The sequence below is a fragment of the Jiangella muralis genome, assembly GCF_001270745.1.
Classification (GTDB): domain Bacteria; phylum Actinomycetota; class Actinomycetes; order Jiangellales; family Jiangellaceae; genus Jiangella; species Jiangella muralis.
In genome coordinates this window covers 1-57,671 of sequence record NZ_LFXL01000041.1, presented here as the reverse complement: position 1 = coordinate 57,671, position 57,671 = coordinate 1, and the positions used below count along the sequence as shown (strand labels likewise).

The window sequence follows — 57,671 nt, the reverse complement described above, 5'->3', positions numbered from 1 at the left end:
CTCGGCCTCGGGCTCGGGCTCGGGCTTCGCGCGGCGGCGGCCGCGGACCGGCTCGGCGGCCTCGGGGTCGGGCGCGGCGAACAGCGGCGCCGCGGAGAACGCCGGGGGCTGGAAGAGGACGCTGGAGGCGCGTGCCTCGGTGGCGGCGCTCTCGGCGCCGGACGGCGCGAACGCCGGGTTCGGGTCGGCCGCGATGTCGGCGTCGTCGGCCTCGACCTCGGCCGGCAGCGGCTCGGGGGCGGGCGTGGGCTGGGCGGCCTTGCGCGACCGAGTGCGCTTGCGCGGCGCCGCGTCCGCGACCGGCACCGCCTCGGCGACCGGCACCGCCTCGGCAGCCGGAACGGCCTCGGCGGCAGCCGGGTCCTCGACCGCGAGCAGGTCGGCGGCGGCCGCGGCCTTACGGCTCGCCGCCTTCTTCGCCGGGGCCTTCTTGGCGGTCTTCTTCGCGGCCGTCTTCTTGGCGGCGGCCTTCTTGGCCGTCTTCCGCACCGGCGCTGCCGGGGCGTCGTCGCTGGTGGCCGGCGCGCCGGCGTCGTGCAGCGTGGGCTCGCCGACCGGCGGGCCGGCGGCACGGCTGGCCGCACGGCGGCGGCGCGGCTGGGCCTGCTCAGTGGTGGCGTCGGCCTGGACCGGCGCTGTCGAGCTGGAATCTCCGGACGAGCCGGGGTTCTCTTCCGTCATGTGGTGCACTCCTGTCGGCCCGGCGGACGGGGCGCCGCGCCTCGCTCGGCGCGCTGCTGCCCATCTGCCGGGGCACTGCATCGGGCCACCTGGAACGTCCGAGCCACGGCCGCTACAGGTGGAAAGCCTGTGATCGGCGACGTCCACCGGACCTGTGCGTCGTCAGGTCTTGCTCAGCGCCCGCCGCGGCGGCGCACCCTCTCGGGGCGCCTCGCGGCTGGGCCGCTTGGCGGACCCAGCGTGCCGAGCGACTCCGCGGCGACCACGGTCGACCACACGGGACGTCGGCGAGGACATCGTCGGACCGAGCGGCGTGTACCGCCCGACCAGTTCCGAGTATCGCACATGTCCGCCCGGAAACCGCGACGGCGGCCGCCCGCGCCCCCGTCGGCCACGTCCAGGCGTTCCGCATCGCCGCAGGTCAGCATCGCCGACTTACGGTGTGCCGTAGATCACGTCCGGTCATGTCACGTGTCGTGCCGCTCGGGCGCGTCGGCGAGCGGGTCGGCCAGCTCGCCGGTGTCGTCGTCCCACTCCCCCTGGGCCAGCCGGACGGCGCGCGGCGGCTGCGGCGGGGTGAACCCGGCGACGAGGCGCAGCCCGGCCAGCACCTCGTCGGGCCGCACCGTCGGCGACTGGTGCCGTACGACGGTGCGCAGCGTGACGGGGTCGGCGGCGGTGTCGGCGGTCAGCCGCAGGACTGCGGCGCGCGGGTCGAGCTGGCGCACGCGGTTCTTCGTCAGCCGCTCGACCGGCACCGACGCCGCCGCCAGGAATTCCGTCACCGCGGCCGCGGCCTGCTCGGGCACGGCGCCGGGCAGCTCGATCGCCCAGCTCGACGCCTGCAGCCGGTCGGCCAGCGCGCCCGGCCCGGCCTCGACCACCTGGACGACGTCGAGGCCCGGCGGCAGCGCGGCGTCCAGCGCGGCCCGCACCTGTTCGGGGTCGCAGACCCGGGTGACCGCCAGTTCCAGGTACTCGGCCTCGCTGGCGGCGCCCGTGGGCGCGGCGCCGGCGTAGGACACCTTGGGATGCGGCGTGAACCCCTGCGACCACGCCATCGGCACGTCGGCCCGGCGCAGCGCCCGCTCGAACGCCCGCTGGAAGTCGCGGTGGCTGGTGAAGCGCAGCCGGCCGCGCTTGGCGAAGCGGACGCGGAGCTTCTGGACGGCGGGCAACTGCTGGTGCGGCGCGGTGCTCAGGGTCGGTCCTCTCGGCGGAGGTGACGTGGGTCGAAGGACCCATTGTCACGCGGGCGCGGCGGGCGTACGTTCCATTTCACCAGTCATCTGTCTTGGGGGGCAGTGCGATGACCGGTCTCGACGACGCCGTGGCCGGCGGCCTGCGGGCGTTGCTGGCCGGCGATCTCCTGACTCCGGACCATCCCGGCTACGACGACGCGCGGACCGTCTTCAATGCGATGATCGACCGCCGGCCCGGGCTGATCGTGCAGTGCGCGAACCGTGCCGACGTCGCGCTGGCAGTCGCGTTCGCCCGCGAGCACGGCCTGGAGCTGGCCGTCCGCGGCGGCGGGCACAGCGTCGCCGGGCTGGCGCTCACCGACGGCGGCCTGGTGATCGACCTGCGCCGGATGAACGCCGTCAGCGTCGACCCGGTGGCCCGCACGGCCACCGTCGGCGGCGGCGCCACCATGGCCGACCTGGACCGCGCCTGCGCGCCGCACTGGCTGGCCACGACCGGTGGCCGCGTGTCGACGACCGGCGTCGGCGGGTTCGTGCTCGGCGGCGGCACCGGCTGGCTGGACCGGCTGTTCGGACTGGCCTGCGACAACCTGGTCGAGGCGGAGGTCGTCACGGCGGACGGCGAGATCGTCCGGGCCGCGCCGAACAGCCACCCGGAGCTGTTCTGGGCCCTGCACGGGGGCGGCGGCAATTTCGGCGTCGTGACGTCGCTGACGCTGCGGCTGCACCCGCTGCCGGAGTCGTCGCTGGCCCTGCTGGTGTGGCCGCCGGAGGACGGGCCGAGGGTCGTCCGCGTGGCCCGCGACCTGCTGGAGGACGCTCCCGACACGCTCGGCGGCGGGATCGTGTACCTCACCGGCCCGGAGGACGAGGACTTCGTGCCGGACGAGCTGGCCGGCCGGCTGGCGCTGGGCGTCCTGCTCGCGCACGCGGGGAACGAACGGTCGCTGCGGGAGCTGGCGGCGCCGCTGTTCGACGCGGCCCCGGCCGGCGCGATGGTGGCCGAGCTGCCGTACGACGAGCTGCAGTCGGCCCTGGACGACCCGCCCGGCCACCGCAACTACTGGTCCGCCGAACACCTGGACACCCTGCCGGACGAGGCCGTCGACGCGTTCTGCGCGCAGGCGGCCGGGATGATCGTGCCGTCGCCGTCGCAGCACGTGCTGTTCCGCATGGGCGGCGCGGTCGCCCGCGGCCCGGCCGGCTATCCGATCCCCTGGCGCGGGGCCGGCTGGGTGGTGCACCCGTTCGGGCTCTGGGCCGACCCCGCCGACGACGCCCGCGGCCGGCAGTGGGCCCACGACGTCTGCGCCGCCGTCCGGCCGTGGCGCACCGGCGCCGTCTACCTCAACTTCATCGGCGACGAGGGCGAGCATCGGGTCGTCGCCGGCTACGGCGCCGTCAGCTATGCCCGGCTGGCCGCCGTCAAGGCCCGCTACGACCCCACGAACCTGTTCCGGCGCAACCACAACGTCGTGCCGGCCTGACGCCGTTCAGACGCCGCGCAGCTCGCCCTCGAGGACGGTCCGGGCCCGGCCGGCCAGCTCGAGCCGGTCGCCGCGCATCGTCACGCCGACGATGCCGCCGCGGGCGGACACCTGCGCGCCGGTCAGCGCGCTGCCGTCGGGGCGGCCCAGCTCCTTCGCCCAGTACGGCCCGAGCACGCAGTGCGCCGACCCCGTCACCGGGTCCTCGGCGACGCCCACCGCCGGCGCGAAGAACCGGGACACGAAGTCGTACAGCGCGCCGTCGTCGGTGCGGGCGGTGACGATGATGCCGCGCGCCTCGATCGCCTCCAGCGCGACGAAGTCGGGCACCAGCTCGCGCACCGCCGTCTCGGACTCGAGGACGGCGAGCACGTCGAACCGGCTCCGGCCGGTCCACACCGGGGTGGCGCCGAGCGCCGCGGCCAGGCCGTCGATCACGGGCACGGCCTGCGCCGGCAGCGCCGGGAAGTCCATGCCGACCGCGCCGGACGGGTCGCGGGTGACGGTGAGCACGCCGCTGCGGGTGCTGAACCGGATCGGGCCGGACTCGCCGCGCTCGAACAGCACGTGCGACGTCGCCAGCGTGGCGTGGCCGCACAGGTCGACCTCGACCTCGGGGGTGAACCAGCGCAGCCGGTAGTCGACCGCCGGCGTGGCCCGCGCCGCCTCATCGCCCTCGACCGGCTCGACGAACGCGGTCTCGGAGTGCTTCAGCTCGGCCGCGACGGACTGCATCCAGTCGTCGGAGACCGGCCGGTCCAGCAGGCAGACCCCGGCCGGGTTGCCGCCGAAGGGCTGATCGGTGAACGCGTCGACGACGAGGATCCGCACGGTATCCAGCCTACGAGCTTGCATCTGCACCATTCACCAACGATCCCACAGGTCCGGAATGACCCGGGTCAGACCGGCGTCAGCGGGAGCAGGGTGCGTCCCGTCGGGCCGGTCTGGATCTCGGTGCCCATCGACGGGCAGACGCCGCAGTCGAAGCAGGGGGTCCAGCGGCAGTCGTCCAGCTCGACCTCGTCGACGGCGTCCTGCCAGTCGTCCCACAGCCAGTCGCGGTCGAGGCCGCTGTCGAGGTGGTCCCACGGCAGCACCTCGTCGCGGTCGCGTTCGCGGGTGGTGTACCAGGCGAGGTCGACGGGCTCGCCGGCCAGCGCCGCCTCGGCGCACGCCGTCCAGCGGTCGTAGGAGAAGTGCTCGCCCCAGCCGTCGAACCGGCCGCCGTCGTCCCAAACGGCCTTGATGACCCGGCCGACCCGGCGGTCGCCGCGGGACAGCAGGCCCTCGACCATGCTCGGCTTGCCCTCGTGGTAGCGCAGGCCGATGGCCTTGCCGAACCGGCGGTCGGACTTCACCTTCTCGCGCAGCTTGCGCAGCCGGGCGTCGACGACCTCGTGATCGGCCTGGCCGGCCCACTGGAACGGGGTGTGCGGCTTGGGCACGAACCCGCCGATGGACACCGTGCAGCGGATGTCGCCGCGCCCGGACGCCTGCCGCCCGGCCTCGATGACCCGCTTGGCGAGGTCGGCGATGGCCAGCACGTCGTCGTCGGTCTCGGTCGGCAGCCCGCACATGAAGTACAGCTTCACCTGCCGCCAGCCACTGCCGTACGCCGTGCTGACGGTGCGGATGAGGTCGTCCTCGCTGACCATCTTGTTGATGACGCGGCGCATGCGCTCGGTGCCGCCCTCGGGCGCGAACGTCAGCCCGGACCGGCGGCCGTTGCGGGACAGCTCGTCGGCGAGGGTGACGTTGAACGCGTCGACGCGCGTGGACGGCAGCGACAGCGAGGTGTTGGTGCCCTCGTACCGGTCGGCCAGTCCCTTCGCGATCTCGCCGATCTCGGAGTGGTCGGCGCTGGACAGCGACAGCAGCCCCACCTCGGCGAAGCCGGAGTTCCGGACCCCCTCGGCGACCATGGCGCCGACGGTCTCGACGGAGCGCTCGCGCACCGGCCGGGTGATCATGCCGGCCTGGCAGAACCGGCAGCCGCGGGTGCAGCCGCGGAAGATCTCGACGCTGTACCGCTCGTGGACGGTCTCGGCCAGCGGCACCAGCGGCTTGCGCGGGTACGGCCACTGGTCGAGGTCCATGACGGTGTGCTTGCGGACGGTCTCGGGGACGCCCGGCCGGTTGGGCACGACCGCCGCGATGGCGCCGTCGGGCCGGTAGGTGACGTCGTAGAACCTCGGCACGTACACCCCGCCGCCGGCGGCGAGCCGCAGCAGCAGCTCGTCGCGGCCGCCGGGACTTCCCTCGGCCTTCCACTCGCGCACCACCTCGGTGACGGCCAGCACGATCTCCTCGCCGTCGCCCAGCACGGCGGCGTCGAGGAAGTCGGCGACCGGCTCCGGGTTGAACGCCGCGTGCCCGCCGGCGAGGACGATGGGGTGGTCGTCGCCGCGGTCGGCGGACAGCAGCGGGATGCCGGCGAGGTCGAGCGCCGTCAGCAGGTTGGTGTAGCCGAGCTCGGTGGCGAACGAGACGCCGAGCAGGTCGAACGCGCCGACCGGGCGGTGCGCGTCGACGGTGAACTGGGCGATGCCGTGCTCGCGCATGAGCCGCTCGAGGTCGGGCCAGACCGCATAGGTGCGCTCGGCCAGCACGCCGTCCTGCTCGTTGAGCAGCTCATACAGGATCTGCACGCCCTGGTTGGGCAGCCCCACCTCGTAGGCGTCGGGGTACATGAGCGCCCACCGCACCTCGGCGGCGTCCCAGTCCTTCACCGTGGCCCCGAGCTCGCCGCCCACGTACTGGATGGGCTTGGACACCCTCGCCAGCAGCGGCTCGAGCTGGTCGAACAGGGACTCGACGGGCATGGACGTCCTACTCACTGATCGGCTCTCGGGCGGTCACGGGTATGGTAACCACCACTAAAGGACCGGGTCTCGGGCACAACCGGACAGCCAGACGTCTGCGACGAGAGGCAGCACGTATGACCGACCCCGCCCACGTGGCCCCGGACGGCTTCCAGCCGTTGCCGTACGAGACGCGGCCGCTCGAGACCCAGCCCGACGTCGGCACCACGCCCGACATCATCGCCCGGCCGCCGACCATCCCGCCGCACGACCCCGGCACGAGCAGCCGCGAGGAGCTGGAGATGGCGTTGCAGCGCGCCCAGCTGGTCGCCGACGACTGCGAGTCGCTGTTCGCGCCCGCCCAGCGGGCCATGGAGGACGGCGCCTGGGTGAGCCGCCTGGCCGACGAGTTCTTCAATGAGCTCACCGTGCAGGCCCGGCTGGCCGGCTCCGTCGCCGCGGCCGGCGTCGAGACCATCCAGACCGCGCTCGACGGCCGCGGCGACGACGAGCTGCTGGAGGTGCGGCCGCAGTGACGAAGGCAAGCGACAGCCTGGCTCCCGACCCCGGCAAGCTCGGCGGCTCCAACGCCGAGAAGCTGGGCGGCGGCCACCTCGAGAAGGAGTACGTCGACCCGGCCGCCGACTCCTCGTCCTATGCCGGCGGCTACGACGGCGGCGGGGGCGGGTACGACGGCGGCGGCGGTGGAGGTGGCGGCGGGTACGACGGCGGTGACGGTGGCGGCGGTGGCGGTTCCGAGGACGTCGCGGACGACCCGGTCGCGGAGGACCCGCCGGCCGAGGACGGCACCGAGGACCCGCTCTACGCCGACAGCGACGACGACGGCGATGCCCCCGACCCCGACGACTTCGGCGACACCGACCACCCCACCAAGCCCGGCGACCCGGTGCTGGAGAAGCCGGAGCTGGAGAAGCCCACCCAGCCGGAGACGCCGAACACCACCGTCTCCATCGACGTCGAGGCGATGACCCGGCTGGTCGCGGCGATGGAGCGGGCCGGCGAGCAGATCGTGGCGCTGCAGGACGAGATGCGCACCATCCTGTTCGGGGTGCACCTCGAGACCAACGACACCACGCGGTTCAACCAGGTGTCCGAGTGGATCCAGGAGGTGCTGCCGGGCCTGCGGCGGCGGCTGGCGATGGCGCAGGACCTCCTCGGCGAGGACGTCAGCACCCAGCCCGACCACGGCCGCCCGGTGACGCCGCGCCCGTACGTCGGCGACGAGACGCAGGTCAGCACGAAGCCGATCGAGGAGTCCTACGAGGCCGCCCGCGGCGCCGCGCACCGCTTCGGCATCCCGGGCGACCACGACACCACCCGCGAGTTGGTCGCCGACCTCCAGACGAACCGGCACGACCCGTACTACGCGAGCGAACTGGTGCGATCCACCGACCCGGAGACGCTGGTGCGCGCCGTCGTCGCCGCCGGTGACGACGAGCTGACGCAGCTCACCGCCGCCACCGTGGCGACGGCCGGGCGCGGCACCGGCGAGCTCGCCCCGCCGGCCGGGTACGAGGAGCAGTGGGCGGCCCTGCGCGCCAGCGACGACCCCGCCGTGGCCGCCGCCGCCGAGCAGCTCCGCCCCGCCTGACGTAGGTGTCCGGGCGGCCGCGCCGGCCGCCCGGGCGTACCACGCCGGTGCGTCAGCGGCTCAGCGGCGGATCGTTCAGCGTCCACGCGTCCGGCAGCTCCAAGGTCTGGACGACCTGCTGCGCCAGGGCCACCGCGTCGGCCTCGTGATCACGGCCCTCCGCCAGCCCGGTCACCGACACCCGCACGACGTAGATGCCGTGCGCGAGCCAGGCATGGCCCACCGGCACCGACTCGCCGCCTTGCTCCTCGTCCTCGGACCAGCTGAAGCCGAGGCCGACGTCGTCGGGCAGCTGCGTGTACTGGTCGCTGGCCAGCCGGTCCTCGAAGCCGCTGCGCAGGATCCCCATCGCCTGCTCGACGGTGACCGACAGCACGGGGTCACCGTCGACGTAGACCTCCGAGCCGGCGCTGATGAGCGTGCCCTCGGAGCCGTGTTGGACGCTGCCACCCGGCGCTTCGACGTCGTCGGTTCCGAGCGCCAGGACGACACTCTCTCGGGGCACGAAGTCCGACAGCAGGTCGCCGGACGGTGCCGTGGTGGACAAGGGGTTCATCGGGGTCTCTTCTCCGTTGTCGCTGCAGGCGGCCAGGGCGAGGACGAGGACGGCCGCGCAGGCGGCCCGGGTCAGGGATCGTCCGATCATCCGCCGCCTCCGAGGGGGAAGCCGTCCTCGAGCGCCCGCTCATAGGGTCCGAAGAGATTCGATTCGAGGAACTGGCTGAGCGGGGGCTTCTCCCGCTTCCACTCCTGGTAGGCGTCGCTGCTGAAGTCGAACTGGGGCGGATCGCTGCCGGGAACGAGCGCCTCGGGCGGCGGGCCGGCGTACCGGGTGCCGTCGGGGCCGCCGTTGGCCTCGGTGATGTACTGCTCGTCGAAGTAGCCGTTGGCCAGCATCTGGTTGAGGATCATCTGCTCGAGGTTGTCGCGTTCGGTCGCGGACAGGGTCCCGAAGTCGTCCGAGGCGGTCGCGTCGGTCTTCCCGAGCTGGTCGCCCATGAGCGTCGTGGCCTGGTCGTAGACGAACTTCCAGCCCTCGGTGGCCGGTCCCACTCCGGGAAGGGAGGTGACGGCCCCGAAGATCTGCGAGCGGATCTCGGCGGCCTTCGCCTCGGCCTCCTCCTCGCTCAGCGCGCCGTCGTACGCGGCGTTGAGCACCCAGCCCACCGCGGTGGCGGACTCCTGGATGGCGCCGTTGAGTTCGGGCACCTCGCCGCCCTGCAGCATCGCCACGGGGGACGGCGGCGGCGTGCCGTCGTCGAGCGCGTCCTGCAGCGCATCGCCGAAGCGCATCTGGCTGGCGGCCGCGATGCCGGTCAGGACGGTGTTGAGGTGCTCTTCGTTACCGTCCTCGCCATAGGTGTTGAGCAGCTCCGTCACGAGGGCGGGGTCGAAAGCGGCTCCGTAGGGCGCGCCGTCGCCGTAGTGCTGCGTCTCGGGGTCGGTGACCCACTCGCTGAAGTTGGTGTCGCGGTCGCCGTTCATCGCGATGCGCATGACGTCGGGACCGTAGGCGCCCAGGATGTTCGCGATGCTGCCGCGCATCCCGTGGTACATCTTCCAGCCGTCGTTGGTGCGGGTCTCCTCGCCGAGCAGGGCGATGGTCTGCGAGGCGATGACGGCGGAGTCGGCGCCGGTCTCCTCGGCGTCGCGGTACGTCGTCGTCGCCGCTTCCAGAGCGAGACCGAGGTCTCCGCCGTTGCTGGCGTCGGCATCGCCCCAGTGGCGCTCCTGAGTCAGGTACTGCAACCGGGAGTTGACCTGGACCTTCTGCCCGTTGATCTCCATCTCCTCCGTGCCGCCCTGGGTGAAGAAGTCCTGAGCGGCCAGCGGGTTGTTCGAGAGCGAGACCATGAAGGTCGCCATGACGTCGACGACCGGCCGGCCGTTGGTGTCCATGACCTCGTCCATGTTCGCGCTCTTCGGGCCCCAGACGGCGCCGTTCTCGCCCTCGGCCTCGTACTCGTAGAGGTCGTCGCCCACCTGGTTGAGGAACGGCCGCGAGTAGACGCCCTGCGACATGAGCAGAGCGAGGTACTGGGCCTGGTTCTGCGGCGCGTCGCCGCCCTCCATCTGCGCCTTGGCCGTGATGGCCGCGGACCACTGGTCGGCGTAGTCCTGCGGCATGGCGAGGTCGCCGGTGTTGCGGGTCGCGGTCCCCATGGTCGTGCCGATGGCCGTCACCATACGGTCGCGCAGGTCCTGCGGCAGATAGGTGCCTTCGACGAAGGCGTCCACGGTGTCGAGAGCGGCGGCGAGTTGCTCCGGGCTGGCGCTGTTGGCGAACCCCGCGGCGAAGTAGGGGTCGTTCATGTTCGCCTCGATCTCCGCGGCGAGCTCGGGAGTGATCTCGCCCGGGGAGTCCAGCAGCGCCTGGGCCGCCTCCTCGCCGTTCTGCTTGGCCTCCTCGGGTGAGACCTTGGAGATCTTGCTCTCGTCGATCTCGACCGTCCCGGCCGGCCATTCGGGGTTCGAGTTCTCCAGGGCCTCAGCCAGCGAGAGCCGCCGGCGAAGGCCCGGCAGCTCGGTATCGGCCCAGTCGATGGCGTTCTGGACCTGGTTGCCGAGCTCGTGATCGATCTCGTACTTGGTCAGGGCGTTCGTGAGGCCGAGCTTGGCGTCGCTCAGGCGCTCTTTGCCGTTCTCGACGCCGGTGACGACGTTACGAAATTCCTCGACGATGATCTGCGACTTGGCCACGGACAATCTCCAGACGGTGCGTGTTGCGGGGTTCAGCCCGCCCAGCGGGCGCGGTCGTCGTCGGCCGGCACCTTGTCCGGCTCGTTGTCATGCCTGTTCTCCAGCGCCGTGCCGGCGCTCTCGCCGGCCTCGCCGGCCGTGCTGTGGTGTCCGGTCAGCGCCGTGGAGAAGTCGTCTGCGACGCCGCTGGTCCACGCCTTCTTCTCGAGCGCGTCCTCGGCCTCGTAGAAGGGGAAGCCGCAGATCATCGCATCGCCACGGATGGTGGGGAGCTCCTCCGCCAGCGCCAGCTTGTACTGGTTGTCGGCATCATCGGCCACGGTGGTGTCCCGCCTTCGTCTCCAGGTGCACAGGTGTCATGGCTGCTCCAGCTTCGTCTCCGGCACCTGCACCAGCTGCCACTGGCCGGCCGCCGAGAACAGGCCGCGGCCGGGCGGCATGCCGCCGGTCATCGACCGGGGCAGCTTGATGCCGAAGTGGTCGCCGTCGGCCGTCGCGCCCGGCGAGAGCAGGACGCCGGACCGCGACTTCTTCAGCACCGCGGCCGGGCCGCGGTAGCTGCTGCCGAGGTCGTCGGTGGTGCCGGCGGCGACGATGACGCTGCCGGTGTCGCGCAGTTTCGGCAGGTGCTTGGTCAGCAGGTCCACCATCCAGCCGTCGACGCCCATCAGCTCGAGGTCGTCGACGATGACGGCGGTGGGCCGGCCGCCCTTCTCCGGGACCATGGACTCCCACAGCCGGGTGCCTTCGTCCTTGTCGAGCTCGAGGTCGACGACGGCCTCGACGCCGGGCCGGCCCGCCAGCTCGCGCAGCGGGCTGCGCCGCGGCGTGACGATCAGGATCTTCCAGTCGCGCTCCAGCATCGACCGCGCCATCGTCAGCAGCGCGGTGCTGCGCCCGGACCGGCGCGGGCCGAGCACGAGGATGCCGGGACCGTGGTCGATGGCGTCGAGCGCGCGCAGGGTCAGGGTGTCGCCGCCGACCGCGAGCGGCAGCTCCGTCGGCGCCAGCGGCCGCTCGGCCAGCTCGAGCGCGTCGGCGTAGCTGATCCGCGACGGCAGCTGGTCGACCCGGAACGGCAACTGACGGCGCGGGACGTCGGCGTGGCGCTCCTTGGCCTCGCGGGCGATCTGCTGCAGCGCGGCCACCTGCGCGGTGCCCTCGACGTCGTCGGTGAGCAGCGCGACCTGGGTCTCGCGCAGGCCCTCGGCGCGGAAGCCGCGGCCGGCCGGCATGTGCTCGGGCACCTTCTTCGGGTGCATGCCGATGTTGCCGAAGTCGCTGGCGTCCGTCATGCGCAGCATCATCTTGTCCTCGACCAGCGCGGACACCCGGCCGACCAGCGCGGTGCGGTCGGCCGTCATGATCACCTTGACGCCGACGCCGGAGCCCTCCTGCAGGATCTGCAGCCACTGGTCGATGAGCCGGCCGCTGTCGAAGTTCTCGAACGACTGGACGAAGCCCTCCCAGCGGTCGAACAGCACCAGCAGGTACGGCAGGCGGTCGGCCGGCTCGGCGGCGGCGGCGCGCTGCTCGCTGAGGTCGGAGTAGCCCTGCTCGGCCAGCAGCTGCTGCCGCCGGCCGATCTCGGCGCGGAGGCGGGCGGACAGCGCGGACAGCCGCTCGGGCTGGTCGCGGCTGACGACGGCGCCGGTGTGCGGCAGCCCGACCATCGGCAGCAGCGCGTTGTTGCCGCAGTCGATGCCGTAGAGGTGGACGTCGCGCGGCGAGATCTCGCGGCCGACCAGCCCGGCGACGGCCCGCAGCACGGTGGACCGGCCGCTGCGCGGCGCGCCGATGATGCCGAAGTGGCCGCCGGCGGACAGCTCGTAGAACGCGACCGTGCGGCTCTGCTCGCGGGGGACGTCGACGACGCCGAACGGGATGCGGATCTCGCGCCCGCGCTCGATGACGGACGCGGGGTCGGCCATGACCTCGTCGAGCGTGACGACGTCGTCGAGCGGCGGCAGCCACGGCGGCGGCGGCGCGGCGATGCCGGTGTTCTCCGACGCCGCGTTGATCGCGGTGACCAGGCTCTCGAGATCGGTCGGCGTGGAGACGTCCTCGTCCTTGTCGCCGGCGTCGTTCTTCTGCGGCGTCCGGCCGAGCTCCTCCCAGTAGAGCGACCGCAGGTCGACCGAGACGGCGGCGCCGGGCTGGTGCGGCCGGCCGCCGACCCGGGACGACTGGAACGGCACCAGCGACGACGCGCCCAGCCGGGCGTAGGCGCGGCCCGGCGTGGACTTCGAGATCTCCGCGGCGTCCTTGGCCTCGATGACGTCCTGGCTGTCGTTGCCGTCGGTGACCCGCAGCGCGATGCGCAGGTTGGTGTTCGACTTGATCTCGGCGCTGACGACACCGGCCGGGCGCTGGGTGGCCAGCAGCAGGTGCACGCCGAGCGACCGGCCCCGGCGGGCGATGTCGACCAGGCCCTTGACGAAGTCGGGCAGCTCGGTGACCAGCGCGGCGAACTCGTCGATGATGATCATCAGCCGCGGCATCGGGTCGTCGTCGGGCTCTTTGCCGGCGAGGTAGTCCTCGATGTCCTTCTTCCCCGCGTGCGCCAGCTGGTGCTCGCGACGATGCAGCTCCGCGGCCAGGCTGTCCAGGGCGCGGGTGGTGAGGTGGCCGTCGAGGTCGGTGACCATGCCGACGGTGTGCGCGAGGTTGTTGCAGTCCTTGAACGCCGCGCCGCCCTTGTAGTCGACCAGCACGAACGTCATCTCGTCCGGCCGGTTGGCGACGGCGAGGGAGGCGATGAGGGTCTGCAGCAGCTCTGACTTGCCGGAGCCGGTGGTGCCGGCCACCAGGCCGTGCGGCCCGTCGGCCCTGACGTCGACGGCGAACGCGCCGTCCATGCCCTCGCCGATGACCGCCTTGGTGGTGCGCCCGATGCGGGCCCACCAGTCCTGGATCGCCTCGGGGGTGGGCGGGTCCAGCTTCAGGACGTCGAGCAGCCGGCTCGACGACGGCAGCGAGGACGACAGGTCTTCGGAGCTGACGTCCTTGACCGGGGCGAGCGCACGGCCCAGCCGCTCGCACCACGCCGCCGACACGACGTCGAGACGGATGCCCTCGACCGTCGGATGGCCGGTCCGGCGCACGGTCGCGATGCCGTCCGGCCCGATCGACACGACGACGTTGCACTCCTCGGGCAGCAGCCGTTCGTCGGCGTCGATGCAGAGGAAGTCGATGCCCACGCGGGGGCCGCCGCGCAGCAGCGTGATGAGGCCGGGCAGCAGCCGGATGCGGCGGGCGCCGTCGAGCACCACCAGCAGCGGCGGGAAGGTGATGTCTCGGGAGGCGAGCATGCCGCCGCCGCGGTCGTTCAGCGCGGCCTTGCGCCGCTCCATGATCGACATCAGCTCGGCGACGCGCCGGTTCGTGGTCTCGTCGTCGGCGCCGATGCCGGCGATGACGTCGGAGTCCTCGCCCCGGCGCACGTGCGGCAGCCAGCGCATCCAGTTCCAGGCCGCGCCGCCGTCGGCGTCGGAGAGCACCACGATGTCGACGTCGGCCGGGCTGTGCAGCGTCGCGACCTGCGCGGCCATCCAACCGGCCACCGTGCGGCGGACGTCGTCGCGGCCGGCCACGCCGGTGACCCCGGCCTGCTCCAGCGGCACGTCGACCGGCACGTCGGGCGCGGTCCAGTGCAGCACCTTCTCGTGGTCCGCGCGCGCCGGGTCGGTCATCGACACTTCGCTGGGGACGTCGGCGGTGCCGACCCGCACGTGCATGAAGTCGGGATCGGTGCGGCGGCGCTCCCACAACTGCGAGCGCGGCCCGGTGGCGAACAGCAGCACCGCCGCGGGGTCGGGGAGGTCGCGCCGGCGGGCGGACCGCTCGGTCACCAGGCCCTCGTACGCCTGGTTCTCGATGTGCCGCATCCGCTCGACGTAGTTCTTCATCTCGTCGTGATAGCGGTTCTGCTGCTGGTTCTTGGTGCTGCGGTAGCGCGAGATCATCATGATCGGCGTGATGACCATGATCATCAGGCTGAACGGCGACCGGGTGAAGTAGAACATCGCGCCGCCCATGAGCATCGGGGCCATCGCGATGGCCCACGGCATGGGCTCCTTGTCGGGCTTGCGCGGCTCGTGCGGCAGCCGGAACTCCGTCTGCCGGGGCGGCGGCAGCAGCCGCGGCGGCCGGTTGTAGTCCAGCGTCATCCCGCCCGGGCTCGGCGACAGCGAGGCGTCCGGATCGGCGGGCAGCGCCAGCTCCAGCTGGACGTCGCCGACCACCAGCGCGCCACCCGGCGGCCAGACGACCGGCCCGTCGACCGGCACGCGGTCGAGGTGCAGGAACGGGCGGTCGGCCTCGGGGTCGACGGTGAGGTTGGGGTGCTTGAGCCGGGCCAGCTCCTCCATGCGCTTCTTGAACCGCCGCTTCCGCTTCCGCTTGCGCTTGCGGCCGGTGGGCTGGTCCTCGTCCTTCGGCACGACGATGGGGCCCTCCAACTGGCGGGCCCGCGGCGGCGGCGGCACCTGCACGCCGACCAGCGACGGGTCGGGCGTCAGCGTGACCGTGCCGTCGACGGTGACGTCGAGCCGGGCGGCCAGGGGCGGGGTGTCCTCGCCGTAGAGGTGGATGGCGGACCCGGCCCGGCTGCCGATCTCGTGGCTGCCGGGCGAGAGGTAGTCGACCCGGCCGGAGCCGAGCCCGGACACGGTGCGCACCTGGACGACGCCGGTGCGCTCGCCGAACACGTCGGGCAGCGGGGTGCCGACGCCGACCAGGGCGCCGTTGCGCAGCGGCGACTCGGCCACCTTGACGGCGGGCTCGAGCGGGACGCCGGCGAGGTAGAGGGTGGGCGGGAGGCCGCCCTCGGTCAGGGCGTCGTCGAGGACGCTCTCGCCGACGACGCCGAGGTGCCGGCCGGCGGTGTGGACGATCTGCGGCTCGGCCGCCGGGCGGACGCGGGCAGCCAGCTGCCGGGCGATGTCAGCGACAGTGGCATCGTCCTCGCAGTCGACGGCGAGGTCGACGATGTCGCCATCGCCCGATGCGGTGGCGCTCAGCAGCAGCCGCACGTTCCCGTCCCCGTTTCCGCGCTGGGCCTGCCGGCCCGTTCACGACGTAGTTTACCTGCGCAGGTGGCCCACATCCTCGGCGAGAATGTGGGCCACCTGTCGCAAAGCGTTCCGGCCGTCAGATGCGGTCGGACTCGCCCGTCGCCTCGGCGATGTTGTTGTGGTTGATCCGCACGTCGTCGGCAGCACCGGTCAGGGCATCCCGAAGCGTGTCGAGGTTCGTGCGGTACTCCTCCCAGGCATTCCGGAAGTCATCCGCGTAACGGCCGGTCCACACGGCGTTGCCGACGCCGGTGTCGACCTCCTTCTTGATGGTGTCCGCGGACTCGGAGTTCCTGGTGAACGTCCCGTGGAGTTCCCGAAGAGTGGGAAGATCTGCACCAACACCCATTGTTCTCTACTCCCTCGTGAATAACTACGCCCCACCGCGTCGGGTGCGGCACGACACTTCTAATTCTACCGGTCGTCGCGCAATTTGCAACTTCCGCGACGGCCTTTTCTGAATTTCTCGGAGAACATCCATCAAAGGCAACGGAACATCACCCGCGGGCCAATTAACGACCGCGGACAGGGGACAATTGCGTGCCCATTCATGAATGATTCCCGAGACGTTTCGGGGTACCTCCTTCGGCAATGATCGGGGTTTCCGAACTATGCGAGATCGCGATGTCTCCCTCCACCACCCGGCACCAGTTCCTCGAGCAGCGCGGCCGTCTCCGCCGCGAGCTCGATGCCACCGATGCCCAGGAGGGTTTCGCTCATCTCGCCCTCCACCGCCATGACTCCGCCCCGCCCGTCGACGGCGTGCTGGGCGAGGATCAGGTCGCGCCAGAGCAGCTGCTCTGCCGGCCTGACCCGCAGCCCGGCCCTGGCCGCGGCTCCCGCCGTGGCCGGGTCGCCGCCGTCGCGGGTGATGACGGACAACCTGTGCGCGGCGTCGACCAGCAGGTCCGACGCCGCGCGTTCGACGCGGGCCCGGGCGATCCAGGCGTAGCGTCCCTGCGGCCGCTCGCTGAGCACCGGGCCGCGGGCCACCCGCAGCGCCCGGCGCAGCAGGTCGGCCTCCTCGGACGGGCGCCGCGTCTGCCGCGCCTGGCTGAGCAGCGCGCACACGACGTCCCAGTCGAGGACGACAGTGTCGCTCAGCTTCAGCTTGCCGTCCTCGGTCATCAGCAGGTACGGCGAACCGGCGCGGTCGACGCCGAGCCACTCGCGCACCCGCGCGAAGGTGGACTCGCGCACCGCCGCCGTGACGCCGCGCGGCCACACGGCCGCCGCCAGCACCGTCGGGTGCACGCCGTCGCGGTGCAGCGCCAGGTGCACGACGATCTCGGTGGCCAGCGCGCGGCGCTCGGCCTCGATCTCGGTGCGCGCCTGCACCACCACCGGGCCCAGGATGTACACCCGCACCGGCGCCGTGGCCAGCTCGGCCTCGGTGACCAGCGTGCGCACCTGCGGCACCTCGGGCCGGACGTCCGGCAACCAGGCCTCGTTGAGGTTCGGGGCGCCGGGGTCGGGGTCGTGGCTGCGGTCCGGATCGACCAGGCCGACCAGCGCCTCGATGCTGCGCCACGACAGCTGGTTGGCCCGCACCGACAGGCCCAGCGCGGGCAGCTCCAGGGTGCCGGCGGCGTCGACGTGGATCCGCCAGCGCGCGCCCGGCACGTCGCCGGCGCAGACCACGCCCAGCGGCGACCGCCCGGCGGCGTTCGTCAGCGCCACCAGCTGCTCGGCCAGCTCGCCGGTGGGCGGCGTGCCGAGCACGAGGTACTCCGGCATCCAGTTGCCGGACCCGCCCGGGCGGACCCGCCCGGTGAGCACGTCGGCGCCCAGGCGGTCGGCGCGGCGGGCGGCCAGCTCGGGCAGCAGCGGCTCGACGCCGTCGACCAGCCGCAGCCGGCCCGGGCCGAAGACGCTGAGCGCGTCCGGCAGGCCGTCGGCGGTGACCCGCAGGTGGTCGGACCACTGGTTGGTGGCCAGCTCGACGGCCAGCGCGGTGACCACCTCGAAGGTGGCCTCCGGGTCGCCGTCGATGCAGATCGGGCCGCCGGCCGCCTCGAGATCGACGAGGACGTCGCGGTCGCCGCTGCGGCCCAGCGAGACCAGGCCGGGGTACGGCGCCAGCACCCGGCCGCGCAGTTCGGGGTCGACGGCGACGTCGGCGCGGTTCAGGATCCAGCGGCGGCCCTCGTCGAGCACCGACCACGGCTCCGGCGCGTCGGCCCGGGCCGGCGCCAGCAGCAGCTCGACCGACGCGCTGTCGACCACGGCGGTGTACACCGGGGGCAGCGGCCGGCCGGCCTCCTGGCAGGCCGCGGCGAGGTGCCGCAGCGCGTAGTCCAGCCAGCGGGCGCGGTCGGGGTCGGCGCCGATGCGCAGCGCCACCTCGGCCTCGAGCTCGTCGCCGCCCGGCTCCGGCGTGCGCCGCCGGCGGCGGATCAGCTCCAGCGACGCCAGCAGGCCCGCAGCCAGCAGCCCGGCGTCGATCAGGCCGGCGTGCGGGTTCGTGTTGACGGACTCGGCCTCGCCGGTGGCGACGAAGTCGGCGAACAGGCCGGCCCCGGTCTCGCCGATGCCCTCCTGCTGGCCGCCGCCCTCCTCGGACCCGATCGGCGGGGCCGGCGGCGGGGGCGGGGTCTCCGGCGCCGGCGCCTCGGCGGTGACGACGTCGACGCCCGCGGCGTCGGCCGGCACGATCAGCAGCCAGTTCGGGTAGATCAGGCGGGCCAGCGACAACTCGTGGCCGTCGGGCTGCTCGCGGCCGCGGTTCAGCTCGAAGATCTCCTGGTAGCGGCGGCCGTCGCCGAGCGTGCGCTCGGCGATGTCCCAGAGGTTGTCGTGGTAGCGCCCGTCGGGCGGCTGCACGATGTAGACCTTCTGGCCGACCAGCTCGGCGCCCTCCTCGGGGTCGAGCACCATGCTGCCCAGGCGGTACTCGATCTCACTCTCGGCGGGCGCGGCCGCGGCCGGCGCCTCCTGCTGGACGGTGACCTCGGCCTGGCCGTCGTAGGCCTCGGCCGTGACGCTGGTGCCGACGGTGGGCGCCTCCGGCGCGGCGGCCGGGGAGGCGGCCGCCGCCTGGCCGACCGCAGCGGTGGCGACCAGCACCGACGCGACCAGCGCGCGGGCGAAGCGCTGCGTCGGGCCGGACAGCGGCACCCGTCCGGGCAGCCCGACGCCGCGGACGGCGCTGCGCAGCTCCGTCAGCACGCAGATGGTGAACTGCAGCCAGGCCAGCCACACCACCCACAGCAGCACGCCGACCAGCTGCTCGGCGCCGATGGTGGCGGTGAGGTCGTCGCGCCCGGGCATCGACGTCGGGATCGGCGGCGGGCCGCCGAGGATGAGCAGCAGCACCGGCACGCCGATGACCAGCAGCGCCAGTGCGAACCCGGACGCGAGGGCCTGCGGCATGCTGCGTTTGGCCTCCGGCACGCCGCGGCGCTGGAACCGCTGCGGCCCGGTCTCGCGCAGCGACGCGGTGGCCGTGACCGACGCCTCGATCGGCGACACCGGCCGCGACGTGCGCTCCGTCCGGGTCTGCGGCCGCGACGCGCGGCGTCCCCTGCTCTCGTTCATCACAATTCCCCCGTGATACCGACCGCCGGCCGTGAGGTGGCCTCCCCCTCGATGGGGAAGTCGTCGATGAAGATCAGCTGCAGTAGCGAGGTGTTCACCCGGTCCTGGGCGTGCACCGACACCTCGTCGCCGTTGAAGTTCACGGTCACCTGTCCGGCGGCGTAGCCGCGCGCGGTCATGTAGTCGACGGCGGCCTGACGCGCCTCCGCCTCCAGCAGGACCACCTGACCCGACTCGCGCAGCGCCTCGATGTCGATCTGGTTCGCGGCCGCGCGGGCGGCCTGTTCTGCGTCGTCGTAAAGGCGCTGCCGCGCGTTGATGGCGAAACCTCCGTCGATGACCAGCCCGGCCAGCATGAACAGCATCACGGTCAGCGTGACGACCATGGCGCTGATGGCGCCCCGCTCCGACCGCGCCGCCCGCCTCACAGCGTCCCCCGCAGCTCGTCGATGGGCGCGAAGCTCTCGCCCTCGAGCGTCGTGCTACCCGGGAAGCCGGCGAAGCCGAGGCCGTCGAAGCTGACCTGGCAGCTGACCTGGACGCTGATCATCTCGCCGGGCGCGAAGGTGCCGCCGAGCTGCACCGGCGCGCAGGTGACGCCGCCGGGCTTGGTGCTGTCGACGATGGCCTGCGCCGCCTGCCGGGCCGAGGAGACGTCGCGCTGCAACGACGCCGAGCGCACGGCGTCGCGGGCCATCGCCTCGACGTCGCCGCGGCGGTCGACGTACCGGCCGAGCCCGACGATCAGCATCATGATCGCGATGAGGACAGGGGCGAGGATCACGACCTCGATGGCCATGGATCCCTCCTCTCTCCTCGCCGCGCGCGCGGCCCTCAGCCGACCGATCACAGGTCCGGCACGAACTGTTCGATGGGGCCCTCGATGGTCTGCGTGACCTCGGGGGCCAGGTTGTTGATGAGCTCCGTCGACCGGCCGCGGACGGTGACGCGGACGTTGTCGCCCACCTGGATGGCGTCGATCTCGGTGATCACCAGGTGGCCGTTGCCGACGGCGTCGGCGTACTCGCGGCCGCGAGCCTCCGCCGCCGCCAGCGCCGCCGGGGTGCCGCCGCCGATGCGCGCCGTCCGGGCCGCCTCCCGCGCCGCCGCGGCCGCGATCTGGTTGCCGTGCCAGGTCAGCGAGAACTGCACGATGATGAAGATGATCAAGAACATGATGGGGGTGTACAGCGCGAGCTCGATCGCGCTCGCACCCCGCTCCGGTCTCGACCGCAGCCGTGCGAGCCGCGCCTGGACGACGTTCATCGCTGTGTCAGAGCCCGCCGCCGGGGGCGTCCGGGATGTCGATGGATTCGGCCTCGTCGGTGACCAGGCGGTAGATCACCACGCCGACGGCGGCGGCGAGGGCCACGAGGATCGCCGTGATGATGACGAACTCGATGGCCGACGCGCCGCGCTCGGGGGCGCTCCGGGCTCGCTCGGTGTGCACCTGCAGGCTCAGCAGCAGCCAGCCGATCGGTGTGGCCGGCGAGAAGGCGCCGGCAGCCGGCCGCGAGGTCTCGCGCCAGCGGGGGGTGGCCTGGGTCTTCATCGGGGACGTCTCCTCGTCCTGGTCGGGTAGGTGGTTACGTTCGCGAAGGTCGTCAACTCTGCTCCAGCACCCCCATCAACGCGGGGTAGACGAGGAAGAGCAGGAACCCGCAGCACAGCACCAGCTGGGCGACCAGCATGGACTGGGACCGCTGCCCGGCCTTCCCCTCGATCTCGGCCAGTTCGCGACGGCGCAGCGAGCCGGCCCGCGCGGCCAGCGACTCGCGCACCTTGGCGCCGTCCTCGGCGACCAGCGCCAGTGCCGCGGCGAGGTCGCGCAGTTCGTCGACACCGACCTCGTCGCCCAGTTCGCCCAGCGCCGCCCACGGGGTGACGCCGTGCAGCCGGGCCGTCAGCAGCGTATCGCGGATGCGCACCATGGCCCATCCGTCGCTGAGCGCCGACGCCGACTGCAGCGCCTCGGGCACGCCGCGGCCGCCGGCGAGGTTCATCGCGACGAGGTCGAGGAACGAGCCGACGACGTGGCGGAAGTCGCGGCGGCGGTCGGCCGCGCTGGACCGCGCCGTCAGCGTCGGGATCAGCCCGAAGATCAGCGCGAGGACGATGCCGATGACGGTGCCGGCCGGGATGCTCAGCCCGAGCTGCGCGGCCGAGAGGATCGCGGCCAGGACCACCGGCATCAGGAAGCCGACCAGCGCGGCCAGCACCGACGTCGCGAGGTGGCCCTCGACGGACTTGCCGAGCAGCGAGAGGTCGCGGCGCAGCGACCCGAGGTTGATCCCCACGCCCTCCAGCGCGCCGCGCAGCCGGCCGCCGAACCGGCGCATCGCGGCGGACTCGCCGCTGCCGGACGTGACGGTGGCGGCGGTGAGGCGGTCGCGACGGGCCCGGCTGCGCTCGGCGTCGAGCCGGGCCAGCGCGGCCGCCGGGTTGACCCGCGGCACCGCGAGCACGTAGCCGAGCAGCAGTGCGCCCGCGCCGGCGATGGCGCCCGCGACCAGGACCAGCGTCACGCCCGCACCTCCCCCGGCTCGGCCGTCACCAGGAACCGGGCCGGCATCTCGAACTTCGCCAGCCGGCGCATCCAGAGGAAGCCGATGGCGAAGATGCCGATGACGACGCCCAGCACGATCTGCCCGGCCGGCGAGTTGTACGGCTCGACGAAGTCGCGGTTGATGATCGACAGGCCGATCATGAAGAACAGGCTGACCCCGACGACGATCTGCACCGAGCGGCGGGTGCTGGCCCGGCCGGCCATGACCCGCTGACGCATGTCGAGCTCGGCGCGGGCGGAGTCGGCCAGCGACGACAGCACCTGCCGCAGGCCTGGCCCGCGCAGCCGGGCGTTGAGGATCAGCGCCGACACGACGAGGTCGGCGCTGGCGTCGTCGAGGTCGTCGGCGAAGCGCTCCAGCGCCTCCGGCATCGGCATGCGGATGCGCAGCCGGTCGGCCAGCAGCCGCAGCTGCGGCTGGATGGACGGCGCGGCCGCGTACACGGTGGCCGGGATGGCCTGTTCGAGGCCGACGGCGCCGGCGATGGTGTCGCGCAGCGACTCCGTCCACGAGGCCAGGCCCTCCAGCCGGGCTATCGAGGTGCGCTCCTCCTTCGCCCCGCCGAACAGCGCCGGCCAGAACGCGACCAGCAGGCCGGCCCCGACGGCCGCGACCGGCCACCGGGTCAGCAGGAGCGCGGCGACCCCCGCGATGATGCCGTACACCGTCTGCCGCCCCAGCCGCTCGATCATCGGCCGGGTCGACCCCGGCGACGGCGGCCTCGGCTCGCTGCCGCGGATCGCGACGATCAGCAGCAGGACCCCGGCGCCGACGGCGGCGCCGATGAGGGTGATCAGCAGGATCGTGGGGCTCACGCGACCACGCCCGCGTTGGCGTCGAAGCCCACCGCGATGAGGTCCTCGATGCAGGCGATCGGCGCGGCCGGCACGGCGACGCCGTCGGGGCCGGAGGCGAAGATCTCGCTGGACAGCACCCGGCCGTCGACGCCGTTGATCTCGCGGATGCTGGACACGAACCGGCGCAGCCGGCCGCCCTCGGCGAACTCGTTGCGCTTCTCGACGAACACGACGAAGTCGATGGCGCCGGCGATCAGCATCATCGTCGCCTCGACCGGCAGCCGCTCGACCGACTGGATGGCGTAGGTCGAGATGCGGTTGAACACCTCGATCGAGCTGTTCGCGTGGATGGTGGACAGCGAGCCGTCGTTGCCCTGGCTCATCGCGTTGAGCATGGTGACGATCTCGTCGCCCAGCACCTCGCCGACGATGACCCGGCTGGGGTTCATGCGCAGGCTGCGGCGGACCAGCTCGGCCATCGTGATGGCGCCCAGGCCCTCGGAGTTGGGCAGCCGCTCCTCGAACGCGACGACGTTGGGGTGCAGGTCGGCGAACTCGCCCAGGCCCAGCTCGAGCGCCCGCTCGACGGTGATGATGCGCTCGGCCGCCGGGATCTCGTTGGCCAGCGCGCGCAGCATGGTCGTCTTGCCGGCGTTGGTGGCCCCGGCGATCATGATGTTCTTGCGGGCGGCGACGGCGGCGGACAGGAACGCCGCCAGGTCCTCGGTGACCGTGTCGTAGCGGACGAGGTCGTCGAGGTGCACCCGGGACAGCCGGGCCCGTCTGATCGAGATGGACGGGCGGGCGCAGACACCCATGACGGCCGAGAGCCTGCTGCCGTCGGGCAGCCGGAGGTCGAGCTGCGGGTTCGCGGAGTCGAACGGGCGGCTGGTGAGGCCGGAGTAGGCGCCCAGGATCTGCACCAGCTCGACCAGTTCGTCGTCGCTCTCGGCGACCGGGGCGCCGGTGACCTCGCGGCCGTCGGCGTACTGGATGAAGACCTGGTCGCAGCCGTTGATGTCGATGTTCTCGACGTCGAGGTCGTCGAGCAGCGGCTGCAGCCGGCCGACCCCGAACAGCGCGGCGTGGATGCCGGAGGAGATCTCCTCCTCTTCCTCCGCCGACGGCGGCGTGCGGCCGGCCCCGATCTCGGCCCGGGCGTGCGCGTCGAGGACCCGGCTGATGACGGCGCGGGCGAACTGCCGCTCGTCCTCGCCGGACATCGGCGGGATGCCGTTGGAGGCGTCGTCGCGGCGCTGCCGGGCGAGGGTGTCGGCGACCTCCTCGCGGAGGGTGCGGACGAGGTTCTGGTCCACCGTGGTCAGCTCCTGCTCGGGATGCGCGCGTGTGCCTCGGCCAGCCCGCGCACGGAGTCGCTGAGCTCGCGGGCCGAGCGGACGAGCAGCGAGCGGTCGATGCGACGGCTCCACCGGCCGGCCAGGGCGCCCGCCGCCTTGGGGTCGTCGGCGATGCGGCCCAGCACCGTGACCTGCTGGCCGTCGTGCTGCAGCAGGCGGTCGAGGTCGCGCGGGGCCGCGGTGTCGCGGCTCTCGGTGACCAGTGCGATGCCGACCGGGATGCTGCCGGCCGCGCCGATCTGCAGCGGCTCGGCCAGCCAGCGCAGCCGCTCGCGCAGGTGCGCGTAGTACTCGATGCCCGGCCGGACCACGAAGATGACGGCGTCGGCGGCGTTCATGACCGGTAGCAGCGGGGTGCCGGGGACGATGCGGCCGCAGTCGACCAGCACGTCGACCGGCAGCGTCTTGAGCATGGTGGCCATGGCCGGCCACACCGAGCCGATGCCGGTGAGCTGCTCGGGCCGGGTGACGCCGGCCAGGATGTCGAGGCCGCCGTCGGCCGTCTGCAGGTGCTCGGCCATGTTGGCCTCGGCGACGCCCCGGCGCGCGGCCGCGGCCAGCGAAAGCAGGCCGCGCTCGGGGTCGAGCGGCTCGCCCTCGGCGTCGCGGTGACGCAGCGCGAGGTCGCCGCCGGCGGGGTCGAAGTCGGCCACCACGACGTCGGACGGCCAGATGGCCCCGAGGGCGTTGACCGTGGTGGTCACGCCCGGGGAGCCCTTGGCGGACGCGAAGGCGATGAGCACCGGCTCAGTCCTCCTCGGAGCCGAACGGGGTGCCCCGCTCGACCAGCGTGACGACCAGCTGGTTGGTGGCGGCCAGGCCGCCGACGGTGGCGGCGTCGCCGCGGTCGACCAGCAGCGTGACCAGCGAACCGGTGCCGCCGGCCTGGTCGCCGCCCTCGGCCGGCTTCGCCGACGCGACCCGGGCGCCCTCGACGACGGTCTTCCCCTCGCCGGTGACGATGGACACGAGGTCGACGATGTCGCCGGACTGCAGCCCGCCGGCCGGCAGGAAGCTCTGGGCGAGGAACGCGCCGACGGCGGTCTGGCCCTCCGACAGCGGCGCCTGGGTCTCCAGCATGGTGGTGTCGAGCAGCTGACCCTCCACGAGCGCGACCCGGGCGTACCGGCCGACGACGTCGTCGGCCTGCGACTCAGGGATGAGGCTGTCGAGCTCGGACGCGACCTGCGTGGTCTCGAGGTCCTCGCTGGTGATCTGCTCGCCCGCGGCGACCGGTCCGGCCAGGACGAGCACCGGCGTGCGTTCGTCGACGCGCATGGCCAGCAGCGCGGCCACCGCGGCGCCGCCGACGATCAGCAGCACCGCCAGCGCGGCCAGCGCCGGGCGGCGTTGCCGTGGTGGCGACGGCAGCCGGGCGCTGTCGGCGCGGACCCGTTGGTTGCTGCGGATGCCACGCTGTTCCCGTGCGCGCTGGCGCTCGTTGGCCGCGTCAGTGGTCTGAGTTGTCCCCGCCATGAGGTGCCTCTACCGCTCCTGCCTCGTCTCCCCGTCGCTGCCCTCCCGAACCGGCCGGGACGGCCGGGTGCAGCCGGGGACGTGCAAGTGACCCGCTGCCCCCTGGACGTTTCGGGGGAACATTACCTTGGACGCCTGACCGTGGTCATGCGCCCTGCCAGATGTTCACCCAACACGGCGGACGCTACCGGCGGCCGCTTTCACGAGGCTTTCATCACCGCCCCCGCGCCACCTGACGCGTGTATCCGACCCCGGATTGGCTACCCTCTGACCATTGCCGATCCGTCCGACCGCACAGGAGCACCCGTGTCCGAGCGCACGCTCGTCCTGATCAAGCCCGACGCCGTCCGCCGCGGCCTGATCGGGGAGATCCTGGCCCGCTACGAACGCAAGGGCCTGACCATCGTCGCGCTGGACCAGCGCACCATCGACCCCACCCTGTCCGACGCGCACTACGCCGAGCACGTCGAGAAGGGGTTCTACCCCGCGCTGCGCGAGTTCGTCACCGGCGGCCCGCTGGTCGCGCTGGTGCTCGAGGGCGACCAGGCCATCGACGTCGTGCGGGCGATGAACGGCGCCACCGACGGCCGCAAGGCCGCGCCGGGCACGATCCGCGGCGACCTCTCGCTGTCGAACTCCGAGAACCTCGTGCACGCGTCCGACTCCCCCGAGTCGGCCAAGCGCGAGCTCGACCTCTGGTTCCCCGGCCTGTAGCCCGGCGGGTTCAGCCGCCGTCCTGCTGCGCCTCGCGCGCCGCCTTCTCCCGCTCGACCTGCGGGCCGATGCGCAGCAGGACGAACCACAGCAGCGCGAAGATGCCGCCCAGGATGAGCATCGCCGGCACGACGAAGCCGGTCGCCACCGAACACACCTGGGCCGCTGTCCCGAGCACGTAGCCGGGCCGCCCGCGGCGCACCATCGCCGCGCCGAGCACGCACATCAGCGCGATGCCGCCGCCGGCCAGCCAGGCCGCACCTCGGCCGACGTCGGCGATGTTGATGGCGACCGGGACCGCCAGCAGCACGACGATCACCTGTGTCGACAGGATGGCGGCGGCGATGCGGTTCACGACGCCGCCCCGAACGCCACTCGCGCGTCGCCGGCCGTCACGACCGAGCCGGTGACGACGACGCCGTAGCCGCCCAGCGACTCTTCTCGCTCGGCCAGCCGCAGCCCGGCGTCGACCGCCTCGGGCAGCGGCACCGCCTGGTGGACGCGGTCCTGGCCGAACACGTCGACGGCGATGTTGGCCAGCTGGTCGACCGGCATGGTGCGCGGCGACGAGTTCTCCGTGACGACGACCGCCTCGACCGCCGGCTCCAGCTCGGTGAGGATGCCCTCGACGTCCTTGTCGGCCATGGCGGCGACGACGGCGACCAGCGCGGTGCCGGCGAACTCCTCGGTGAGCGCCGCCGCGAGCGCCGCCGCGCCGGCCGGGTTGTGCGCGGCGTCGGCGAGGACGACGGGGCCACGGCGCAGCGCCTCGAGCCGTCCGGGCGAGGTGACCCGGGCGAACGCGGCCCGGACGAGGTCGGCGTCGAGCGGCTCGCGGCCGCCCCCGACGAACGCCTCGACGGCGGCCAGCGCGGCCGCCGCGTTGTGCGCCTGGTACTCGCCGTGCAGCGGCAGGAAGATCTCGTCGTACGGGCCGGTCAACCCCTGCAGCCCGATGAGCTGCCCGCCGACGGCCAGCTCGCGGCTGCGCAGGCCGAACTCCAGGCCCTGCCGGGCCACCGTGGCGCCGGTCTCGGCGACGCGGGCCAGCAGGATCTGCGCGGCGGTGGCGGTCTGCGGGCCGAGGATCGCGTAGCCGCCGGGCTTGATGATGCCGGCCTTCTCGGTGGCGATCTCCTCGATGGTGTCGCCGAGGTAGTCGACGTGGTCGATGGCGATGGGCGTGACGACCGAGACCCGGCCGTCGGCCACGTTGGTGGCGTCCCACGCGCCGCCCATGCCGACCTCGACGACGGCGGCCTCGACCGGGGTGTCGGCGAACGCGGCGTAGGCCAGCGCCGTCAGCACCTCGAAGTAGCCCAGCGCGACGTCGTGCTTGGAGTCGACGAGGTCGAGGTACGGCTTGATCTCGTCGTACGTGGTGGCGAAGCGCTGCGGCGTGACCGGCTCGCCGTCGATGACGATGCGCTCGGTGACCGACTGCAGGTGCGGGCTGGTGTAGCGGCCGGTGCGCAGGTTCAGCTCGCGCAGCAGCGCGTCGGCCATGCGCGCCGTCGACGTCTTGCCGTTGGTGCCGCCGATGTGCAGGACGGGGTAGGCACGCTGCGGGTTGCCGAGGAGGTCGACGAGGTCGCGGATGCGCTCCAGCGACGGCTCGACCCGCGACTCCGGCCGCCGGGCCAGTAGCTCCGCCTCGATGCCGGCGAGGACGTCGTCGGTCACGGCGTGCCCTGCGGCAGGCCGGCCAGCTGCGCCTCGAGCCGGGCGATCTCGGCCTCGGCGGCGCTGCGCCGGCCGCGGACCTTGTCGACCTCGGACTCCGGCGCCTTGGCCAGGAACTGCTCGTTGCCGAGCTTGCGCAGCGCCTGCTCCAGCGTCTTGCGCTCGTTCGCGAGGTCCTTGCTCAGGCGCTTGCGCTCGGCCTCGACGTCGACGGCGCCGGAGAGGTCCAGCTCGACGGTGACGGCGCCGACCACGACCTGCGCGGTGGCGGCGAAGCCGTCCTCCGGCGCGGTGAGGCGGGTCAGCGACCGGAACGCGGCCTCGTGCTCGGCCGCGCCGCCGGCGACCCGGGCCGGCACCTTCTGGCCGGGCTTGAGCCCCTGGTCGCTGCGGAACCGGCGCACCTCGGTGACCAGCCGCTGCAGCTCGGCGACGGTGGCCTCGGCGGCGGCGTCGTGGCGGGACGCGTCCGGCTGCGGCCAGTCGGCGATCACCAGCGACTCCTGGCCGGTCAGCGTCGTCCACAGCGTCTCGGTGACGAACGGCGTCACGGGGTGCAGCACCCGCAGCAGACGGTCGAGGACGTGCCCGAGCACCAGCCGGGTGTTCTCGGCCGCGGCGCCGCCCAGCTGGGTCTTCGCCAGCTCGACGTACCAGTCGCAGAACTCGTCCCAGGCGAAGTGGTAGAGGGTGTCGCTGAGCTTGGCGAACTGGTAGTCCTCGAACTGGGCGTCGACCTCGGCGAGGACGGTGTTGAGCCGCGACAGGATCCACCGGTCGGCCGACGTCAGTTCCTCGGACGGCGGCAGCTCGCCCACGCGGGCGCCGCTCATCAGCGCGAACCGGGTGGCGTTCCACAGCTTGTTGCAGAAGTTGCGCGACGCCTGGACCCAGTCCTCGCCGATGGGGACGTCGGCGCCGGGGTTGGCGCCGCGCGCGAGCGTGAACCGCAGCGCGTCGGACCCGTAGGCGTCCATCCAGTCCAGCGGGTCGACGGCGTTGCCGAACGACTTCGACATCTTCTTGCCGCGCTCGTCGCGGACCATGCCGTGCAGCGCGATGGTGTGGAAGGGGATCGCCTTCTCGGGGCCGGCGTCGGCGTGCGCGTAGAGCCCGAACATCATCATCCGGGCCACCCAGAAGAACAGAATGTCGTAGCCGGTGACCAGCACCTGGTTCGGGTAGAACTTCTCCAGCGCCGGGGTCTCGTCGGGCCAGCCGAGCGTCGAGAACGGCCACAGCGCCGACGAGAACCAGGTGTCGAGCACGTCCTCGTCCTGCACCCAGCCCTCACCGGTCGGGGCGTCGTCGTCGGGACCGACGCACACCACCTCGCCGTCCGGCCCGTACCAGACCGGGATGCGGTGGCCCCACCACAGCTGCCGCGAGATGCACCAGTCGTGCATGTCGTCGACCCAGCCGAACCAGCGCGACTCCATGGACTTCGGGTGGATGGCCACCCGGCCGTCGCGCACCGCGTCGCCGGACGCCTTGGCCAGCGGCTCGACCTTGACCCACCACTGCAGCGACAGCCGCGGCTCGACGACGGTCTTGCAGCGCGAGCAGTGCCCGACCGCGTGCACGTACGGCCGCTTCTCCGCGACGATGCGGCCCTCGGCGCGCAGCGCGGCGACGACCGCCGGACGGGCCTCGAAGCGGTCCAGCCCCTGGAACGGGCCGTGCGCGGTGATGACGCCCTGCTCGTCCATGATGGTGAGCATCGGGAGGTCGTGCCGCCGGCCGATCTCGAAGTCGTTGGGGTCGTGCGCCGGCGTCACCTTGACCATGCCGGTGCCGAACGACGGGTCGACGTGCGGGTCGCCGACGATCGGGATGCGCCGCCCGGTCAACGGCAGCTCGATCTCGGTGCCGATGAGGTGCTTGTAGCGCTCGTCGTCGGGGTGCACGGCCACGGCGGTGTCGCCGAGCATCGTCTCGGCGCGCGTGGTGGCCACCACGACGTCGTCGCTGTAGCGGATCGAGACCAGCTCGCCGTCGTCGTCGCTGTGCTCGACCTCGATGTCGGACAGCGCGGTGTGGCAGCGCACGCACCAGTTGATGATGCGCTCGGCGCGGTAGATCAGCTCGTCGTCGTAGAGCCGCTTGAAGATGGTCTGCACGGCGCGGGACAGGCCGTCGTCCATGGTGAACCGCTCGCGGCTCCAGGCGACGCCGTCGCCGAGCCGGCGCATCTGCGCGAGGATGCGGCCGCCGGACTCGGCCTTCCACTCCCATACCTTCTCGACGAACGCCTCGCGGCCGAGATCGTGGCGGGACGTGCCGGTCTTGGCCAGCTCGCGCTCGACGACGTTCTGGGTGGCGATGCCGGCGTGATCCATGCCCGGCATCCACAGCGCCTCGTAGCCCTGCATGCGCCGCCGCCGCACCAGCGCGTCGATCAGCGTGTGCTCGAACGCATGCCCCAGGTGCAGCGACCCGGTGACGTTCGGCGGCGGGATGACGATGCAGTACGGGGGCTTGTCGCTCTTCTCGTCGGCCTCGAAATAGCCGCGCTCGACCCAGCCCTCGTAGAGCGGCGCCTCTACCGCCGCCGGGTCGTAGACGGACGGCAGGGTGGGCTCGGGAAGAGTGGACTCGGTCACGCCGCGGAATTCTACTGCGCGCGGTGGCCGGAGAGCGTACGGACCATGGCGTTCGTCACCACGGCGGGATCGTTCAGTCCGGCGGGCCGGCCGTCAGGACGATCTTGCCGCGCAGGTGGCCGGTCTCGCTGAGCTCCTGCGCCGCGGCGACCTGCTCCAGCGGGAACGTCGCGGCGATCGGCATCCGCACCGTCCCCTGCTCGACCAACGGCAGCACGGTCTCGAACACCTGCGGCAGCGGCAGGTCGGCGCTCCAGCTGGCCCGGACGCCGTACTGCGACGCGGACCCGTCGGCGATGGTGACGACCCGCTCCGGGCCGCCGGCCAGCTCGATCGACACCGGCAGCACGTCGCGCCCGGACGCGTCCGCGACGGCGTCGACGCCGTCGGGCGCGATGGCGTGCACCCGCGCGGCCAGCCCGTCGCCGTAGAGCACCGGCTCGACACCGAGCGAGGCCAGAAAGTCGTGGTTGGCCGCGCCGGCCGTGCCGATGACCCGGGCCCCGCGGGCCAGCGCCAGCTGACTGGCCACCAGTCCGACGGCGCCCGCGGCGGCGTGCACGAGCACGACGTCGCCGGCCTGGACGTCCAGCAGCCGGACCACCCGGTACGCCGTCTCGCAGGCGACGGGCAGCGCGGCCGCCTGCACGAACGTCAGCCCGCCGGGCTTGGCCACCATCCCGGCAGCCGGGACGACGACGTGGGTGGCGGCCGACCCGGGCGCCAGCCCGAACACCGCGTCGCCCACCGCCCAGCCCTCGACGTCCGGGCCGAGCGCGTCGACGACGCCGGAGCACTCCAGGCCGACCCGCACCGGCTCGGCCGGCGCGCCGTCGTGCGCGTACAGGCCGCGCCGCGCCTTGCAGTCGAACGGGTTGACGCCGGCCGCGCGGACCTCGACCCGCACCTCGCCGGGCCCGGGCTCGGGCAGCTCGACGGCGTCCAGGGTGAGCACGGCCGGGCCGCCGTACTCGGTGTACCGGACGGCCAGGGCGGCGGTCACCAGCTCACGTCCACGGGCATCCCCTCGGTATACCCCGACGCGCTCTGCACACCCACGACAGCACGCTCGCGGAACTCCTCGATGGTCGCCGCGCCGACGTAGGTGAAGGCGCTGCGCACACCCGCGACGATGGTGTCGACGAGGTCCTCGACGCTGGGCCGCGCCGGCGACAGGTACATGCGGGCCTGCGAGACGCCCTCCTCGAAGATGCCCTTGCGGGCCCGCTCGAACGCGGAGTCCTCGGCCGTGCGCAGCCGCACCGCGCGGGCCGACGCCATGCCGAAGCTCTCCTTGTACATCCGCCCCTCGCCGTCGCGCAGGACGTCGCCGGGCGATTCGTAGGTGCCGGCGAACCAGGACCCGATCATCACGTTGTCGGCGCCCGCGGCCAACGCCAGCGCGACGTCGCGCGGGTGCCGCACGCCGCCGTCGGCCCAGACGTGCACGCCCAGTTCGCTGGCCCGCGCGGCGCACTCGAGGACGGAGGAGAACTGCGGCCGGCCGACGCCGGTCATCATGCGGGTCGTGCACATGGCGCCCGGGCCGACGCCGACCTTGACGATGTCGGCGCCCGCCGCGACGAGGTCGCTGACGCCCTCGGCCGTGACGACGTTGCCGGCGACGACGGGGACCTGCGGGTCCAGCGCGCGGACCCGGCGGAGCACGTCGAGCATGCGTTCCTGATGGCCATGGGCGGTGTCGACGACCAGCACGTCGGCGCCGGCCGCCAGCAGCGCCTTCGCCTTGCCCTCGACGTCGCCGTTGATGCCGACCGCCGCGCCGATGCGCAGCCGCCCGCCGTCGTCCAGCGACGGCTCGTACAGCGTGGCCCGCAGCGCCCGCTCGCGGGTCAGGATGCCGGCGATGCGCCCGTCCGGCCCGACCACCGGGGCCAGCCGGTGCCGTCCGTCGTGCAACTGGGTGAACGCCTCTTCGGGTGCGACGCCGCCGGGCAGCGTCAGCAGCTCGCGCGACATCACCGAGTGCAGCTGGGTGAAGCGGTCGACGCCCTGGCAGTCGGCCTCGGTGACGACGCCGACGGCGTGGCCGTCCTCGACCACGATGACGGCGCCGTGGCCGCGCTTGGGCAGCAGGTTGTACGCCTCGCCGACGGTGCCGTAGGGCGGCATGGTGAGCGGGGTGTCGTAGACGGTGTGCCGGGCCTTCACCCACGCGATGACGTCGGCGACGACGTCCGGCGGGATGTCCTGCGGGATGACCGCCAGGCCGCCGCAGCGGGCCAACGTCTCGGCCATGCGGCGCCCGGACACCGCGGTCATGTTCGCCGCGACCAGCGGGATCGTCGTGCCCGTGCCGTCGGCGGTGGTGAGGTCGACGTCGAGCCGCGACCCCACCTGGGATCGGTTCGGCACGAGGAACACGTCGCTGTAGGTGAGGTCCTGGTCAGGGACCCGGTCGTGCAGGAACCGCATGTCGTCTCCCCCGGTTCGGCCGGGATCCAGCCTATCCGGCGGCCCCCCGCGGCCCGTCGAGCAGTACCGGCGGCTCGGCCAGCGTGGCGTGCAGCGGCTCGGCGGGGACGATCCACGGCGTGCCCGGCGCGCCGCCCGGGTCGGCCCGCCACGCGTGCGCCACCCGCTCGACCGTCACCGGGTACAGCGTCAGCGACCCGTCGCGGCCGACGTGGAAGCGCAGGAAGCTCTTGTGGTCCTCGATCCCCAGGCCCGCGTACAGCTCGTTGACGTTGACGTCGAAGTACCGTGCGACCAGCAGGTACGCGCCGACGACCCAGGTGTCGAGCAGCCCGATGACCGGCCCGTAGACGGCGAACGCCAGCAGCGTCGCCCACGGGTTGGCGACGTCGTCCAGCGGCAGCGCCGACCACACCGCTGCTCCCCCGAGCGCCAGCGCCACGTGCGGCACCGCATGGAGCACCGCCGCAGCGATGTGCTTGCGCGTCCGCACGCCCAGGACCAGCGTGAACACCGCCGTCCCGGCCAGCACGGCGGCCACCCCGGTGACCGTCGCCGGCGTGATCAGATGGTCCGGCGATGTGACGAAGGCCAGCATGAGCAAGGTCTGCATGAGCCCGAGCAGCCCCACGAAGCCGGGGTTGCGCCGCGGCAGCCGCGCGAAGATCTGCCACCCCAGCCGCCGCGACGCCCGCTGCGTGGGGTACGCCGCGGCGAGCTCGTAGCGTTGCGGGGTGCTGCGCCGCCGGGTGATGGCCTCCTCCGGCGGGACGTCGACGGCGGCCGGCAGGTGGTCGGTGCCGACGAGGTAGGCGCCGCCTCCGCCGCAGGTCACCAGCTGGCGGCCGCGTCCGTCCGGACCGTCGCCGGCGTAGCGCGCGTAGTGGTGCATGTCGCCGGAGAGCAGCAGCGGGACGCGGGCGCCGGTCGGCTCGATGATCGTGCGGATGAAGTAGTCGACGCTGTCGTAGGCGTCGGGCCGCTCGTGCGTCTTGACCCACGACGGCTGGGCCGGCGCCAGGATGATCCGGCTCTCGGGCGTCAGGCGCTCGGCGACGCGGTGGAAGTAGTCCAGCTGCGGCTCGTCGATGTACGAGGACAGCTGGATGTCGACGGCGAACAGCCACCAGCCGTGCGGCAGCTCCAGCGCGAAGTAGCTGCGGCCCTGCCGGGTGCGCCAGCCGCCGATGGCGTCGCCCTGCGCGAACAGCCGCAGGAACGCCGTCAGGCCGTCGTACCAGTCGTGGTTGCCCGGCAGCGCGTACAGCGACGGTGTCTCGGCGGCGAGGTCGGGCAGGGCGGCGCGGTACGGGCCTTTCCACCGGTGCTCGTAGGCCGGGCTGGACGCCGTCGGGTACACCTGGTCGCCGCCGAGCACGAGCAGCGAGCCGCGCGGAAGCAGCCGGCCGTCGTCGAGCATCAGTTCCGGCCGGGCCAGCAGCGACGCGACCGAGTAGGTGGCGTCGAAGCCGTCACCGACGTCGGCGGTGTAGTCGAACCACAGCTCGTCGGCGGCGGAGTGGTCGTACGCGCGGTCGGGCAGCGCCGCCTGCAGCTCGCGTTTGTCGAGGTAGCCGCCGAACAGGTACGCGAGCAGGACGCGGATGGCGGTGCCGGCGAGCAGGCCGGGGTTCAGCCAGGGCACCGGGCGCTGCCGCACGAACCCGGTCTCCGCCGGGCTGAGGTCGCGCGGCCGAGGCGCGGGTGCGGGCATGGTTGGTCACCCTACGGTCAGGCCGTGGGGTGATCAACCATCGTGCGCAGCCGCAATTCGAGCATGGCCGCGAACCGCGCGTCGGGGTCGGCGAGGTCCAGCCCGCCGATCTCGCCGACCCGCCGCAGCCGGTACCGGAACGTGTTGACGTGCACGTGCGTGGCCGCCGCGGCCGCCGTCACGTCGCCGAACGCGTCCAGCCAGGCGCGCAGCGTGGGGACCATCTGCGCCCGGTGCCGGCGGTCGTAGGCGGCCAGCCGGGCCACCGGGCCGGACGGGACCCGTTGCTCGGCCGCCATCGCGCTGCCCAGCTCCAGCAGGAACGCGGAGATCTGCACGTCCGTGAGCCGGGCGACGCGGGCGCCGGCCGGCCGGGTCCGCAGCACCCGGACCGCGCGGTCGGCGTCGGCGCGCGACTGCGGCAGCCCGGCCGGCCCGGCCGCGACCCCGCCGATGCCGACGACGACGCGGCTGCGGGCACCGATGCGGCTGAGGAACTCCTCGGCGACGGCGACCGCCCGCAGGTCCGCGTCCGGTCCGTCGCCGGCCAGCGGGATGACGCCGTAGACGACGCCGCCGACCAGCGCCACCGCCGACCGCGGGTGCACGGCGGCCAGGTGCAGCGCGAACGCGCCCGCGACCCGCTGCAGGTCGGCCTCGACGGAGGACGGCTCGGCCTCGCCGGGCACGGCCAGCGCCAGCACGCAGGCGGGTCCGCCGGCCAGGCCCAGCCGGCTGGCGGCGTCACCGGCCGCCGGGCCGCCCTCGACCACCGTCGCGACCAGCTCCGCCCGCAGCCGCCGCTCGACGTCCGCCCCCGCGCGGTGCCGCAGCATGTGCAGCGCGACCAGCTTCGCCGCGTCGACGAAGGCCTGCTCGCGCTCGGCGCTCAGCGGCTCCTTCACCGCCGCCCACATGGAGCCCAGGATCTCGTCGCCCGCACGCACCCGGATCGCCACCCGCGGCAGCCCGGTGCCCTCGATCTCCGGCAGGTACACCGGCCGGTCGGACGCGTACAGCGCGCGGAAGGCGCCCTGCCGCTCCAGCTCGCGCAGGTAGCGTTCGGGCACCTGGCGGCCGAGCACGGTCTCCTTGCGGCCCTCGTCGGCGCGGTCCTGGTCGGCGGAGAACGCGATCACCCGGGAATTCAGGTCCTCGATCGTCAGCGGCGCGTCCAGCAGCGCCGACACCGCGCCGGCCAGTGCGAACAGGTCGCCTGCTCCGGCGCCGGCCAGCGTCTGGTCGTCGACGCCGCCGAGGTCGTCCAGCGCCAGCAGGCTGCGCAGCAGGGCCGCGACCTGCGCCCACGAGGCGCCGCGGGTCAGGCCGAACAGCGCCAGCCCTTCGTCCGCGACCGCCCGACGCACGTCCTCGTCGATGTCGACCGGGACCCGCACCACCAGCCCGACCGCCCCCTCGGCGGCGACCGCCCGCACGACGTCCGCGATCTCGTCCGACGACGCCAGCCCCACCCCCAGCACCAGCGCGTCAGCCGGCATCGACGGCGGGTCCAGCGGGTCGTGGATCACCACCCCGCCCACCGACCGGCCCGGCTCGACCCGCCCGGCCACCACCTCGAGCAGCGTCGATCCGAGATCGTCGAGGACACGGCCGAGCGTGGCCCTCGGTCGCAGGGTCATGCGCAACACCTCTGAAGCCAAACACGCGAACGACCGGCAGGAGTTCGTCGAACTCTACAATCCGCGCGGTTCCGTTGGTTGCTTCTGACGAACAGCCGCAGTGCCGCCGATCGTCGAGTTGATCTTGATCGGTGGGGCGAGTAGAGTTGGCATCATGTTCGAAGAAGCGCTGTCAACTGCTGCGCCGCCGGGTGTCGACCCGGTGGCAGGGCGGCCCGCGCCGTCCCGGCAGGCGGCGCCGCCGCAGCTGGTGGCGTCCGACCGGCCTGTCGGGGGTCTGCCCGCCGACGCCGAACGGATCCCGACCGGGCCGGAGTTGGCGGCGGTGCTGGCGGCGTTCGACCCCGACGCCGCTGACGGCTTCGACCTGGTGGAGGCGACGGCCGGGTGGGCGCGGTTGGCTGCCTGGGTGGACGCCAACCAGGCCCGCGTGCTGGCGGCGTTGGCGTCGCGGGCCGAGATGCGCCCCGACGACTCCGGCTCCCGCTCGGTCAACCCGGTCACCAACACCGCCGTCGAGATCGCCGGCCGTTGCCAGCTCACCACCCGCCAGGCCGAGAACCAGGTCGGGCACTCGCTGCAACTGGTCGAGGACTTCCCCGACACGCGCCACGCACTGGCCGCCGGGCTGATCGACCTGCGACGCGCCCGGGTGATCACCGACGAGCTGGGTGGGCAGGACCCTGAGGTGCGGGCCCGGGTCGAGGCGGCGGTGCTGCCGAAGGCGCCGACGCTCGATGCCGTGGCGCTGCGCAAGCTGATCAAGCGGCTGTTGCATGAGCTGGCGCCGGTCGAGATGGCCGAGCGGCACCGGCTCGCCCGCGACGGCCGCTACGTGGCGGTGTCGCCGGCGTCGGATGGGATGGCCTTCCTCGAAGCGCTGCTGCCCGCCGAGGACGCCACCGCGCTGAACACTGCACTGAAGGCCGCCGCCGCCGATGCGAAGCGGGCCGACACCGCGCTCGGCGTGCCGGCCCGGACCAGTGACCAGCGTCGCGCCGACGCCCTCGCCGAGCTGGGTTGGGCCGCGCTGACCGCCTGTGCGGAGTCCGCCGGGACCCACGCCGCACACGCCGGCGCCACCGTGGGCGGCGCCGCGGACGGGTCGGCGGTCTCGGGCCGCGCCTGCACCGGCCAGACGGCGCACGGGTCCGCGGTCTCAGGCCGCGCGACGGACGGGTCCGCGGGCACAGGTCCGCCCGGCACCGGAGGCGGTACCGATCAGGCAGCGCACGGGTCCGCGGTCTCAGGCCGCGCGACGGACGGGTCCGCGGGCACAGGTCCGGCCGGCACCGGAGGCGGTACCGATCAGGCAGCGCATGAGTCCGCGGTCTCAGGCCGCGCCACGGACGGGTCCGTGGGCACAGGCCCGGCCGGCACCGGCAGCGGCACCCACCAGGCAGCGCACGCCTCGGCGACCAGGAGGCGCGCCGCGGCCGCCGCGCCGTCTGGCGATCCCGGCCGCGCTCGGGCCGGCAGCACTCGGCCCGGCGGCGACGAACCCACCTCCGCCACCGCTGGGACCAGACCGCGGCGACGGCCGGTGAGCGTGCAGGTCACCGTCCCGTTCAGCACGCTCGTCGGCCTCACCGACGAACCCGGCGAGCTCGAGGGGTACGGACCCATCCCCGCTCACATCGCCCGGCAGCTGGCCGCCGACGACGTCTGGACCTGGCTACGCACCGACCCCGCGACCGGCCAACTCCTCGACCTCGGTCGCAGCAGATACCGGCCGACCACGACGCTGGCCGACCTCATCGTGGCCCGCGACCGCACCTGCCGGGCGCCCGGCTGTCACCAACCGGCCCGCGGCAACGACATCGACCACATCGTCCCGTTCGCCGCCGGCGGCACCACCAGCCGAGCCAACTGCCACACCCTCTGCACCACCCACCACCTGCTCAAACACCGCAGTCGCTGGACCGTCCACCGACAACCCGACGGCGCCACCCACTGGACCAGCCCCACCGGCCACCAGTACCGAAGACCAGCCGAGCCGATCGGCCGGCGACACCCGTCGCCAGGTGCCGGCCGGCGGGCGGAACGTCAGGGCGCCGGGAGCCAGCGGGTCGACGTCGTCAGGGAGGCGAGCACGTCGGGGAAGGGCTCGACGCCGAGGCCGGGGCCGGACGGCACCGCCACGTGGCCGTCGTCCAGCACGAACGGCGACGTCACGTCCTGGGCGAAGTAGCGGTCCGACGCCGACGTGTCGCCGGGGAGGGTGAAGCCGGGCAGGGCGGCCAGCGCCACGTTGGCCGCGCGGCCGAGGCCGGTCTCCAGCATGCCGCCGCACCAGACCGCCGCGCCGTGCGCCACCGCGAGGTCGTGGATGCGCCGCGCCTCCAGGTAGCCGCCGACCCGGCCGGGCTTGACGTTGATGATCGAGCAGGCGCCGAGCAGCAGCGCGTCGGCGGCGTCCTTGGCCGACTCGATCGACTCGTCGAGGCAGATCGGGGTGCCGATGAGCCGCGCCAGGGCGGCGTGCTGGCGCAGGTCGTCCTCGGCCAGCGGCTGCTCGATCAGCAGCAGGTCGAACTCGTCGAGCGCGGCCAGCACCCGGGCGTCGGCCAGCGTGTAGGCGGCGTTCGCGTCGACCTGCAGCAGCAGGTCGTCACCGAACCGCTCCCTCACGGCACGAACCGGCGCGACGTCCCAGCCGGGCTCGATCTTCAGCTTGATCCGCAGATAGCCCTGGTCGAGATACCCGGCGACGGCGTCGAGCAGGGCCGGAATCGAGTCCATGATCCCGACGGAGACACCGGCCGGCACACGGTCACGCACGGCGCCGAGGTACGACCCGAACGACTCGCCCCGCGCCCGCAGCCACGCGTCCAGCACCGCCGTCTCCAGCGCCGCCTTCGCCATCCGGTGCCCGCGGACGGGGTCGAGCAGCCGCGCGACGTCCAGCGGCCCGAGGTCGCCCGCGGCGAACAGGCGCGGCGCGAGGAACCGCTCGACCACGTCGGCCGCGCCGTCGGCGTATTCCGGCGAGTACAGCGGCTCGCTCATCGCGACGCACTCGCCCCAGCCGTCGCCGTCGGGGGTCGCGGCGCGGATCAGCAGCACGTCCCGCTCGGTCTCGACGCCGAACGACGTCCGGAACGGCGCCACCAGCGGCATCGCGATCCGGCGCAGCTCGAACCCGGTGATCTTCACGTGTCCGTCCTCTCCACCACGTACGTTCCGGACCGGGTGAACCCGGCCACCCGCGCCCCGCCCCCAAGCAGCTCGCCGAGCACGTCACGCATCGCGCCGCGCCACTGCCGGGCCGCGGCCGGGTCGGCGCCGCGCAGCGCCTCGATGTCCGGCGGCGTCGCGACCGTCACCCGCGCCGCCCGCGCCCACGCCGACCGGGGTGCGACCAGCGGACGCCCGGACGGCGACTCGGCCAACGCCGCGACGGCGTCGGCGGGCGGCACCGCGCCGGTACCGCCGCCGGCCGCGCAGGCCGCCACCACCTCAGGCGCGTCCAGCCGCCAGCGCATCAGCAGCCGGTCACTGCCCTGCCCGCCGTTGATCGCGTCGTCCATGTCGCCGTAGAAGTCGACGAGGTAGTCGCCCGGCCGGGCCTGCAGCTTGGCCAGGTTGAAGTAGGCGTTGCGGCGCACCAGCGGGTCGAACGTCCAGGTGATCTCGCTGAGCCCGCGCGCCAGCGCCCACTCCCGCTGGTGCGCCTTGAGTGCGAAGCCGACGTGCCGGCCGCGGGCGGCGGACGAGACGCCGGCGACGTGCGAGTGCAGCGACCGCCCGGGCGGCGCCGCGAAAAACCCGACGCAGGCGCCGATCAGCTCGTCGCCGTCGTAGGCGCCGGCCAGGTAGTTGCCGGCGTGGGTGAGCGCGCGCAGATGCTCGACGGTGACGGGCGGGTTGGACCGGTCCGGCTGCCAGATCCGGTCGAACAGCGCGTAGACCTCCTCGAGGTCGCCGAGCGCGGCCAGTTCACGGATGGTCGGACGGGCGACGGTGGCGGGCTGAGCTGCCATGTCGTCGATGATCCTCCGCTCGGACCGGCCGGTCATGGTCGTCCGGCCCGATCCGTGGCGGCCGGGTTCGTCCGCCCCGACGAGGCGTCACGCACAGCGTCGCGCACGGCGTCGACCAGCCCGGCGAGCAGCGCGGCCCGCCGTGGCAGCTCATCGACGAGGACGTACTCGCCCGGCGCGTGTGCCCCGGCGCCGACTGCGCCCAGCCCGTCCAGCGTCGGGGTCCCGTCGCCGGCGACGATGTTGCCGTCGGACGCGCCGCCCACGTGCGCCGACGCCAGCGGCCCCAGCCCCAGCCGGTCCGCCACCGAGCACGCCAGCACGAACAGCGACGCCGACGACGACGGCTCGAACGGCGGGTGCCGCGGCCCTGGCACCACCTCGACCCGCGCGCCGTCCAGCACGGGACGCAGCGCGGCCAGCCCGTCGTCGACCCGGCGCGCCTCGGCCGCCGTCGGCACCCGGGCGTCCACGTGCACCGTCGCCGTCGCCGGGACGGTGTTCGCCGTGGTCCCGGCGGCCGTCAGGGTCGGCGTGACGGTGGCGCCGGCGGGCCCGCGGTCCAGCGCGGCGATGGCGTGGATCTGGTGCGCCAGCTCGACCGCCGCGTTCACGCCGTTCCACGGCTCCAGCCCGGCGTGCGCCGCCCGCCCGGTGACCTTGACCTCGTACCAGGCGACGCCCTTGCGCGCGGTCTTCAGCGCGCCGCCGTCGGCCGACGCCTCGAGGACGAAGGCGGCCGACGCCCTGGCCGCCTCCTCGTGCAGCAGCGGCCGCGACGTCAGCGCGCCCAGCTCCTCGTCGCCGGTGACCAGCACGGTGATCCCGTCCAGCGACGACAGCCCGGCGAGGGCGTGGAACAGCTGCACCAGCCCGGCCTTCATGTCGAAGCAACCGGGCCCGTACGCCCGCCCGTCCGCGACCCGCCACGGGTGCTCGGCCAGCGAGCCGACCGGCCAGACGGTGTCGTGGTGACCGAGCAGCAGCACACCTGGCTGCCGGGGTTCCAGCGGCCCGAACCGCCAGCGCAGGTGCGTCCGCCCGTCGACGACCAGCCGCTCCGGCACCGCTCCGGTCAGCCGGACACCGAGGTCGGCTACGACGTCCGCGGACGCGGCGACCGCCGCACGATCGGCCGACGGCGACTCGCACTCGACCAGCGTCCGCAGGTCCTCGGTCATCGCGGCGACGCTGCTCATGCGGCCGCCCGCAGGTGGTCGACGGCGATCCGCGCGGCGGTGCCGATGACGGCGTCGGCCGCCGGGTTGCGGAACTCGGCCCCGGGCAGCCGCAGGAACACCGCGACCGCGTAGGTGCCGCCGTCGGGGTACTCGACGACGCCCACCTCGTTGCGCACGTGCGACAACGTGCCGGTCTTGCCGCTCACCTTCACATCATCGTCCGGAAAACCCGAGGTGAGGCGGTGCGGCCAAACCTGAAGTCCCAGGATCCGGCGGATCTCATCGCAGGCGGCCTCCGGCAGCCCGTCGGTGGTCCAGACCCGGCGCAGCAGCGTCGTGGTCTCGCGCGGCGTGCTGCGGTTGGTCGTCTCGGCGTCGAGGACCGCGGCCAGCCCGTCCGACTCGATCAGCCGGAACAGCCCGGCGCAGTCCTCCTCCAGCACCGTCGCGGGCAGCCCGAGCGCCGCCGTCCCTGCGTTGATCTTCTCGCGGCCGAGCAGCGCCATCAGCGCGTCCGTCGCGTGGTTGTCGCTGACGCACATCATCAGGTACGCGACGTCGCGCAGTGACAGGTCCGCGTCGTCCAGCATCACCGACAACCCGGTCGGGCCGAGCGTCCGCCCTCCGGCCGGCACCCGCAGCCGATCGGCGGCCGAACGCTCACCGGTCGCGAACTGCCGGCACAACTCGACCAGCACCGGGATCTTGAACACGCTCGCGGTGACGACCGGCGCGTCCGGCTCGACGCCCACCTCGGCGCCGGGCCCGACGTCGACCGCGTGCAGGAAGCCGGTCACGCCGGCCGCCGCGAACGCGTCGGTCAGCTCCCCCTCGACCCCCACGACGTCAGGAGACCTTCGGCGTCGCGCGGACCCCGAGGTGCACGTACGGCGTCCCGTCGGCCAGCTGGTAGAACGTCACCGGCATCCAGGTCTCGTTCCCGGGCAGCAGGGTCACGTACAGGCCGTCGCGCACCGGCACGAGGTCCAGCTCCTTGGGCTCGTCGTCCAGGCCCGCCAGCTCGCTGGTCGTCGTCAACCGCAGCCTCGGCCCGGTCTCGGCCCGCCAGACGTCCAACCGGACGCTGGTGCGCTCGTACGTGCCCACGTACGGGGCGATGTCGGCCTCGACCGGCTCGGCCGGCGGCGCCAGCGGGGTGGTCATCTCGACGCCGGCGACGTCGCGGCAGATCTCCCGGATCAGCGTCTCGTACAGGTCGCGGGTGTGCCCGCCGTTGGTGAGCAGCGTGACGGCGACGTCCTGGTCGGGCAGCACCCGCAGGAACGCGGACTGCCCGATGGTGTTGCCGTCGTGGCCGAACAGCCGGGTGCCGTTCCAGTCCAGCCGGAACCAGCCCAGCCCCCACGAGTCGGCCAGCGTGTACGGGTCGGGCAGCCGGACCTGCTCCTCGCGCATGGCCGCTGCGGTGCTCTCGGCCAGCACGCGGGTGCCGTCGGCGGCCACCCCGCCGGCCAGGTGCATGCGGGCGAACGCGAGCACGTCGGCGACGGTGGCGGCGATCAGCCCGGCCGGGCCGGCCGAGCGCGGCAGCACCCAGACCGGCGCACGGCGGTACGGCTCGTCCTCCTCATGCACGTGGCCGACGGCGGTCCGGTAGAGCAGCGCGTCGTCGGGCAGCGTCACCGTGTGGGTCAGCCCGAGCGGTGTGTACAGCAGCTCGCGCATCGCGGTGTCCCAGGTCTGCCCGGTGAGCTTCTCGATCACCCGGCCGGCGGTGGTGAAGCCGGAGTTGCAGTACGACCACGTCGCGCCCAGCGGGTGGTTCAGCGGCAGCCCGGCCAGCGCCGCGACGTACTTCTCCAGGCAGTCGTCGCCGCGGCCGGTGTCGAGGAAGAAGTCGCCGTCGATGCCGCTGGTGTGCGTCAGCAGGTGCCGCATGGTGACCCGCGCCGTGGCGTCCTCGTCGGCCAGCCGCAGCTCCGGCAGGTACGTGACGACCGGCTCGTCGAGGTCCAGCTTCCCGGCGTCGGCCAGCGCCATGACGACCGTCGCCGTCCACACCTTGGTGATCGAGCCGATCTGGAACAGCGTGTCGGTGGTGACCTCGACGCCGGTGTCGACATTCGTCACGCCGAAGGCCAGCTCCAGGGTCTCGTCGCCGCGGGCGATGCCCAGCGTGGCGCCGGGGACGCGGTAGCGCTCGGCCAGCTCGTCCAGCCGCCGCTTCCAGTGACCTGCGTCCAGGGAGGGAGTGGTGATCGTCATCGGGCTCTCCTTCGACGTGTACTGCTGTGAGGTGTACTGCGTGACCCAGTCGACGATGCGGCGGGCGTAGTCGAGCCGGTGCGACGGGCGCCCGGCCAGGATGAACAGGTGCGACGCGCCCGGGTAGAGCACCAGCCGGGCCGGGACGCCGCGGGCGCGGAGTGCCGCGAACCACTGCTCGGCCTGCTCCGGCGGGCAGCGATCGTCGTTCAGGCCGTGCAGCAGCAGCGTCGGCGTCGTCACGTTCGCGACGTTCGTGTACGGCGACTGCGCGGCGGCGCCCTCGGGGTCGGTGAACGGGACGGCGGTCTCGAACGCGGCCAGGTAGTGGCCGGCGTCGGAGTTGCCGGCGAAGCTGGTGATGTCGGTCAGCGAACCGCCCGGGATCGCGGCGGCGAACCGGTCCGTGCGGCCGGTCAGCCAGCAGGCCATGTAGCCGCCGTAGCTGTACCCGGTGACGGCCAGCCGGTCCGGGTCGGCGACGCCCTCGGCGACCAGCTGGTCCAGCGGCTCCAGGAAGTCGCGCTCGTCGGCCCGCCCCCACCGTCCGGCGGCGGCGGAGAAGAACGCCTCGCCGTACCCGTCGCTGGCCCGCGGGTTGAGCAGCAGCACCGACCACCCCTGCTGCACCAGCAGCTGGTGGTACGAGTGGCCGGCGTCGGGCACCGGGCTCCACGCGTTGTGCGGGCCGCCGTGGATGTCCAGCAGCAGCGGCGTGGCGGTCGTCCCGGCCCCGGCCGGGCGGTGCAGCCAGCCGTGCACCTCGGTGCCGTCGGAGATGGTGAACACCCGCTCCTCCGCGACCGGCAGCGCGAGGCCCGCCGGCGAGTGCGCGGTCAGCGTCGTCTCGGTCCCGGTGCCGACGTCGACGAGCGCCACCTCGCCGTACGAGCCCGGCCCGGCCACGACGACGGCGGCGCGGTCCCCGGCGACGGACAGCCCGGACACGACCCGGCCGGCGCCGCCGACCAGCGGCCGCACCGGTCCCCCGTCCACGCCGGCGGTGTACACGTGCGTGCAGCCGCGGTCCCGGGCGCAGAACACGACGGTGTCGCCGTCGCCCGCGAGCTGCGGCAGCCCGCCGGGATAGCCGGGACCACCGGCCATGACGTTGCGGTCCAGGTCCGCGGTGAGGTCGACGGCCGGGCCACCGTCCAGCGGGACCCGGTACAGCCGCTGGTGGGCGACCGCGGGCTCGCGCTGGCCGACGACCAGCAGCGCGCCGCCGTCCCGGGTCCACGTCACCGGGCCGGCGGCGCGCAGCTCGCCTGCGGGCTCGCCCAGCGGCCCGCCGTCCGCCGGCAGCACGTAGACGGACGACTCCATGGTCAAGTCGGCGTCCGCCGAGGTCATCGCCGGGAATGCCAGCCGGATGCCGTCCGGCGACCAGGCCGGCGACCCGGCATTCCAGTCGCCGTCGGTCAGCTGGGTGACGGCGCCGGTCGCGACGTCGACGACGTGGACGTGCCGGCGCAGGCCGCGCAGCAGCCCGGCGCCGTCGGCCTTGTAACCGAGCCGGTCCAGCACGATCGGGTCGGTGTCCTTCTGGCCCGTGGTGTCGACGGCGGCGGCGAACGCGATGCGGGCGCCGTCCGGGCTCCACACCGGCGCGCCGGCGCCCTTCGGCAGGTCGGTCAGCGCCACCGGCTCGCCGCCGCCGGACATCGGCAGCAGCCAGAGCTGCGGCGGCCCGCCCACGGCGCGCAGGAAGGCCAGCCGGGTGCCGTCCGGCGACCACGCGGGCGACGCGTCGGCCCGCCCGTGGGTGAGCCGCCGCGGCTCGGCGCCGGTCTCGGCCAGCCACAGCGACGACACGTTCTCGTCCGCCTCGCCGTCGCTGCCCGTCAGCACGTACGCGACTCGGGTGCCGTCCGGCGACAGCGCCGGCTCGGCGGGAACGGTCAGAGCAAGCACATCGTCAGGGGTCATCTGGCCGGCACCTCCAGGATCTCGGCGGCGAAATGGCAGGCGGCCCGGTGCGGCCGGTCCGCCGCGCCGGGCTGCGGGTCGGTCTCGGCGCAGATCGTGCGCTCCGGCCGGGTCAGCGGGCCGATCGGGCAGCGACGGTGGAACCGGCAGCCCTGCGGCGGGTCGTGCGGCGACGGCGCCTCGGTGTCCAGGCGGGCGTCGTCGGCGGGGACGGGGTCGTCCAGCGCGACGCCGAACGCCGGTGCGGCGTCCAGCAGCGTGCGGGTGTAGGGGTGCTTCGGCGCGGACAGCACGGCGTCGGCCGGGCCGGCCTCGACGATGCGGCCCAGGTACATGACCGCGATGACGTCGCTGACGTAGCGCACCACGGACAGGTTGTGCGAGATGAACAAGATGGTCAGGCCGAGCTCGCGCTGCAGGTCGCGGACCAGGTTGAGCACCGACCCCTGCACGGAGACGTCGAGCGCGGAGGTGATCTCGTCGGCCAGCACCACCTCGGGCTCGGCGGCCAGCGCGCGGGCCAGCGCGACCCGCTGCCGCTGCCCGCCGGACATCCCCGACGGCAGCGACCGCGCCCGTGCCGGGTCCAGGCCGACCAGCTCCAGCAGCCGGGCCACCTCGGCGGACCGGGCGGCATGGCGGCGCCGGCCGGGCAGCGCCTCGGCGATCGACTCGCCGATGGTCATCCGCGGGTCCAGCGACGCGTGCGGGTCCTGGAACACCAGCTGCAGCTTGCGCCGATCGCGGCGGCTGCGCAGCGGGACGCCGTCCAGCCGGATCTCGCCGCCACTCGTCGGCGCCAGCCCGACGGCGGCCTTGGCCAGCGTCGACTTGCCGGAGCCGGACTCGCCGACCAGCCCGACCACCTGACCCTGCGGTACGACGAGGTCGACGCCGTCGACTGCGGTCAGCGCGGAGCGGCCGGTCCCGAACCGGACCGTCGTGCCCTCGAACGACAGCTCTCTCATGCCTGGCCTCCCGTGACGGCGTCCAGCGTCAGGTCCAGCGGCCGCGTGCGCGGGTGCCAGCAGGCGGCCCGCTGGTCCGCCGCGACGGCGGACAAGCTCGGCCGCATCCGGCAGGCGTCGTCGGCGAACTCACAGCGCGGCGCGAACGCGCACCCCTCCGGCCGGTCGGACGGGTCCGGCGGGCGGCCCGGGATGGTGGCCAGCGGCCGGTCGCGGTCGGTCGCGAGGTCCGGGACCGACGCCAGCAGCGCGCGGGTGTACGGGTGCGCGGCCGCGCCGAGCCGGTCGACCGGCAGCTCCTCGACCACCCGGCCCGCGTACATGACGACGACCCGCTCGCACAGCTGCGCGACGACGGCGATGTCGTGCGAGATCAGCACCACGGCGGCGCCGGTCTCGGCCTGCACGTCCTTCAGCAGCCGCAGCACCTGGCGCTGCACGGTGACGTCCAGCGCGGTGGTCGGCTCGTCGGCGATGATCAGCTCCGGCGTGCTCATCAGGCCCATCGCGATCATCGCCCGCTGCCGCATGCCGCCGGAGAACTCGTGCGGGTACTGGTGCGCCCGCCGCTCCGGCGCCGGGACGCGGACGGTGCGCAGCCGGTCGACGGCACGGGCCAGGGCGGCGCGCTTGCCCTGCCGCTCGTGCACCCGGGTCACCTCGGCCAGCTGCCGGCCGACCCGCATCGACGGGTTGAACGAGGTCATCGGGTCCTGGAAGACCATCGCGACCTTGGTGCCGAGCAGCTCGCGGACCTCGGCGTCGGCGCGGCCGAGCGGGGCGACGCCGGCCACCTCGAGCCGTCCGGCGGTGACCTGCGCGGCGTCCGGGACGAGTTGGGCGACGGCGAGCGCGGTGAGGCTCTTGCCGGAGCCGGACTCCCCCACGATGCCGACGGTCTCGCCGCGGCGGACGGTGAGGCCGACGCCATCGACGGGGTGGGTCCAGCCACCGCCGGGCGCGGGGAAGCCCACCCGCAGGTCGTCGGCGGCGAGGACGGCGGCCGCGGCCGGCTCTGCGGCCACGAGCGGCGCCGGCTCGGCCGCGGGCACGCGCCGCCGGCGCACCGCCCGCACCCCGACCACCTGCGCGATCGACTCGCCGAGCAGAGTGAACGCCAGCCCGGCGACCACGACGGCGACGCCGGGCGCCAGCGCCGCGGCCGGGTTGATGTAGATGCGGTCCAGCCCTTCGCCGAGCAGCCGTCCCCAGTCGTAGGCCGGCGGCTGGACGCCCAGGCCCAGGAAGGACAGCCCGGCGAAGGCCAGCAGCGCGCCGCCGGCCAGCACCGTCGCGTTCACCACCAGCGGCTCGCCGATGTTCGGCAGCAGGTGCCGGGCGATCAGCCGGAACCGGCCCACCCCCGCCACCCGCGCGGCCGCCACGTAGTCCCGTCCGGCCACCGCGGCCACGTTCGTCTGCACCAGCCGGGCGAACGACGGCGCACCGGCCAGCCCGATCGCCAGCACCGCGCCACGCGCGCCGACCCCGAAGATCACCGCGAAGAACAGCGCCAGCAGCAGCCCGGGGAACGCGACCGCCAGGTTCACCGCCGCCGTCACCAGCCGGCCGGCCCGCCGTCCCAGCACCGCCGGCAGCACGCCCAGCAGCACGCCGATGACGACGCAGATCGCGGTGGCCAGCAGCGCGAGGCCGAGCGAGTACCGCGTCGCGACCAGGACCCGGAGCAGGATGTCCCGGCCGAGCGCGTCGGTGCCGAGCAGGTGCTCGGACGTCGAGCCCTGCGACAGCGCCGCCGGGTCGGTCTCCTCGGCCGCGTCGCCCCACAGCATCGGCGCGACGACGGCCAGCAGCGCCAGCGCCACCAGCAGGGCCGCGGCGACCGCGCCGACCGGGTGACGCAGCGCCGCCTTCCACTGTTCGCGTCCCATCAGCCCTCCCGGATGGTCGAGCGGGGGTCGGCGACGGCCAGCAGCACGTCGACGACGAGGTTCACCAGCAGCACCGCGGCGCCGTAGACCAGCACGATGCCCTGCACGACCGGGTAGTCCTTGGCCAGGATCGAGGAGACGATCGTCATCCCCATGCCCGGCCAGGCGAACACGTTCTCGACCAGCACGGTGCCGACGATCATGCCGCTGAGCAGCAGGCCGCCGATGGTGAGCGTCGACGTGAGCGCGTTCGGGAAGACGTGGCGCAGGTACACCCGCAGCTGCGGCAGCCGCTTGGCCCGGGCGGTGCGGACGAAGTCCTCGTCCAGCACCGCCAGCGCCTCGACCCGGACCATGCGCGCCAGCAGCAGTGCCGGGCCGAGCGACAGCGCGAGCACCGGCAGCACGTACGACGACGCCCCGCCGCGCCCGGCCACCGGGAACCAGCCCAGCGTCACACCGAACACGAACACCAGCCCGACGGCGAGCAGGAACTCCGGGATCGCCGCGACCACCGCGCTGGTGGAGGTGAAACCGAGCTCGGTGCCGCGACGCCGGCCGCCCCGGGTCAGCACCGCCATCCCCAGGCCGAGCGGGACCGCGACCAGCATGACCACGACGAACGCGGCGATGGCCAGGCTCGCGGTGGCCGGCAGCCGCTGGCCGATCGTCTCCGACACCGGCACCCCGGAGGACATCGAGATGCCGAGGTCGCCGGAGAACAGCGCCCGCACGTAGTCGACGAACTGCGTGGCGAGCGGGTCGTTCAGCCCGAGCGCCTCGCGCCGCGCGTCCACCAGCTCCAGCGGCGCCGTCACTCCCAGCGCCGCCCGGACCGGGTCGCCGGGGATCAGGTGGATCATCCCGAACGCGAGCGTCACCAGCACCGCGAGCGACAGCAGCAGCCGCCCCAGGCGGCGGGCCAGGAAGGCGACCCACGGGTTGGCGACGCCGGGCCGGGCGGCGACCAGAGCCGTCACGAGGCCGACAGCCGGATCGTCGCCGGGATCAGGCCGTCGCCGCCGCGCTCGGCGGTAACACCGTCGACGAACAGCGGGATGGTCTCGTCGGCGAACAGCAGCACGTCGTTCTGGGCGAGCAGCGCCTCCTCCGCGGCCTGCCACGTGTCGCAGCCCTCCTGGCCGGGCAGCGTCATCGCCTCCGCGACGGCGGCCACGTAGTCCGGGTTGTCGATGGAGGCGAGGTTGACGCCGCCGTCGGCGGGCGCCGGGCCGGACAGGAACGGCACCATCTGGCTGGGCAGCCGCAGGTTCACCGGCAGCAGCGCGGCGCCCCACGACCCGGTGCCGAAGACCACCTCGTTGTACTCGGTCGGCGGCAGGCCGCGGGTGGTCGCGGCCACGCCCAGCTCGGTCCACGTCGACGCGATCAGCTCGGCCGCGGCCGCGGTGGTGTCGCCGCGGGTGCTGTTGTAGATCAGCTCCAGCTCCAGCCGGGCGCCGTCCTTGGCGCGCACGCCGTCCGAGCCGGCCGTCCAGCCGGCCTCGTCGAGGGCCGCGGCGGCCGCCTCGGCGTCCTGCTCCGGCAGGTTCGCGTCAACGGCGTCGTAGCGGCAGACCAGCGGGTCGATGATGGCCAGCGACTCCGAGCGTTGCCCGTACCCGCCGGTGATCACCGACATCAGCTCGTCGTAGTCCAGCGCCTGGGCCAGCGCCGCGCGGACGGCGTCGTCGGCGCCCGGCTGGCCGGCGGCCTGGTTGAGGAACAGCTCGCCGACCACACCGCGCATCGTCAGGTCGTCGTAGTCCTGCTCCAGCCGCTGCCGGTCCGGGCCGACCACCGAGACGGCGTTCAGCTCGCCGGAGAGCAGCAGGTTCGCCGCCGTCGACTCGTTCGCGATGACCCGGATGTTCACCGTCGCCGGCGTGCCCGGCTCGGTCGCGGTGGCGCCGTCCGGGCCCCAGGTGTAGTCGTCGCGGCGCTGGAACGTGTAGTGGTCGTCGCGGACCACCTCGGTCAGCTCGAACAGCCCGGTGCCGACGCCGCCCTCCTCCAGCAGCGACGGGTCGTCCAGGCCGGACTTGCAGACGATGAACAGCTCACCCGTGCTCTGCAGCAGGAACGGGTCCGGCGCCGGCACGGTGAGGGTGACGGTGCGCGCGGCGTCGTCGGCGGTGGCCGTCATGTCGCCCGGGATCAGCACGCCCCGCACCGGCGACACGTTCGCCTCATCGACCACGAACTGGAAGTTCGCCGCCACGTCCGTGGCCGTCAGCGGGGACCCGTCGGAGCAGGTCACGCCGTCGCGCAAGGTGTACGTGACGGTGGTCGGGGTGACGTCCCACGACTCCGCCAGCCACGGCAGCTCCTCGCCGTCGACGGTGAAGTAGACCAGCTTGTCGTACAGGTAGTTGTCGATGGCGCGGGTCGCGGCGAGCACGGTCAGATGCGGGTGCAGGTTGCCCGGGTCGGCGGTGACCGACGTCGCGAACGTCCCGTCGAGGACGGGCTCGGCGTTGCCGCCCGCCTCGCTGGGATCGTCCCCGCCGGACCCGCCGCAGGCCGCGAGGAGCAGAGTCAGGGCCGCGACGAGCGCGACCTTCCGGCGTGTGCGCATGACGACTCCTTCGGGAGCGCAGGTGGTTCGCACAGCCTGGCCCCGTGACCCGGGTCACGTCTTTGTCCGATCCGACGACCCCGGGACGCGGAAGTCGTCGGCTCGTACCGACGGTCAGGCGCGCAGCACCCGACCGGCCCGCTCGCCGGTGAAGCCGCCGCCGTCGACGACCATCCGGCCGCCCAGCACGACCGTCTCGACGCCGTCGGGCGACACGGCCGGGTCGGTGTAGCTGCCGGCGTGGCCGATGCGCTCGGGGTCGAAGACGGTGACGTCGGCGTGCGCGCCCGGCAGCAGGACGCCGCGGCCGGACAGCCCGAACTGGCGGGCGATCAGCGACGTCGCCTTGCGGATCGCCTCTTCCCAGGTCAGCACGTTCTCGTCGCGGACGTACCTGCCCAGCAGCCGCGGGAAGCAGCCGTACGTACGCGGGTGCTGCAGGCCCATCGGCGGGCCGTTGTCCGAGCCGATGCCGACCAGCGGGCTGGCCATGATCGTCCGCACGTCCGGCTCGGCCATCATCTCGACGACGATCATCGCGGCTGGATCCTCGCCGACGAGGTCGCAGAGCGTGTCGAAGCCGTCGGCGCCGCGCTGCGCCGCGAGGTCGGCGACGGTGCGGCCGACGACGTCGGGGTCACGGTGGCCGGTGACGATGACCTGCGCCGCCGTCGTGTTCGCCCACATGCCGTCGCCGGGGTCGCCGCGCTCGGCGTCGGCCCGCAGCCCGACCCGGTACGCGGGGTCGGCCAGCCGCGCCGTCATGGCCGCCGCGCCACCCTCGGCAGCGCGGTTGGGCAGCAGCGCGAGCAGCACCGTCCCGCCGGCGAGGTACGGGTACTGGTCGCCCATCACGTCGACGCCGACCAGCCGGGCCGCCTGGATGCGCTCCAGCAGGGCGGTGCCCTTGCCGTGCGCCGCCCTCCCCGCCGCCTTGCAGTGCGAGATCTGCAGCCGCACGCCGCCGGCCCGGGCGATCGCGACCGCCTCGTCGATGGCGTCCTCGACGAAGCGGCCCTCGTCGCGCATGTGGGTGGCGTAGGTGCGGCCGTAGGCGCCGGCGACCCGGGCGATCGCCTCCAGCTCGGCCTGGTCGGCGAAGCAGCCGGGCGGGTAGATCAGGCCGGTGGAGAAGCCGACCGCGCCGGCCTCGAACGCCTCGGCGGCCAGCCGCCGCATGTGCTCGACGGCGCCCGGGCGCAGCTCGTCGCCGGCGCCGTTGGCGGTGAGCCGCAGCGTGTGATGGCCGACGAGGTAGGCCAGGTGGTTGGTGGGGCCGTGCCGCTCGACGAGGTCGAGGAAGTCGGCGAACGAGCCGGGTGGCGGCGGGATGTCGCAGCCCAGCTCGCCGTACATCTCCTGGACGACGGCCGCCGAGGCCTCGTCCAGCGGGGCGAAGCTGAACCCGCAGTTGCCGGCCACCTCGGTCGTCACGCCCTGCAGCAGCTTGAACGGCTGCGCGTCGTCCATCAGCGGCACCATGTCGCTGTGCGAGTGGGCGTCGACGAACCCCGGCGTGACGTGCAGGCCCGCGCAGTCGAGCACGCGGGCGCCGACGGCGTCGCTGGTGTCGCCGACCGCACGCACCATTCCGTCGGCGATCAGGACGTCGGCCACCACACCGGGCGAACCCAGGCCGTCGAACACGGTGCCGCCACGCAGGACGAGTGTCTCGCTCATGCCCCGGATTCAACCGCAGAGCGAGGCCGCCGAGTTCGTCGGATCGACCAATGTCTTCCGCAGAAGCCGGGTCAGGCGGACTTCTCGCGGCGCTCGCGCTTGCGCGGGCCCTCGCGCGGCACCAGCGTGGGCAGCACGTTGGCGTCGACCACCTCGCGGGTGATGACCACGCGGGCGACGTCGTCGCGCGACGGCACCTCGTACATGGCGTGCAGCAGCACCTCTTCGATGATGGCCCGCAGGCCTCGGGCGCCGGTGCCGCGCAGCAGCGCGAGGTCGGCGACCGCATCGATCGCCTCGTCGGTGAACTCCAACTCGACGTGGTCGATCTCGAACAGCCGCATGTACTGCTTCACCAGCGCGTTGCGCGGCTCGGACAGGATGCGGATGAGCGCGGCGCGGTCCAGCGGCGACACCGTCGTGATGACCGGGAGGCGGCCGATGAACTCCGGGATCAGGCCGAACTTCAGCAGGTCCTCCGGCATCACCTCGCCGAAGGTGTTCACCGCATCGCGCTCGGACTTGGACTGGATCTGCGCCCCGAAGCCCAGGCCGCGCTTGCCGATGCGGCCCTGGATGATGTCGTCCAGCCCGGCAAACGCGCCACCCACGATGAACAGCACGTTCGTGGTGTCGATCTGGATGAACTCCTGGTGCGGGTGCTTGCGGCCGCCCTGCGGCGGGACGCTGGCCGTGGTGCCCTCGAGGATCTTCAGCAGCGCCTGCTGCACGCCCTCGCCGGACACGTCGCGGGTGATCGACGGGTTCTCGCTCTTGCGGGCGATCTTGTCGACCTCGTCGATGTAGATGATGCCGGTCTCGGCCTTCTTGACGTCGTAGTCGGCCGCCTGGATCAGCTTCAGCAGGATGTTCTCGACGTCCTCGCCGACGTAGCCGGCCTCGGTCAGCGCGGTGGCGTCGGCGATGGCGAACGGCACGTTCAGCATCTTCGCCAGCGTCTGCGCGAGGTACGTCTTGCCGCACCCCGTCGGGCCGATGAGCAGGATGTTGCTCTTCGACAGCTCGACGGTGTCGTCCTTGCCGTGGCCGCGGGCGGCGGCGGTCTGGCGCGCCTGGACCCGCTTGTAATGGTTGTAGACGGCGACGGACAGCGCCTTCTTGGCGACGTCCTGGCCGATGACGTACTGCTCGAGGAACTCGTAGATCTCGCGCGGCTTCGGCAGCTCGGACAGCCCGCCGGCCTCGGCGGTCTCGCTGAGCTCTTCCTCGATGATCTCGTTGCAGAGATCGATGCACTCGTCGCAGATGTACACGCCGGGGCCTGCGATGAGCTTCTTCACCTGCTTCTGGCTCTTACCGCAGAACGAGCACTTGAGCAGGTGGTCAGCGTCGCCGATGCGTGCCACGCGGTACGTCCTTCCTCGACGTCGAGCGTCTTGCCGGCCCTCGCGAGCCCTGCGTGTCTTCGACGGTACAACGTCGGATGGACAAACGGGCACCCGGAGACCGGATCGGGCCCGGCGCGTCGTGCACCGGGCCCGATGGATGCGAGGTCAGCCGACGAGGCTGGCCTTGCGCGAAGCGGTGAAGTTGTCGACGAGGCCGTAGTCGATGGCCTCCTGGGTGGTCAGGATCTTGTCGCGCTCGATGTCGTTGCGCACCTGGTCGATGCTGCGGCCGGAGTGGTCGGCGAGCATCTTCTCCAGCAACGCCCGCATGCGCAGGATCTCGTTCGCCTGGATCTCGATGTCGCTGGCCTGGCCGTAGGTGCCCTCGGTGTAGGGCTGGTGGATCAGGATGCGCGCGTTCGGCACCGCCAGCCGCTTGCCGGGGGCCCCGGCCGCCAGCAGCACGGCCGCCGCCGACGCCGCCTGGCCCATGCACACCGTCCGGACGTCCGGCTTGATGAACTGCATGGTGTCGTAGATCGTCGTCATCGCCGTGAACGAGCCACCGGGCGAGTTGATGTAGATCTCGATGTCGCGGTCGGGCTCCATCGACTCCAGGCAGATCAGCTGCGCCATGACGGCGTTCGCGACGTCGTCGGTGATGGGCGTGCCGAGGAAGATGATGCGCTCTTCGAACAGCTTGCCGTACGGGTCGATCCGCCGGAAGCCGTAGGACGTGCGCTCCTCCCACTGCGGGATGTAGTAGTTCACTGGGTCTCCTCTGTCGCTGTCGTAGCTCGTGTCGTTGGCGGTGGCGTCAGGCCGTGCCGCCGCCGTCGGAGACCTGCGAGGCGCTCGCGACCACGTGGTCGACGAAGCCGTACTCGAGCGCCTCCTGCGGCGTGAAGTAGCGGTCGCGGTCGGAGTCGGCCTCGATGCGCTCGACCGGCTGACCGGTGTGGTGCGCGATCAGCGCGGCCATCTCCTTCTTGGTGCGCAGCATCGCCTCGGCCTGGATGCGGATGTCGCTGGCCGAACCGCCCATGCCGCCGGACGGCTGGTGCATGAGGATGCGCGCGTGCGGGAGGGCGTACCGCTTGCCGGGAGCGCCCGCCGTCAGCAGGAACTGGCCCATGGACGCCGCGAATCCCATCGCCAGCGTCACCACGTCCGGCTTCACGTACTGCATGGTGTCGTAGATGGCCATGCCGGCCGACACCGAGCCACCCGGCGAGTTGATGTACAGGTTGATGTCGCGGTCGGGGTCCTCGGCCGCCAGCAGCAGCAGCTGCGCACAGATGGCGTTGGCGTTCTCGTCGCGGACCTCGGAGCCGAGGAAGATGATGCGCTCTCGCAGCAGCCGGTTGTAGATGTGGTCGTCCAGACCACCGATGCCGGGCGCGGGGGCGTGGGCCTGAATCAGGGACGGGCCCGACGTCTCGGGGCGTGTGCTCACCGTGATCTCCTTGGGGCTTGCTGATTGGTCGTCGAGACCGTTGGTTCGTGTGTGTCTTCTTCGTTGTGTCAACGACAGTAACCACAAAGGCCGCGGCGACCATCCGCCGCATGGCCGGTGTTCGCTGACGGCGTGCGCCGCGGGTCCGTATGGTGCGCAAACGCGATCAGGTGACCAGCCCGGTGGGTGGTCACCTGATCGCGTGCTCGTGCTGGGGTTCCGGCCGTCAGGCCTTCTTGTCGGCCTCGTCGGCTTCGTCGGCCGCTTCGGCCTCGCCGGCCGTCTCGTCGCTCTGCTCCCCGTCCAGCTCGGCGAACTCGAACGAGCCGTCGACCGCCGGGGCGGGGACGCCGCCGCCCTCGAGCTCGCTGGGGTCGGCCAGGGTGCCGTCCTCGCGCAGCCGGTTCAGCTCGACACCGTTGCCGGAGGCGTCGGTGACCTTGGCCTTCTCGACCGCCAGGGCCAGCGCCTTGCCGCGCGCCACGTCGGCGACGACGGCCGGCAGGTTGCCCTGGTCGACCAGCTGCTGGGCGAGCTGGTTCGGGTCGATGCGCGAGCGCATGGCCTGCTGGATGATGTACGAGCTGAGCTCGTCCTGCGAGACCTCGATGCTCTCGGCCTTCACCAGCTCGTCGAGGACGAACTGCTGGGTGAGGTTGCCGCGCAGGTTCTGCTCGAACTCGGCCCGGTGCTCGTCGTCGCCGTGGCCGTCGGCGAGGTGCTCCTCGACCTGCTGGGTGATCAGCTCTTCCGGCAGCGGGATGTCGCCGGCGTTGGCGATGAGCTGCTCGAGCACCTTGTCGCGGGCCGACATGGCCTGCTCGATGCGCTTGCTGTTCAGCGCCTGCTCGCGGATGTCGTCGCGCAGCTCGTCGAGGGTGTCGAACTCGCTGGCCAGCTGGGCGAACTCGTCGTCCAGCTCGGGCAGCTGCTGCTCCTTGACGGCGTTCACCGTGACCTCGACGTCGACCTCTTCGCCCTCGTGCGTGCCGACGAGCGTCGTCCGGAAGCTCTTCGACTCGCCCGCGGACACGCCGGCCAGGGCCTCGTCCAGGCCCTCGACCATGCCGCCACGGCCGATCTGGTACGAGACGCCGCTGGCCTGGCCGCCCTCGACCGGCTCGCCGTCGCTGGTGGCGTTGAGGTCGATCTGGACGAAGTCGTCGTCGGCCGCGGCCCGCTCGACCGTCACCAGCGTGCCGAACCGCGCCCGCAGCACGTCGAGCCGCTCGCTGATGTCGTCGTCGCTCGCCGCGATGTCGTCGACCTGGACCTCCAGGCCCTCCCACTCGGGCAGCTCGATCTTCGGCTTGACCGACACCTCCGCGGTGAACTTGAGGTCCTCGCCCTCGCCGAACGACGGCGAGTCGATCTCGGGCTGCGCCAGCGGCGTCAGCTCGTTCTCGCGCATGGCGTCCTGGTAGAGCTGCGGGATGGCCTCGTTGACGGCCTCCTCCAGCACCACCGGCCGCCCGATGCGCTGGTCGATGACCATGGGCGGGACCTTGCCCTTGCGGAAGCCCGGCACCGTCACCTGAGCGGCGATGCGCTTGTAAGCGGACTGGATGTTCGACTCAAGCTCGGCGAAGGGAACCTCGACCGCGAGCCGGACCCTGGTCGGGTTGAGGGTCTCGACGACGCTCTTCACGCTTTCGTGTCTCCTGTGTGGGATGGTCTGCGGTCACGTGCACGACCGTTCTCGTTCGGTGGTCGCGTACGCGGGCTGGTCGGGGCGACAGGACTCGAACCTGCGATCTCCTGCTCCCAAAGCAGGCGCGCTAGCCACTACGCTACGCCCCGGGTGCCCGGACAAGTCTAGGCCAGATCACAGGGTACTCTGTCCCACGGGCCTCGGCGCCCAGCGCGGGTGTAGCTCAATGGCAGAGCCCCAGCCTTCCAAGCTGGTCATGCGGGTTCGATTCCCGTCACCCGCTCCACACACTTTCTGTCCCCGCCCCCGGCTACAGTCCGGCATGGCGTCTGATGCGGACGAAGTATGGTTGCGGGACGCGATGGTGCACGGCTTCTCGCTGGCTCTCAGCGAGAAGGTCCCCAACTGGCCGGCCGAAGACGACCCCGACGTCGCCATTCCCGCCGCCGCCGTGCGTGCCGTTCTCCTGGACCGCGATCTCGCCGCCCACATCGACCCACGCGGCCTCGTCGTCATCGGGGCGGTCATCGTCGGAGACCTTGACCTCGCCGACGTCCATATCGGCTATCCGATCTCATTCCGGTGCTGCCGCTTCACTGACGGTCTCGATCTGGTCGGAGCGACCGTTCACTCCTTAGTAAGTGTTGGGAAAGGGGGCTATCTGGGGTGGTGGGGTTGCCAGGGGCGTCGTCCGG

45 protein-coding genes, 2 tRNA genes and 1 pseudogene (1 of these 48 running past the window's edge) are annotated in these 57,671 nt (G+C 73.1%); 7 read left to right on the top strand and 41 right to left on the bottom strand.

Annotated features, from left to right (window positions below; genetic code table 11):
- Window positions 1-681 carry the start of an Rne/Rng family ribonuclease gene (locus ACW62_RS36310; protein ID WP_053207479.1) on the bottom strand. The gene continues 2,475 nt to the left of window position 1, outside the view, so 681 of the gene's 3,156 nt are visible here — the first part of the coding sequence; its start codon is at window positions 679-681; the stop codon falls past the left edge of the window.
- A 467-nt stretch (window positions 682-1,148) separates the two neighbouring features.
- Window positions 1,149-1,859 (bottom strand): TIGR03936 family radical SAM-associated protein, encoded by a 711-nt coding sequence (locus ACW62_RS28325; protein WP_205629662.1) that lies wholly within the window; start codon window positions 1,857-1,859, stop codon window positions 1,149-1,151.
- Window positions 1,860-1,990: 131 nt separating this feature from the next.
- Here ACW62_RS28325 and ACW62_RS28320 point away from each other — a divergent pair, with 131 nt between their 5' ends.
- On the top strand, window positions 1,991-3,370 hold the full coding sequence (locus ACW62_RS28320) for an FAD-binding oxidoreductase (protein ID WP_053207477.1): 1,380 nt from the start codon (window positions 1,991-1,993) through the stop codon (window positions 3,368-3,370).
- A gap of 6 nt (window positions 3,371-3,376) precedes the next feature.
- Here the strand turns inward: ACW62_RS28320 and ACW62_RS28315 are convergent, their stop codons facing one another.
- The gene (locus ACW62_RS28315) at window positions 3,377-4,201 is read right to left on the bottom strand and encodes a PhzF family phenazine biosynthesis protein (protein WP_205629661.1); all 825 of its coding nucleotides are present in this window, start codon (window positions 4,199-4,201) and stop codon (window positions 3,377-3,379) included.
- Between the two features lie 68 nt (window positions 4,202-4,269).
- On the bottom strand, window positions 4,270-6,192 hold the full coding sequence (locus tag ACW62_RS28310) for a TIGR03960 family B12-binding radical SAM protein (protein WP_053207476.1): 1,923 nt from the start codon (window positions 6,190-6,192) through the stop codon (window positions 4,270-4,272).
- A gap of 116 nt (window positions 6,193-6,308) precedes the next feature.
- Here ACW62_RS28310 and ACW62_RS28305 point away from each other — a divergent pair, with 116 nt between their 5' ends.
- Window positions 6,309-6,707, top strand: a complete 399-nt coding sequence (locus tag ACW62_RS28305; RefSeq protein ID WP_053207475.1) for a hypothetical protein — start codon at window positions 6,309-6,311, stop codon at window positions 6,705-6,707.
- A complete protein-coding gene (locus tag ACW62_RS28300) occupies window positions 6,704-7,783 on the top strand; it encodes a hypothetical protein (RefSeq protein ID WP_053207474.1) in 1,080 nt (359 codons plus the stop codon). Before ACW62_RS28305 ends, ACW62_RS28300 begins: the two co-directional genes overlap by 4 nt.
- 52 nt (window positions 7,784-7,835) lie before the next feature.
- On the opposite strand, the gene ACW62_RS28295 is transcribed toward ACW62_RS28300, so the two are convergent.
- From ACW62_RS28295 to ACW62_RS28225, 15 genes are all read right to left on the bottom strand, one after another.
- Window positions 7,836-8,429, bottom strand: a complete 594-nt coding sequence (locus tag ACW62_RS28295; RefSeq protein ID WP_053207473.1) for a hypothetical protein — start codon at window positions 8,427-8,429, stop codon at window positions 7,836-7,838.
- Window positions 8,426-10,483, bottom strand: a complete 2,058-nt coding sequence (locus ACW62_RS28290) for a hypothetical protein (protein WP_053207472.1) — start codon at window positions 10,481-10,483, stop codon at window positions 8,426-8,428. Before ACW62_RS28290 ends, ACW62_RS28295 begins: the two co-directional genes overlap by 4 nt.
- 32 nt (window positions 10,484-10,515) lie before the next feature.
- A complete protein-coding gene (locus ACW62_RS28285; RefSeq protein WP_053207471.1) occupies window positions 10,516-10,803 on the bottom strand; it encodes a hypothetical protein in 288 nt (95 codons plus the stop codon).
- Between the two features lie 36 nt (window positions 10,804-10,839).
- Window positions 10,840-15,516 (bottom strand): FtsK/SpoIIIE domain-containing protein, encoded by a 4,677-nt coding sequence (locus ACW62_RS28280; protein WP_053207470.1) that lies wholly within the window; start codon window positions 15,514-15,516, stop codon window positions 10,840-10,842.
- Window positions 15,517-15,634: 118 nt separating this feature from the next.
- Complete coding sequence (locus ACW62_RS28275) at window positions 15,635-15,907, bottom strand: WXG100 family type VII secretion target (RefSeq protein ID WP_053207469.1); 273 nt, start codon at window positions 15,905-15,907, stop codon at window positions 15,635-15,637.
- A 260-nt stretch (window positions 15,908-16,167) separates the two neighbouring features.
- Window positions 16,168-19,095: an AfsR/SARP family transcriptional regulator gene (locus ACW62_RS28270; protein WP_053207468.1), complete on the bottom strand. Its 2,928-nt coding sequence runs from the start codon at window positions 19,093-19,095 to the stop codon at window positions 16,168-16,170.
- Window positions 19,095-19,523, bottom strand: coding sequence for a pilus assembly protein TadG-related protein (locus ACW62_RS28265; protein WP_053207467.1), 429 nt, complete (start codon window positions 19,521-19,523; stop codon window positions 19,095-19,097). The genes ACW62_RS28270 and ACW62_RS28265 overlap by 1 nt, the downstream gene beginning before the upstream one ends.
- Window positions 19,520-19,894 (bottom strand): TadE family protein, encoded by a 375-nt coding sequence (locus ACW62_RS28260; protein ID WP_053207466.1) that lies wholly within the window; start codon window positions 19,892-19,894, stop codon window positions 19,520-19,522. The genes ACW62_RS28265 and ACW62_RS28260 overlap by 4 nt, the downstream gene beginning before the upstream one ends.
- A gap of 47 nt (window positions 19,895-19,941) precedes the next feature.
- On the bottom strand, window positions 19,942-20,361 hold the full coding sequence (locus ACW62_RS28255) for a TadE/TadG family type IV pilus assembly protein (protein ID WP_053207465.1): 420 nt from the start codon (window positions 20,359-20,361) through the stop codon (window positions 19,942-19,944).
- A gap of 7 nt (window positions 20,362-20,368) precedes the next feature.
- A complete protein-coding gene (locus ACW62_RS28250; protein ID WP_205629660.1) occupies window positions 20,369-20,647 on the bottom strand; it encodes a hypothetical protein in 279 nt (92 codons plus the stop codon).
- Window positions 20,648-20,699: 52 nt separating this feature from the next.
- A complete protein-coding gene (locus ACW62_RS28245) occupies window positions 20,700-21,620 on the bottom strand; it encodes a type II secretion system F family protein (protein WP_053207464.1) in 921 nt (306 codons plus the stop codon).
- Window positions 21,617-22,477 (bottom strand): type II secretion system F family protein, encoded by an 861-nt coding sequence (locus ACW62_RS28240; RefSeq protein ID WP_053207463.1) that lies wholly within the window; start codon window positions 22,475-22,477, stop codon window positions 21,617-21,619. The genes ACW62_RS28245 and ACW62_RS28240 overlap by 4 nt, the downstream gene beginning before the upstream one ends.
- Complete coding sequence (locus ACW62_RS28235) at window positions 22,474-23,775, bottom strand: TadA family conjugal transfer-associated ATPase (RefSeq protein WP_053207462.1); 1,302 nt, start codon at window positions 23,773-23,775, stop codon at window positions 22,474-22,476. Before ACW62_RS28235 ends, ACW62_RS28240 begins: the two co-directional genes overlap by 4 nt.
- A 5-nt stretch (window positions 23,776-23,780) precedes the next feature.
- Window positions 23,781-24,560, bottom strand: coding sequence for a CpaE/TadZ family protein (locus ACW62_RS28230; RefSeq protein ID WP_053207461.1), 780 nt, complete (start codon window positions 24,558-24,560; stop codon window positions 23,781-23,783).
- Window positions 24,561-24,564: 4 nt separating this feature from the next.
- The gene (locus tag ACW62_RS28225) at window positions 24,565-25,293 is read right to left on the bottom strand and encodes an SAF domain-containing protein (RefSeq protein WP_053207460.1); all 729 of its coding nucleotides are present in this window, start codon (window positions 25,291-25,293) and stop codon (window positions 24,565-24,567) included.
- 306 nt (window positions 25,294-25,599) lie between these two features.
- Between ACW62_RS28225 and ndk the strand changes: the two genes are divergently transcribed.
- Window positions 25,600-26,007, top strand: a complete 408-nt coding sequence (gene ndk, locus ACW62_RS28220; RefSeq protein WP_053207459.1) for a nucleoside-diphosphate kinase — start codon at window positions 25,600-25,602, stop codon at window positions 26,005-26,007.
- A gap of 10 nt (window positions 26,008-26,017) precedes the next feature.
- Here the strand turns inward: ndk and ACW62_RS28215 are convergent, their stop codons facing one another.
- The 7 genes from ACW62_RS28215 to ACW62_RS28185 form a co-directional block, all read right to left on the bottom strand.
- Entirely contained in the window at window positions 26,018-26,362 is a 345-nt protein-coding gene (locus tag ACW62_RS28215; RefSeq protein WP_053207458.1) for a DUF4233 domain-containing protein, read from the bottom strand.
- Window positions 26,359-27,690: a bifunctional folylpolyglutamate synthase/dihydrofolate synthase gene (locus tag ACW62_RS28210; RefSeq protein ID WP_053207457.1), complete on the bottom strand. Its 1,332-nt coding sequence runs from the start codon at window positions 27,688-27,690 to the stop codon at window positions 26,359-26,361. Before ACW62_RS28210 ends, ACW62_RS28215 begins: the two co-directional genes overlap by 4 nt.
- The gene (locus ACW62_RS28205; protein ID WP_053207456.1) at window positions 27,687-30,293 is read right to left on the bottom strand and encodes a valine--tRNA ligase; all 2,607 of its coding nucleotides are present in this window, start codon (window positions 30,291-30,293) and stop codon (window positions 27,687-27,689) included. Before ACW62_RS28205 ends, ACW62_RS28210 begins: the two co-directional genes overlap by 4 nt.
- 73 nt (window positions 30,294-30,366) lie before the next feature.
- Window positions 30,367-31,296, bottom strand: a complete 930-nt coding sequence (locus ACW62_RS28200; RefSeq protein ID WP_205629659.1) for an NADP-dependent oxidoreductase — start codon at window positions 31,294-31,296, stop codon at window positions 30,367-30,369.
- Window positions 31,293-32,729, bottom strand: coding sequence for a GuaB1 family IMP dehydrogenase-related protein (locus ACW62_RS28195; RefSeq protein ID WP_053207455.1), 1,437 nt, complete (start codon window positions 32,727-32,729; stop codon window positions 31,293-31,295). Before ACW62_RS28195 ends, ACW62_RS28200 begins: the two co-directional genes overlap by 4 nt.
- A gap of 31 nt (window positions 32,730-32,760) precedes the next feature.
- On the bottom strand, window positions 32,761-34,443 hold the full coding sequence (locus ACW62_RS28190) for a metallophosphoesterase (RefSeq protein WP_053207454.1): 1,683 nt from the start codon (window positions 34,441-34,443) through the stop codon (window positions 32,761-32,763).
- Between the two features lie 17 nt (window positions 34,444-34,460).
- The gene (locus tag ACW62_RS28185) at window positions 34,461-36,083 is read right to left on the bottom strand and encodes a PucR family transcriptional regulator (RefSeq protein ID WP_053207453.1); all 1,623 of its coding nucleotides are present in this window, start codon (window positions 36,081-36,083) and stop codon (window positions 34,461-34,463) included.
- A 154-nt stretch (window positions 36,084-36,237) separates the two neighbouring features.
- On the opposite strand from ACW62_RS28185, the pseudogene ACW62_RS33460 reads away from it, so the two are divergent.
- A pseudogene (locus ACW62_RS33460) lies at window positions 36,238-37,983 on the top strand (HNH endonuclease signature motif containing protein); the annotation flags it as partial.
- Between the two features lie 146 nt (window positions 37,984-38,129).
- Here ACW62_RS33460 and menC read toward each other — a convergent pair.
- The 15 genes from menC to ACW62_RS28110 all read right to left on the bottom strand — a co-directional run bounded on the left by menC (window position 38,130) and on the right by ACW62_RS28110 (window position 57,125).
- Window positions 38,130-39,239, bottom strand: coding sequence for an o-succinylbenzoate synthase (gene menC, locus ACW62_RS36000; protein WP_157575038.1), 1,110 nt, complete (start codon window positions 39,237-39,239; stop codon window positions 38,130-38,132).
- The gene (locus ACW62_RS28175; protein WP_205629658.1) at window positions 39,236-40,066 is read right to left on the bottom strand and encodes a GNAT family N-acetyltransferase; all 831 of its coding nucleotides are present in this window, start codon (window positions 40,064-40,066) and stop codon (window positions 39,236-39,238) included. The genes menC and ACW62_RS28175 overlap by 4 nt, the downstream gene beginning before the upstream one ends.
- Before the next feature lie 32 nt (window positions 40,067-40,098).
- Window positions 40,099-41,265, bottom strand: coding sequence for a M20/M25/M40 family metallo-hydrolase (locus ACW62_RS28170; RefSeq protein WP_053207451.1), 1,167 nt, complete (start codon window positions 41,263-41,265; stop codon window positions 40,099-40,101).
- A complete protein-coding gene (locus ACW62_RS28165; protein ID WP_053207450.1) occupies window positions 41,262-42,089 on the bottom strand; it encodes a serine hydrolase in 828 nt (275 codons plus the stop codon). Before ACW62_RS28165 ends, ACW62_RS28170 begins: the two co-directional genes overlap by 4 nt.
- A 4-nt stretch (window positions 42,090-42,093) precedes the next feature.
- Complete coding sequence (locus tag ACW62_RS28160) at window positions 42,094-45,402, bottom strand: serine hydrolase (protein ID WP_053207449.1); 3,309 nt, start codon at window positions 45,400-45,402, stop codon at window positions 42,094-42,096.
- Window positions 45,399-46,370 (bottom strand): oligopeptide/dipeptide ABC transporter ATP-binding protein, encoded by a 972-nt coding sequence (locus ACW62_RS28155; protein WP_053207448.1) that lies wholly within the window; start codon window positions 46,368-46,370, stop codon window positions 45,399-45,401. The genes ACW62_RS28160 and ACW62_RS28155 overlap by 4 nt, the downstream gene beginning before the upstream one ends.
- Complete coding sequence (locus ACW62_RS28150) at window positions 46,367-48,262, bottom strand: dipeptide/oligopeptide/nickel ABC transporter permease/ATP-binding protein (protein WP_053207447.1); 1,896 nt, start codon at window positions 48,260-48,262, stop codon at window positions 46,367-46,369. Before ACW62_RS28150 ends, ACW62_RS28155 begins: the two co-directional genes overlap by 4 nt.
- Complete coding sequence (locus ACW62_RS28145) at window positions 48,262-49,242, bottom strand: ABC transporter permease (protein WP_053207446.1); 981 nt, start codon at window positions 49,240-49,242, stop codon at window positions 48,262-48,264. The genes ACW62_RS28150 and ACW62_RS28145 overlap by 1 nt, the downstream gene beginning before the upstream one ends.
- Window positions 49,239-50,840, bottom strand: coding sequence for an ABC transporter substrate-binding protein (locus ACW62_RS28140; RefSeq protein ID WP_053207445.1), 1,602 nt, complete (start codon window positions 50,838-50,840; stop codon window positions 49,239-49,241). Before ACW62_RS28140 ends, ACW62_RS28145 begins: the two co-directional genes overlap by 4 nt.
- A gap of 114 nt (window positions 50,841-50,954) precedes the next feature.
- Window positions 50,955-52,520 (bottom strand): N-acyl-D-amino-acid deacylase family protein, encoded by a 1,566-nt coding sequence (locus tag ACW62_RS28135; RefSeq protein ID WP_053207444.1) that lies wholly within the window; start codon window positions 52,518-52,520, stop codon window positions 50,955-50,957.
- Window positions 52,521-52,591: 71 nt separating this feature from the next.
- A complete protein-coding gene (gene clpX, locus ACW62_RS28130; protein ID WP_053207443.1) occupies window positions 52,592-53,887 on the bottom strand; it encodes an ATP-dependent Clp protease ATP-binding subunit ClpX in 1,296 nt (431 codons plus the stop codon).
- Between the two features lie 147 nt (window positions 53,888-54,034).
- Window positions 54,035-54,640 (bottom strand): ATP-dependent Clp protease proteolytic subunit, encoded by a 606-nt coding sequence (locus ACW62_RS28125; protein WP_053207442.1) that lies wholly within the window; start codon window positions 54,638-54,640, stop codon window positions 54,035-54,037.
- Between the two features lie 46 nt (window positions 54,641-54,686).
- Window positions 54,687-55,325: an ATP-dependent Clp protease proteolytic subunit gene (locus ACW62_RS28120; RefSeq protein WP_420843626.1), complete on the bottom strand. Its 639-nt coding sequence runs from the start codon at window positions 55,323-55,325 to the stop codon at window positions 54,687-54,689.
- A gap of 226 nt (window positions 55,326-55,551) precedes the next feature.
- Window positions 55,552-56,973 carry a trigger factor gene (gene tig / locus ACW62_RS28115; RefSeq protein ID WP_053207441.1) on the bottom strand — a complete coding sequence of 474 codons (1,422 nt, stop codon included), beginning with the start codon at window positions 56,971-56,973 and terminating at the stop codon, window positions 55,552-55,554.
- 76 nt (window positions 56,974-57,049) lie between these two features.
- Window positions 57,050-57,125: transfer RNA gene (locus ACW62_RS28110), tRNA-Pro, on the bottom strand.
- Window positions 57,126-57,188: 63 nt separating this feature from the next.
- Here ACW62_RS28110 and ACW62_RS28105 point away from each other — a divergent pair.
- A tRNA-Gly gene (locus ACW62_RS28105) sits at window positions 57,189-57,262 on the top strand.
- Between the two features lie 36 nt (window positions 57,263-57,298).
- A partial coding sequence (locus ACW62_RS34425; protein ID WP_205629657.1) for a hypothetical protein occupies window positions 57,299-57,671 on the top strand: 373 nt, incomplete at its 3' end.

Coding starts and splice junctions, on each gene's coding strand:
- ACW62_RS28275 (WP_053207469.1), bottom strand. CDS start 15,907: ATGGGTGTTGGTGCAGATCTTCCCACTCTTCGGGAACTCCACGGGACG.
- ACW62_RS28310 (WP_053207476.1), bottom strand. CDS start 6,192: ATGCCCGTCGAGTCCCTGTTCGACCAGCTCGAGCCGCTGCTGGCGAGG.
- ACW62_RS28305 (WP_053207475.1), top strand. CDS start 6,309: ATGACCGACCCCGCCCACGTGGCCCCGGACGGCTTCCAGCCGTTGCCG.
- ACW62_RS28150 (WP_053207447.1), bottom strand. CDS start 48,262: ATGGGACGCGAACAGTGGAAGGCGGCGCTGCGTCACCCGGTCGGCGCG.
- ACW62_RS28195 (WP_053207455.1), bottom strand. CDS start 32,729: ATGCGGTTCCTGCACGACCGGGTCCCTGACCAGGACCTCACCTACAGC.
- ACW62_RS28295 (WP_053207473.1), bottom strand. CDS start 8,429: ATGATCGGACGATCCCTGACCCGGGCCGCCTGCGCGGCCGTCCTCGTC.
- ACW62_RS28250 (WP_205629660.1), bottom strand. CDS start 20,647: ATGAAGACCCAGGCCACCCCCCGCTGGCGCGAGACCTCGCGGCCGGCT.
- ACW62_RS28135 (WP_053207444.1), bottom strand. CDS start 52,520: ATGAGCGAGACACTCGTCCTGCGTGGCGGCACCGTGTTCGACGGCCTG.
- ACW62_RS28255 (WP_053207465.1), bottom strand. CDS start 20,361: ATGAACGTCGTCCAGGCGCGGCTCGCACGGCTGCGGTCGAGACCGGAG.
- ACW62_RS28155 (WP_053207448.1), bottom strand. CDS start 46,370: ATGAGAGAGCTGTCGTTCGAGGGCACGACGGTCCGGTTCGGGACCGGC.
- ACW62_RS28260 (WP_053207466.1), bottom strand. CDS start 19,894: ATGGCCATCGAGGTCGTGATCCTCGCCCCTGTCCTCATCGCGATCATG.
- ACW62_RS28175 (WP_205629658.1), bottom strand. CDS start 40,066: ATGGCAGCTCAGCCCGCCACCGTCGCCCGTCCGACCATCCGTGAACTG.
- ACW62_RS28270 (WP_053207468.1), bottom strand. CDS start 19,095: ATGAACGAGAGCAGGGGACGCCGCGCGTCGCGGCCGCAGACCCGGACG.
- ACW62_RS28170 (WP_053207451.1), bottom strand. CDS start 41,265: ATGAGCAGCGTCGCCGCGATGACCGAGGACCTGCGGACGCTGGTCGAG.
- ACW62_RS28320 (WP_053207477.1), top strand. CDS start 1,991: ATGACCGGTCTCGACGACGCCGTGGCCGGCGGCCTGCGGGCGTTGCTG.
- ACW62_RS28190 (WP_053207454.1), bottom strand. CDS start 34,443: ATGCCCGCACCCGCGCCTCGGCCGCGCGACCTCAGCCCGGCGGAGACC.
- ACW62_RS28225 (WP_053207460.1), bottom strand. CDS start 25,293: ATGGCGGGGACAACTCAGACCACTGACGCGGCCAACGAGCGCCAGCGC.
- ACW62_RS28185 (WP_053207453.1), bottom strand. CDS start 36,083: ATGACCCTGCGACCGAGGGCCACGCTCGGCCGTGTCCTCGACGATCTC.
- ACW62_RS28140 (WP_053207445.1), bottom strand. CDS start 50,840: ATGCGCACACGCCGGAAGGTCGCGCTCGTCGCGGCCCTGACTCTGCTC.
- ACW62_RS28160 (WP_053207449.1), bottom strand. CDS start 45,402: ATGACCCCTGACGATGTGCTTGCTCTGACCGTTCCCGCCGAGCCGGCG.